53 protein-coding genes (1 of these 53 cut by a window edge) are annotated in these 55,918 nt (G+C 67.8%); 27 read left to right on the plus strand and 26 right to left on the minus strand.

Annotated features, from left to right (window positions below; genetic code table 11):
* Positions 1-15 precede the first annotated feature (15 nt).
* The 4 genes from H7H34_RS22185 to hmgA form a co-directional block, all read right to left on the minus strand.
* Positions 16-975, minus strand: coding sequence for an MBL fold metallo-hydrolase (locus tag H7H34_RS22185; RefSeq protein ID WP_067224581.1), 960 nt, complete (start codon positions 973-975; stop codon positions 16-18).
* A 72-nt stretch (positions 976-1,047) separates the two neighbouring features.
* Positions 1,048-1,584, minus strand: a complete 537-nt coding sequence (locus H7H34_RS22190; protein WP_245165619.1) for a hypothetical protein — start codon at positions 1,582-1,584, stop codon at positions 1,048-1,050.
* A gap of 38 nt (positions 1,585-1,622) precedes the next feature.
* Positions 1,623-2,639 (minus strand): fumarylacetoacetate hydrolase family protein, encoded by a 1,017-nt coding sequence (locus H7H34_RS22195; RefSeq protein ID WP_120269863.1) that lies wholly within the window; start codon positions 2,637-2,639, stop codon positions 1,623-1,625.
* 3 nt (positions 2,640-2,642) lie between these two features.
* Complete coding sequence (gene hmgA, locus H7H34_RS22200; protein ID WP_120269862.1) at positions 2,643-3,968, minus strand: homogentisate 1,2-dioxygenase; 1,326 nt, start codon at positions 3,966-3,968, stop codon at positions 2,643-2,645.
* 112 nt (positions 3,969-4,080) lie between these two features.
* Between hmgA and H7H34_RS22205 the strand changes: the two genes are divergently transcribed.
* Positions 4,081-4,524 (plus strand): MarR family winged helix-turn-helix transcriptional regulator, encoded by a 444-nt coding sequence (locus H7H34_RS22205; protein WP_120269861.1) that lies wholly within the window; start codon positions 4,081-4,083, stop codon positions 4,522-4,524.
* A 33-nt stretch (positions 4,525-4,557) separates the two neighbouring features.
* Here H7H34_RS22205 and polA read toward each other — a convergent pair whose 3' ends face one another.
* The 3 genes from polA to H7H34_RS22220 form a co-directional block, all read right to left on the minus strand.
* On the minus strand, positions 4,558-7,572 hold the full coding sequence (gene polA, locus H7H34_RS22210; protein ID WP_185926780.1) for a DNA polymerase I: 3,015 nt from the start codon (positions 7,570-7,572) through the stop codon (positions 4,558-4,560).
* A 63-nt stretch (positions 7,573-7,635) separates the two neighbouring features.
* Positions 7,636-8,697 (minus strand): acyltransferase family protein, encoded by a 1,062-nt coding sequence (locus H7H34_RS22215; RefSeq protein ID WP_185926781.1) that lies wholly within the window; start codon positions 8,695-8,697, stop codon positions 7,636-7,638.
* A gap of 105 nt (positions 8,698-8,802) precedes the next feature.
* Positions 8,803-9,324 carry an FxsA family protein gene (locus tag H7H34_RS22220; protein WP_185926782.1) on the minus strand — a complete coding sequence of 174 codons (522 nt, stop codon included), beginning with the start codon at positions 9,322-9,324 and terminating at the stop codon, positions 8,803-8,805.
* 331 nt (positions 9,325-9,655) lie between these two features.
* On the opposite strand from H7H34_RS22220, the gene H7H34_RS22225 reads away from it, so the two are divergent.
* From H7H34_RS22225 to H7H34_RS22270, 10 genes are all read left to right on the plus strand, one after another.
* On the plus strand, positions 9,656-10,369 hold the full coding sequence (locus H7H34_RS22225) for a Tim44/TimA family putative adaptor protein (protein WP_120269857.1): 714 nt from the start codon (positions 9,656-9,658) through the stop codon (positions 10,367-10,369).
* Between the two features lie 103 nt (positions 10,370-10,472).
* Positions 10,473-11,534: a murein transglycosylase A gene (gene mltA, locus H7H34_RS22230; protein WP_120270197.1), complete on the plus strand. Its 1,062-nt coding sequence runs from the start codon at positions 10,473-10,475 to the stop codon at positions 11,532-11,534.
* Positions 11,531-12,118: a Smr/MutS family protein gene (locus H7H34_RS22235; protein WP_120269856.1), complete on the plus strand. Its 588-nt coding sequence runs from the start codon at positions 11,531-11,533 to the stop codon at positions 12,116-12,118. The genes mltA and H7H34_RS22235 overlap by 4 nt, the downstream gene beginning before the upstream one ends.
* On the plus strand, positions 12,115-12,486 hold the full coding sequence (locus H7H34_RS22240) for a helix-turn-helix domain-containing protein (RefSeq protein WP_067224598.1): 372 nt from the start codon (positions 12,115-12,117) through the stop codon (positions 12,484-12,486). Before H7H34_RS22235 ends, H7H34_RS22240 begins: the two co-directional genes overlap by 4 nt.
* A gap of 149 nt (positions 12,487-12,635) precedes the next feature.
* Entirely contained in the window at positions 12,636-15,464 is a 2,829-nt protein-coding gene (locus H7H34_RS22245) for a [protein-PII] uridylyltransferase (protein ID WP_185926783.1), read from the plus strand.
* A 79-nt stretch (positions 15,465-15,543) separates the two neighbouring features.
* Positions 15,544-17,154 (plus strand): murein biosynthesis integral membrane protein MurJ, encoded by a 1,611-nt coding sequence (gene murJ / locus H7H34_RS22250; protein WP_185926851.1) that lies wholly within the window; start codon positions 15,544-15,546, stop codon positions 17,152-17,154.
* A gap of 269 nt (positions 17,155-17,423) precedes the next feature.
* Positions 17,424-18,428 (plus strand): BMP family protein, encoded by a 1,005-nt coding sequence (locus H7H34_RS22255; RefSeq protein WP_120269854.1) that lies wholly within the window; start codon positions 17,424-17,426, stop codon positions 18,426-18,428.
* Between the two features lie 84 nt (positions 18,429-18,512).
* Entirely contained in the window at positions 18,513-20,069 is a 1,557-nt protein-coding gene (locus H7H34_RS22260) for an ABC transporter ATP-binding protein (RefSeq protein ID WP_185926784.1), read from the plus strand.
* A complete protein-coding gene (locus tag H7H34_RS22265) occupies positions 20,066-21,160 on the plus strand; it encodes an ABC transporter permease (protein ID WP_120269852.1) in 1,095 nt (364 codons plus the stop codon). Before H7H34_RS22260 ends, H7H34_RS22265 begins: the two co-directional genes overlap by 4 nt.
* Positions 21,157-22,101: an ABC transporter permease gene (locus H7H34_RS22270; RefSeq protein ID WP_208979912.1), complete on the plus strand. Its 945-nt coding sequence runs from the start codon at positions 21,157-21,159 to the stop codon at positions 22,099-22,101. The genes H7H34_RS22265 and H7H34_RS22270 overlap by 4 nt, the downstream gene beginning before the upstream one ends.
* Before the next feature lie 9 nt (positions 22,102-22,110).
* Here H7H34_RS22270 and H7H34_RS22275 read toward each other — a convergent pair whose 3' ends face one another.
* The 5 genes from H7H34_RS22275 to pcaD are packed head-to-tail and all read right to left on the minus strand — an operon-like array spanning position 22,111 to position 25,971.
* Positions 22,111-23,454, minus strand: a complete 1,344-nt coding sequence (locus tag H7H34_RS22275; RefSeq protein WP_185926785.1) for a lyase family protein — start codon at positions 23,452-23,454, stop codon at positions 22,111-22,113.
* A 36-nt stretch (positions 23,455-23,490) separates the two neighbouring features.
* Positions 23,491-24,057: a protocatechuate 3,4-dioxygenase subunit alpha gene (gene pcaG / locus H7H34_RS22280; protein WP_185926786.1), complete on the minus strand. Its 567-nt coding sequence runs from the start codon at positions 24,055-24,057 to the stop codon at positions 23,491-23,493.
* Positions 24,057-24,776: a protocatechuate 3,4-dioxygenase subunit beta gene (gene pcaH / locus H7H34_RS22285; RefSeq protein ID WP_185926787.1), complete on the minus strand. Its 720-nt coding sequence runs from the start codon at positions 24,774-24,776 to the stop codon at positions 24,057-24,059. Before pcaH ends, pcaG begins: the two co-directional genes overlap by 1 nt.
* Complete coding sequence (gene pcaC / locus H7H34_RS22290) at positions 24,773-25,183, minus strand: 4-carboxymuconolactone decarboxylase (RefSeq protein ID WP_185926788.1); 411 nt, start codon at positions 25,181-25,183, stop codon at positions 24,773-24,775. Before pcaC ends, pcaH begins: the two co-directional genes overlap by 4 nt.
* Complete coding sequence (gene pcaD, locus H7H34_RS22295; protein ID WP_209006430.1) at positions 25,180-25,971, minus strand: 3-oxoadipate enol-lactonase; 792 nt, start codon at positions 25,969-25,971, stop codon at positions 25,180-25,182. The genes pcaC and pcaD overlap by 4 nt, the downstream gene beginning before the upstream one ends.
* A 97-nt stretch (positions 25,972-26,068) precedes the next feature.
* On the opposite strand from pcaD, the gene pcaQ reads away from it, so the two are divergent.
* On the plus strand, positions 26,069-26,995 hold the full coding sequence (gene pcaQ / locus H7H34_RS22300) for a pca operon transcription factor PcaQ (RefSeq protein WP_185926789.1): 927 nt from the start codon (positions 26,069-26,071) through the stop codon (positions 26,993-26,995).
* 11 nt (positions 26,996-27,006) lie between these two features.
* Here the strand turns inward: pcaQ and H7H34_RS22305 are convergent, their stop codons facing one another.
* Entirely contained in the window at positions 27,007-27,900 is an 894-nt protein-coding gene (locus H7H34_RS22305) for a MurR/RpiR family transcriptional regulator (protein ID WP_185926790.1), read from the minus strand.
* A gap of 225 nt (positions 27,901-28,125) precedes the next feature.
* On the opposite strand from H7H34_RS22305, the gene H7H34_RS22310 reads away from it, so the two are divergent.
* The 10 genes from H7H34_RS22310 (at position 28,126) to H7H34_RS22355 (ending at position 39,636) form a co-directional block, all read left to right on the plus strand.
* Positions 28,126-28,893 carry an N-formylglutamate amidohydrolase gene (locus tag H7H34_RS22310; RefSeq protein WP_185926853.1) on the plus strand — a complete coding sequence of 256 codons (768 nt, stop codon included), beginning with the start codon at positions 28,126-28,128 and terminating at the stop codon, positions 28,891-28,893.
* Positions 28,893-29,489 carry a TRAP transporter small permease subunit gene (locus H7H34_RS22315; protein WP_120270194.1) on the plus strand — a complete coding sequence of 199 codons (597 nt, stop codon included), beginning with the start codon at positions 28,893-28,895 and terminating at the stop codon, positions 29,487-29,489. The genes H7H34_RS22310 and H7H34_RS22315 overlap by 1 nt, the downstream gene beginning before the upstream one ends.
* Entirely contained in the window at positions 29,489-30,811 is a 1,323-nt protein-coding gene (locus tag H7H34_RS22320; protein WP_120269843.1) for a TRAP transporter large permease, read from the plus strand. Before H7H34_RS22315 ends, H7H34_RS22320 begins: the two co-directional genes overlap by 1 nt.
* A gap of 136 nt (positions 30,812-30,947) precedes the next feature.
* The gene (locus H7H34_RS22325) at positions 30,948-31,997 is read left to right on the plus strand and encodes a TRAP transporter substrate-binding protein (RefSeq protein WP_120269842.1); all 1,050 of its coding nucleotides are present in this window, start codon (positions 30,948-30,950) and stop codon (positions 31,995-31,997) included.
* Between the two features lie 93 nt (positions 31,998-32,090).
* A complete protein-coding gene (locus H7H34_RS22330; protein ID WP_185926791.1) occupies positions 32,091-33,458 on the plus strand; it encodes a glutamine synthetase family protein in 1,368 nt (455 codons plus the stop codon).
* A gap of 96 nt (positions 33,459-33,554) precedes the next feature.
* Positions 33,555-34,943 (plus strand): aldehyde dehydrogenase family protein, encoded by a 1,389-nt coding sequence (locus tag H7H34_RS22335; RefSeq protein ID WP_120270193.1) that lies wholly within the window; start codon positions 33,555-33,557, stop codon positions 34,941-34,943.
* A 51-nt stretch (positions 34,944-34,994) separates the two neighbouring features.
* Positions 34,995-36,158 (plus strand): iron-containing alcohol dehydrogenase, encoded by a 1,164-nt coding sequence (locus H7H34_RS22340; RefSeq protein WP_067224850.1) that lies wholly within the window; start codon positions 34,995-34,997, stop codon positions 36,156-36,158.
* A 168-nt stretch (positions 36,159-36,326) separates the two neighbouring features.
* Positions 36,327-37,157 (plus strand): tryptophan synthase subunit alpha, encoded by an 831-nt coding sequence (trpA, locus tag H7H34_RS22345; protein ID WP_185926792.1) that lies wholly within the window; start codon positions 36,327-36,329, stop codon positions 37,155-37,157.
* Between the two features lie 55 nt (positions 37,158-37,212).
* Positions 37,213-38,205 carry an acetyl-CoA carboxylase, carboxyltransferase subunit beta gene (gene accD / locus H7H34_RS22350; protein ID WP_185926793.1) on the plus strand — a complete coding sequence of 331 codons (993 nt, stop codon included), beginning with the start codon at positions 37,213-37,215 and terminating at the stop codon, positions 38,203-38,205.
* 120 nt (positions 38,206-38,325) lie between these two features.
* Positions 38,326-39,636, plus strand: coding sequence for a bifunctional folylpolyglutamate synthase/dihydrofolate synthase (locus H7H34_RS22355; RefSeq protein WP_185926794.1), 1,311 nt, complete (start codon positions 38,326-38,328; stop codon positions 39,634-39,636).
* A 9-nt stretch (positions 39,637-39,645) separates the two neighbouring features.
* Here H7H34_RS22355 and H7H34_RS22360 read toward each other — a convergent pair whose 3' ends face one another.
* Positions 39,646-40,260 (minus strand): TetR/AcrR family transcriptional regulator, encoded by a 615-nt coding sequence (locus H7H34_RS22360; RefSeq protein WP_208986700.1) that lies wholly within the window; start codon positions 40,258-40,260, stop codon positions 39,646-39,648.
* Between the two features lie 122 nt (positions 40,261-40,382).
* Here H7H34_RS22360 and H7H34_RS22365 point away from each other — a divergent pair, with 122 nt between their 5' ends.
* Together H7H34_RS22365 and grxC are read left to right on the plus strand one after the other, a co-directional pair.
* Positions 40,383-40,910 carry a YkgB family protein gene (locus H7H34_RS22365; RefSeq protein WP_185926795.1) on the plus strand — a complete coding sequence of 176 codons (528 nt, stop codon included), beginning with the start codon at positions 40,383-40,385 and terminating at the stop codon, positions 40,908-40,910.
* Between the two features lie 3 nt (positions 40,911-40,913).
* Positions 40,914-41,183, plus strand: coding sequence for a glutaredoxin 3 (gene grxC, locus H7H34_RS22370; RefSeq protein ID WP_120269837.1), 270 nt, complete (start codon positions 40,914-40,916; stop codon positions 41,181-41,183).
* Positions 41,184-41,224: 41 nt separating this feature from the next.
* Here grxC and coaA read toward each other — a convergent pair whose 3' ends face one another.
* The 7 genes from coaA to hisB form a co-directional block, all read right to left on the minus strand.
* Complete coding sequence (coaA, locus tag H7H34_RS22375) at positions 41,225-42,190, minus strand: type I pantothenate kinase (RefSeq protein WP_185926796.1); 966 nt, start codon at positions 42,188-42,190, stop codon at positions 41,225-41,227.
* A gap of 107 nt (positions 42,191-42,297) precedes the next feature.
* Positions 42,298-42,621, minus strand: coding sequence for a phosphoribosyl-ATP diphosphatase (locus H7H34_RS22380; RefSeq protein ID WP_120269836.1), 324 nt, complete (start codon positions 42,619-42,621; stop codon positions 42,298-42,300).
* A 75-nt stretch (positions 42,622-42,696) separates the two neighbouring features.
* On the minus strand, positions 42,697-43,476 hold the full coding sequence (gene hisF, locus H7H34_RS22385; protein ID WP_120269835.1) for an imidazole glycerol phosphate synthase subunit HisF: 780 nt from the start codon (positions 43,474-43,476) through the stop codon (positions 42,697-42,699).
* A 99-nt stretch (positions 43,477-43,575) separates the two neighbouring features.
* Positions 43,576-44,307, minus strand: coding sequence for a 1-(5-phosphoribosyl)-5-[(5-phosphoribosylamino)methylideneamino]imidazole-4-carboxamide isomerase (gene hisA / locus H7H34_RS22390; protein WP_185926797.1), 732 nt, complete (start codon positions 44,305-44,307; stop codon positions 43,576-43,578).
* 31 nt (positions 44,308-44,338) lie between these two features.
* The gene (hisH, locus tag H7H34_RS22395) at positions 44,339-44,989 is read right to left on the minus strand and encodes an imidazole glycerol phosphate synthase subunit HisH (RefSeq protein WP_185926798.1); all 651 of its coding nucleotides are present in this window, start codon (positions 44,987-44,989) and stop codon (positions 44,339-44,341) included.
* Between the two features lie 64 nt (positions 44,990-45,053).
* Entirely contained in the window at positions 45,054-45,578 is a 525-nt protein-coding gene (locus H7H34_RS22400) for a DUF2628 domain-containing protein (protein WP_185926799.1), read from the minus strand.
* A gap of 21 nt (positions 45,579-45,599) precedes the next feature.
* Positions 45,600-46,193 carry an imidazoleglycerol-phosphate dehydratase HisB gene (gene hisB, locus H7H34_RS22405; RefSeq protein WP_067224638.1) on the minus strand — a complete coding sequence of 198 codons (594 nt, stop codon included), beginning with the start codon at positions 46,191-46,193 and terminating at the stop codon, positions 45,600-45,602.
* 166 nt (positions 46,194-46,359) lie between these two features.
* Between hisB and pyrF the strand changes: the two genes are divergently transcribed.
* Positions 46,360-47,109, plus strand: a complete 750-nt coding sequence (gene pyrF / locus H7H34_RS22410) for an orotidine-5'-phosphate decarboxylase (protein ID WP_185926800.1) — start codon at positions 46,360-46,362, stop codon at positions 47,107-47,109.
* Positions 47,110-47,119: 10 nt separating this feature from the next.
* On the opposite strand, the gene H7H34_RS22415 is transcribed toward pyrF, so the two are convergent.
* The 3 genes from H7H34_RS22415 to H7H34_RS22425 form a co-directional block, all read right to left on the minus strand.
* Positions 47,120-48,310, minus strand: a complete 1,191-nt coding sequence (locus tag H7H34_RS22415) for a pyridoxal-phosphate-dependent aminotransferase family protein (RefSeq protein ID WP_185926801.1) — start codon at positions 48,308-48,310, stop codon at positions 47,120-47,122.
* A 118-nt stretch (positions 48,311-48,428) separates the two neighbouring features.
* Positions 48,429-49,610 (minus strand): NAD(P)/FAD-dependent oxidoreductase, encoded by a 1,182-nt coding sequence (locus tag H7H34_RS22420; RefSeq protein ID WP_185926802.1) that lies wholly within the window; start codon positions 49,608-49,610, stop codon positions 48,429-48,431.
* Positions 49,611-49,688: 78 nt separating this feature from the next.
* Positions 49,689-50,909: an acyl-CoA dehydrogenase gene (locus H7H34_RS22425; protein ID WP_120269829.1), complete on the minus strand. Its 1,221-nt coding sequence runs from the start codon at positions 50,907-50,909 to the stop codon at positions 49,689-49,691.
* Between the two features lie 191 nt (positions 50,910-51,100).
* Between H7H34_RS22425 and H7H34_RS22430 the strand changes: the two genes are divergently transcribed.
* The gene (locus tag H7H34_RS22430; RefSeq protein WP_185926803.1) at positions 51,101-52,024 is read left to right on the plus strand and encodes a LysR substrate-binding domain-containing protein; all 924 of its coding nucleotides are present in this window, start codon (positions 51,101-51,103) and stop codon (positions 52,022-52,024) included.
* Positions 52,025-52,292: 268 nt separating this feature from the next.
* Here H7H34_RS22430 and H7H34_RS22435 read toward each other — a convergent pair whose 3' ends face one another.
* Positions 52,293-52,664, minus strand: coding sequence for a septal ring lytic transglycosylase RlpA family protein (locus H7H34_RS22435; RefSeq protein WP_120269827.1), 372 nt, complete (start codon positions 52,662-52,664; stop codon positions 52,293-52,295).
* Positions 52,665-52,877: 213 nt separating this feature from the next.
* On the opposite strand from H7H34_RS22435, the gene H7H34_RS22440 reads away from it, so the two are divergent.
* Positions 52,878-54,905 (plus strand): putative bifunctional diguanylate cyclase/phosphodiesterase, encoded by a 2,028-nt coding sequence (locus tag H7H34_RS22440; RefSeq protein WP_185926804.1) that lies wholly within the window; start codon positions 52,878-52,880, stop codon positions 54,903-54,905.
* 7 nt (positions 54,906-54,912) lie between these two features.
* Here H7H34_RS22440 and H7H34_RS22445 read toward each other — a convergent pair whose 3' ends face one another.
* Positions 54,913-55,918, minus strand: partial view of a hypothetical protein gene (locus H7H34_RS22445; RefSeq protein WP_185926805.1) — the 3' portion only. Its footprint extends 80 nt past the window's final position; only the last 1,006 of its 1,086 coding nucleotides appear in the window; the start codon falls outside the window, past its right edge — the gene reads right to left on this strand; it ends in the stop codon at positions 54,913-54,915.

Raw genomic sequence — 55,918 nt, forward strand, 5'->3', positions numbered from 1 at the left:
CGGCGGCGGGTGTCGTCAGCCCTGCAGGGCTTCCCACATGTCCTTGTCGCGCTGGGCCGTCCAGATACGCGGGGTATCGATGCCGAGCGCCTCATCATAGGCGCGCGCCACGTTGAACGGCAGGCAGTGCTCGTAGATGGCGTAGGACGAGAACTTCGGGTCGCAGGAAGCGCGGGCAGCGTCCCAGGCTTCCTTCAGCGAGCCGCCGCGCGTTGCCACCTGCGCCACCGGACGGAAGGTCGAGGTGACAAAATCGGCGGTCGCGTCGAGCGCCGCATTGACCATCTCCTTGCCGACCAGCGCATCGCCCCGGCCCGGCGCGATGGCATCGACGTCGAAGGCGCGGATGCGCTCGAGCGTGCCCGGCCAGTCGCGGAAATGCCCGTCGCCGCAATAGCAGGCGGAGTGGTACTCGACGATATCGCCGGTGAACATGACGTTCTGGTCCGGCACGTGGATGACGATATCCCCGGCCGTATGGGCGCGGCCCAGGAAGCTGAGGTCGACGCGGCGCTTGCCGAGGAAGACGCTCATCTTGTCGGTGAAGGTGGTCGTCGGCCAGGTCAGCGGCGGAATGTCGGCGACATTCTCGTAGCCCTGGAACAGGCGCGGGAAGCGCATGAACTCGGACTCACGGTCCTCCGCGCCGCGCTCGGCGACCATCGAGCGGGCCTTGTCGCTCATGATGATCGTCGGCGCCTGATAGGCGGCCGCACCCAGCACGCGCACGGCGTGGTAGTGGGTCAGCACCAGATGGCTGATCGGCTTGTCGGTGACCTCGCGCACCTTCTCGATCACCTTGCCGGCAAGGCGCGGGGTGGCCTGCGCCTCGACGATCATGACGCTGTCATCGCCGATGATGACGCCGGTGTTCGGATCGCCTTCGGCGGTGAAGGCCCACAGGCCCTCGCCGATCTCGGTGAAGGAGATCTTCTTCTCGGCCATGTCGCCCTGGGAGGCGAATTTCTTGCTCACGGGAGATAATCCTCTTGGTTTGAACGGGTTGGGTCGGCGGAAGCACGGCCGCTCCCGCCGAGGGAGCGGCTCTCAGCCGGCCTCCGCGGCGATGATGTCGAGCTGGTCCTTCAGCGACTGCGCCTCGCCGTCCATCGGCGTGACGATGTCGTCGATGACGGCACGCCCGCCTTCCTCGATGACGAGGAAATGCGCCTCCTGGAAGCCCTGGTACTCCGCCTCGGAGCCGAAGCAGGTCAGGGCACGGAAGCGGGCGACGACGCGCGTCGCCCCGTTTTCCTGACCGGCCGGCGCGATGGAGACGTCCTGCAGCGGGCAGCCGTCCTGCGCGTTGACGACGACATCCCAGTCGAGCGGGGTGCCCATCTCCTTTGCCGATGGCGTGTCCGCCGCCTTGCGGTAGCGGGCAGCCAGATCGGCGCTGTAGAGGCTCGCAAGGCGCTCCTCGGAGAAGTAGTCCTGGAAGTCCTGCGGCGGATCGGCCCAGTTGGCCTCCGCTGCCGCCATGACCGCGCGCACCGGCTCGGTCGCATCGGCGGCCAGCACCGGCGTTGCCGCCGTGCCAAGGGCTAGAGCGGCGATTGCCGCAAGCATCCGCACAGTCTTCATCACGAACTCCCTCCCTCGATTGGCGCCCGTGCGGGGCCTCAGGCCTTCTCGTATTTCTCGACCGTCTGCTCGATGGCGCCGAAGACCGAATGGCCGTCCGCGTCCTGCATCTCGATCCGCACCGTGTCGCCGAAGCGCATGAACGGCGTCTTGGGCGCGCCGTCCTCGATGGTCTCGATCATGCGGATCTCGGCGATGCAGGAATATCCGACGCCGCCTTCGGCAACCGGCTTGCCCGGACCGCCGTCCATCTTGTTCGACACTGTGCCCGAGCCGACGATGGCGCCGGCCGACAGCGGACGGGTCTTGGCTGCATGGGCGATCAGGGTCGGGAAGTCGAAGGTCATGTCGACACCGGCATTGGCCCGGCCGAAGGGCTGACCGTTCAGGTCGACGCGCAGCGGCAGGTGCACCTTGCCGCCGTCCCAGGCCTCGCCCAGCTCGTCCGGCGTCACCGCGACCGGCGAGAAGGCGGAAGAGGGCTTGGACTGGAAGAAGCCGAAACCCTTGCCGAGTTCGGCCGGGATCAGGCCGCGCAGCGACACGTCGTTGACCAGCATGACCAGGCGGATGGCCGCGCGGGCCTCCTCGGGCGTGGCGCCCATCGGCACGTCGCCGGTGATGACGGCGACCTCGCCCTCCATGTCGATGCCGAAGGCCTCGTCGGCCATGCGGATCGGCTCGCGCGGGGCGAGGAAGGCGTCCGAGCCGCCCTGATACATCAGCGGATCGGTCCAGAAGCTCGCCGGCATCTCGGCATTGCGCGCCTTGCGGACCAGCTCCACGTGATTGACGTAGGCCGAACCGTCCGCCCACTGGTAGGCGCGCGGCAACGGCGACAGCGCGTCGTGCTCGTGGAAGCGCAGGCTCGGCACCGCGTCATGCTCGAGGCTCTCGGCGAGCGTCGCCAGCTTCGGTGCGACTTCGTCCCAGTTGTCGAGGGCGGCCTGCAGCGTCGGCGCGATGTGGCTGGCCTCGGTGCAGCGGGTCAGCGACGAGTTGACGACGACGAGCTTGCCGTCGCGGCTGCCGTCGCGAAGTGTAGCGAGTTTCATGGCTTAGTCCCAGTTGCCCTCGAGGGTGCCGTCGAAGCGCTTTTTCAGCTGCGACCAGCAGTCGAGGTAGTTGTCCTGCAGGGTGTCGAGTTCCGCCGCGAAGCGCGTGAGGTGCTGCGGGAAGCGGGTCTCGAACATGAACGCCATGGTGCCCGTCAGCTTCTGCGGCTTCAACTCGGCGCGGCTCGCCTTCTCGAAGCCGTCGGCATCGGGTCCGTGCGGCAGCATCATGTTGTGAAGGCTCATGCCGCCGGGCACGAAGCCTTCCTCCTTGGCGTCGTAGCGGCCGTAGATCAGCCCCATGAACTCCGACATGATGTTGCGATGGTACCACGGCGGGCGGAAGGAATGCTCCGCGACCATCCAGCGCTCGGGGAAGATGACGAAGTCGATATTCGCCGTGCCTTCCTCGCCGGACGGGGCGGTCAGCACCGTGAAGATCGACGGATCGGGGTGATCGAACAGGATCGCGCCGACCGGCGAGTAGGTGGTGAGGTCGTACTTGTAGGGCGCGTAGTTGCCGTGCCAGGCGACCACGTCGAGCGGCGAGGCGTCGAGCTTCGTCTCGTGGAAGCGGCCGCACCACTTCACCACCAGCCGGCACGGACCTTCCTTGTCCTCGAACCAGGCGACCGGCGTCTTGAAGTCGCGCGGGTTGGCAAGGCAGTTGGCGCCGATCGGGCCGCGGTCCGGCAGGGTGAACTTGGCGCCGTAGTTCTCGCAGGCATAGCCGCGCGCCTTGCCGTCCAGCAATTCGACGCGGAACACCATGCCGCGCGGGATCACGCAGATCTCCTTGGGCACCACATCCATCACGCCGAGCTCGGTGGCGATGCGCAGCCCGCCTTCCTGCGGCACGATCAGCAGCTCGCCGTCGGCGTTGAAGAAATACTCGTCCACCATGTCGGTATTGGCGACATAGACATGGCTCGCCATGCCGGCCTGGCCGTTGACGTCGCCGGCCGTGGTCATGGTGCGCATGCCGGTGAGGAACGTCACCGGCGTCTCGGGGATCGGCACCGGGTCCCAGCGCAGCTGGCCGAGCGCCAGCGAATGGTCGTCGACCGCCGGCGCGCTCTTCCACTCGGGCAGGGAGACGGGCGAGAAACGGCCGGAATGCTTGACCGACGGGCGGATGCGATAGAGCCAGGACCGCTCGTTGGTACCGCGCGGGGCGGTGAACGGCGAGCCGGACAGCTGCTCGGCATAAAGACCGTAGGGTGCGCGCTGGGGCGAGTTCTGCCCCTGTGGCAGGGCACCGGGCAGGGCCTCGGTCTCGAAATCATTGCCGAAGCCCGGCATATAGGCCGGGGTGTTCGAAAGCGTCATGCCTGATCCCTCCTGATCCAGACAGTTGATAGTTGCATGTGTAACTGTTTTGTCTGAAACTATCAATGTGCGAACAGCCTGTCGGCTGATTTTGTCCGAAAAGGGGGTCGCGATGACCGGACGCCTGCTGCTCGACGAGTTTCTGCCCTACCGCCTGGTCAGGGCGTCCGAACTGGTCAGCCGGCGTTTCGCCGCCCGCTACCGGGCCACCTACGGCATCAGCCGGCCCGAATGGCGTACTTTTGCCATCCTCGGTCAGCTCGGCAACACCACGGCGACCGAGATCGGCCGCCGCTCGACCATGCACAAGACCAAGGTGAGCCGCGCGGTGGCGGCGCTGGAAAAGCGCGGCTGGCTGTCGCGCGCCACCGACGAGGCCGACCGCCGCGCCGAGCAGCTGGAGCTGACGGAGGAAGGCGCCAAGGTCTATGGCGAGCTGGTGGCGCTTGCGCGCTCGTTCCAGGCCGAACTGCTGCGCGACCTCGGGTTCGAGGCCGCCGACCGGCTCGACGCCGGCCTTTCGGCGGTGGAGAAGCGGTTCATCCGCGAGGGGTGAGCCGCGCCCGCCGGGCGGGCGCGGGCCTGGGCGTCAGTGCGCCTCGTCCCAGTTGTCCGCCGCGCGGGCGTCCACATGCAGCGGCACGGACAGGGTGACCGCCGGCTCGGCCGCCGTCTCCATGACCTCGCGCACCAGGGCGATGGTGGGGTCCACCTCCGCTTCCGGCACCTCGAAGATCAGCTCGTCATGCACCTGCAGCAGCATGCGGGCGGCAAGCCTTGAGGCCGACAACCGGTCCTCCATCCGCACCATCGCCCGGCGCAGGATGTCGGCGGCAGACCCCTGGATCGGCGCGTTGATCGCCGCGCGCTCATAGAAGGCGCGGTGGTTCGGGTTGGAGGTGTTCACCTCCGGATAATGCGCCCGGCGGCCGAAGATCGTCGTCACGTAGCCATTGGCATGAACGAACTTCTTCGTCTCCTCCATGTAGTCGCGAATGCCCGGGAAGCGCTTGAAATAGGTCGAGATGTACTCCGCCGCCTCGCCGCGCGGGATGCCGAGCTGGGCGGCGAGACCGAAGGCGGAGATGCCGTAGATGATGCCGAAATTGATCGCCTTAGCACGGCGGCGAACCATCGGGTCCATGCCCTCGATCGGCACGCCGAACATTTCCGAGGCGGTCATCGCGTGGATGTCCAACCCTTCGGAAAAGGCCTGCTTGAGCTGGGAGATGTCCGCCATGTGGGCAAGCACGCGCAGCTCGATCTGGCTGTAGTCGGCCGAGACCAGCTTCATGCCCTTTTCGGCAATGAAGGCCTTGCGGATCTTGCGGCCCGCTTCGGTGCGGACCGGGATGTTCTGCAGGTTCGGCTCGGACGAGGACAGGCGGCCGGTCGTCGTCGCCGCCAGCGCGTAGGACGTGTGCACGCGCCCGGTCTGCGGATTGACGAAACCGGGCAGCGCGTCCGAATAGGTGGACTTGAGCTTGGAAAGCTGCCGCCATTCGACGATGCGCGAGGGCAGCTCGTGCCCTTCGGCTGCCAGGTCGTCGAGCACGGAGACCGAGGTCGACCAGGCGCCGGTCTTGGTCTTCTTGCCGCCGGGCAGGCCCATCTTGCCGAACAGGATGTCGCCGAGCTGCTTCGGGCTGCCGATGTTGAAGCTTTCGCCGGCAAGCTCGTGGATCTCGGATTCCAGCGCCGCCATGCCTTGCGCGAAATCACCGGACAGGCGCGACAGCATCTGCCGGTCGATGGAGATGCCGCGCTCCTCCATGCGGGCAAGCACCGGCACCATCGGCCGCTCCAGCCGCTCGTAGACGCCGGCCATGTGCTCCGCCGCAAGCCGCGGCTTGAGCACCTGCCACAGGCGCAGGGTGACGTCCGCATCCTCCGCCGCATAGGCGGAGGCCTTGTCGAGCGGCACCTTGTCGAAGGTGGTCATCGACTTGCCCGAGCCGGCGACCTCCTTGAACGGGATCGGCGTATGGCCGAGCCAGCGCTCGGACAGCGCGTCCATGCCGTTGCCGCCCTTGCCCGCATCCAGCGCATAGGACAGCAGCATCGTGTCGTCGAAGGGAGCGACCTCGATGCCATGGCGCTTCAGCACCAGCCAGTCGTATTTGAGGTTCTGCGCGATCTTGAGGACGCCGGGGTCCTCCAGCAGCGGCTTGAGCACGGCGAGCGCCTCGCTCATCGGGATCTGGCCGGGGATCAGCCCGCCGCCGCCCAGGAGGTCGCCCTCGCCGTCCACATGGCCGAGCGGGATGTAGCAGGCGCGCCCGGGCTGCGTCGCCAGCGACACGCCGACGAGATCGGCCTGCATGGCATCGAGCGATGTGGTTTCCGTGTCGACCGCCACATGGCCGAGCTCGGTTGCTTCCGCCACCCAGGCCTTGAGCCGGTCGAGATCCATCACCGTCTCGTAGCCGGACGGGTCGACCTTCTGGGTTACGGCCCGTTCGGCAGCGGTCTCGGCAACCGCCTGCGGGCGCCACAGCCCGCCCTCGCTTGCCGCGGCAGCAGCGGGTGCCGGCGCCGTGCCGACGGTCGGCGCTGCGCTGCCGGGAGCGGCGCTCTCCGGCTGGGCCCCGGGGCCGCCCTCCATCATCCGGCCCTTGCCGTCGGGCTCGTGCCAGCCGCGCACGACGAGGCTCGCCGGCTCGACGCCGGCAATGTCGAGGCCGGTGACCTCGCCGACCCGGCGGGTCAGGGTGGTGAACTCCATCGCCTTGAGGAAGGCGATGGCGCGGGCGCCGTCGAGTCCGTTGACGGTCAGCGCCTCGACCGGCTGCTCGACCGGCACGTCTTCCTTCAGCGTTACCAGCTGCTTGGAGATGCGCGCCTGGTCGGCGAAGGCGATAAGGTTCTCGCGGCGCTTGGCCTGCTTGATCGTGTCGGCCTTAGCCAGCAGGGCTTCCAGGTCGCCGAACTCGTTGACCAGCAGCGCGGCGGTCTTCAGGCCGATGCCAGGCACGCCGGGCACGTTGTCGACGCTGTCGCCCGCCAGCGCCTGCACCTCGATCACCTTGTCCGGACCGACGCCGAATTTCTCGAACACCTCGGCCTCGCCGAAGATCTTGTTCTTCATCGTGTCGATCATGCCGATGCGCGGACCGATCAGCTGCATCAGGTCCTTGTCGCCGGAGGCGATGGTGACGCGCGCGCCCGCCGCCGCCGCCGCACGGGCATAGGTGGCGATCAGGTCGTCGGCCTCGAAGCCTTCCTGCTCGATGCAGTGGACCGAAAAGGCACGGGTGGCCTCGCGGATCAGCCCGAACTGCGGGATCAGGTCCTCCGGCGGCTCCGGGCGCTGGGCCTTGTACTGGGGATAGATCTCGTTGCGGAACGTCTTCGCCGAATGGTCGAAGATCACCGCCATATGGGTCGGCTCATCGCCCTTCTCCGGCGTCAGCCCTTCCTGCAGCAGCTTCCACAGCATGTTGCAGAAGCCGGAGACCGCGCCGACCGGTAGGCCGTCGGACTTGCGCGTCAGCGGCGGCAGCGCGTGATAGGCGCGGAAGATGAAGGTGGAGCCGTCGACCAGGATCAGGTGGTCGTCGGCGGTGAGGGCGGAGGCGGCTTCATTCGACATGGCGCGGATCATGCCCGCGTTGGCCGCGCGAGAAAAGCCTGCTTCTCGCGCCCTGCCCCGCTTATTTCACCTGTCTCATTCCGCCGCCTGGGCGACCGGGCGACGCGGCGGGTCGCGCTCCAGCCGTGCCCAGCCGGGCCGGCGGAACAGGAACCAGCCATAACCGGTGCGTTCGATCATCCACAGCAGCACCAGCGGGGCGATGACGCCGGCGGCGGTGACGATCACGGAGATCGTGCCGATATCGGGAATGATGCCTGTCTTCAGCAGCACGACGCGGGTAACCGCCATGGGGAAGAAGAAGGCGAGATAGATGACGATGGAGTTGCGCCCGCAATAGGCGAGCGGCGTGGACGCACCCGCCTGGGTCAGCAGCGCCGAGGTGACGATCACCGCCAGCGCGCCGGCGGTGCCGAGCGCCAGGCTGACCAGGGGCAGGTCGGCAAGGCCGTTGAACACCAGGAGGCCGTTTACGACGCCCCAGGCCAGCAGGCCGGCGATGCCCACGGTCATGTTGCGGCGGGCCCAGTCGGCCAGCGTGAAGGCCCGGGTGGCGAAGATGTAACCGGCGTAGAAATAGACGTAGCGCGAGCTGAACTCGTCGATCAGCACCGAGCCGGTCGAGATCGGGGCGACCTGCAGCAGGGCGGCTGCGGCCAGCACCAGCTGCCACGGTACGCCGCGGTCGTGCAGCACCTTGGTGACCACGAACATCACCGGCAGCATGTAGATGAACCACAGCGTGCCGAAGGGCTGCACATAGGCGAGAAGATATTCGCTGAAAACGCTGCCCCAGCCGGTTTCGGCGGCCATCGGCGGCGCCTTGACCACGAACTGGATGGTCAGCCAGAGCACGTAGAAATAGGCGAAGTGGACGACCTTGCGGTCGAGATAGCGGCGCCAGGGCCGGTCGATAACCAGCGCCAGGAACAGGCCCGAGATCATGAAGAAGTCCGGCATGCGGAACGGGCGGGCGAATTCCACCACAAGTCCCATCCAGCCTTCCAGGCCGGCGGATTTCTCGACGCCCAGCGTCGAATGCATCATCACGACGAAGATGATGCAAAGCCCCTTGGCCGTGTCGACCCAGTCGACGCGCCCGCTGGCGGCGGCAATGTCCCTCTCCCGACCGGTCATGTCGTCCAGCCTCCTGCTTGTCTTCCCCGAGCGGGCACCTTGCAGAAAGCGGGTATATCGCGGGTTAACCCGATCTCACGATTTGGTGAGGCGGCTCGCCGCGCGTCAGGAACGGTCGTTCCGGCCGTCGCCGATCTCTCCCCGCCACGGCGAGGAGCCGTTCGGTCCGCCCTTGCCGTTGTCGTCGAGGTCCGCCCAGTCGTCGCGGTCGAGATCGACCACGCCCTCGCCCTGGCTTTTCCGCCGGGCACCGGCCCGCACCACGGTCACCCGCGCGTTGCGCACCATGATCCGGGCGATGGCCGCCCGCAGCGGCGGCACGAAAAGGAGCAGGCCGAGCGCATCGGTAAGGAAGCCGGGGATCAGCAACAGCACGCTGGCGACGACGATCAGCGCGCCCTGCATGATATCCTCGCCGGGCACCTGGCCGCGATCCATCTCGGCGCGCACGCGCCGCAGCAGCGACAGGCCCTGCAGTCGAAGCATCAAGCTGCCGGCGACCGCCGTCGCGATGGTCAGGAGCACCGTCGGCACCGCGCCGATTTCCGAGCCGACCTCGATGAAGACGAGGATCTCGAGAAGGGGGAGGCCGATGATGGCGAGAAGGATGAACAGTCCGATGGGCATGGCGTGCGTGACAGTGTCCCGTGGGGTTGCGCGTTCAGGTTCCGTATCCCGCGCACTCGCGATGCCGTCGCGGGAACATTGCCCTCAGTTAGGGACCAAATGACGCGAATGCGAGCTTTATGTGCTATCGGACGACGAAAACTGCGTCCGACACTTGTGTTGGAGGCTGGATGTTGGTTCAAGGGGGCTTACATAAGCTACGATGGGCGATGCTGCGGCTTGCCCTGCGGGGCCGCCGGTATCGGCCCGCCGCGGATGCCGCAACAAGCCAGACGGGCGGAATGCCGTGACCGCGTCTGCGACGCACCCGGCCGGATGTGAAACGGATCATATGTTCAACGACATCACCACTATCATCTTTCTGGTCCTGGCGGTCGTGATCTTCTTCAGGCTGCGCAGCGTGCTTGGTCGGCGCACCGGCAACGAGCGCCCGCCCTTCGATCCCTATTCGGCGCCCGAGCGCGACAACCGCGCCGGTGCCCCGGCCCAGGACGACAACGTCATCCCCTTGCCCGGACAGACGGCCCCCCAGGGCGGCCCCTCCCAGGCGCCGGCGGCCGCGACCCTCGACAAGGTTGCGCCGGAGGGAAGTGCTCTCAACCAGGCGCTGCGGCAGATCCTGTCCGCCGACCGCTCGTTCGAGCCCCAGGGCTTCCTGCAGGGCGCCCGCGCGGCCTACGAGATGATTGTCACCGCCTTTGCCAATGGCGACCGCAAGATGCTCAAGAACCTTCTCTCCAAGGAGGTCTACGAGGGCTTTGTCGCGGCGATTTCCGACCGGGAGTCGCGGGGCGAGACGATCGAGTCCACCTTCGTCGGCATCGAGAAGGCGGACATCGTCGAGGCGGCGCTGAAGGGCACGACCGCCCAGGTCACCGTCAAGTTCCGTTCGGAGCTGATCTCCGCCACCCGCGACCGCAACGGCGCCATCGTCGACGGTGATCCCAACGCGGTCAGCGAAGTCACCGACATCTGGACCTTCGCCCGCGATACCACGTCGCGCGATCCCAACTGGCGTCTGGTGGCGACCGAATCGGTCGAGTAACTTGCGTGCCGCCGGCCGGATGGCCCGCGCTGCCGGCCTGGCGGCGGCACTGCTTGCCGGCATCGCTGCGGCGGGCCCGGCTCTGGCGCGCGGAAAACCCCTCATGCTGTCTGCGCCCCTGACTTTCGCGGAGCTTCCCGGCTGGGCCGGCGACGACCACCGCGCCGCCCTGGCTGCGTTCCTGCGCCATTGCCGGGACCGGGCGGCAGATCTCCCCGCGGATCTGGCGCGGCTGTGCGCGCCGGCACAGGCCGCCTTCGACAGCGGCGGGACGCAGGCGGCTCGCACCTTCCTGGAACAGCACTTCGAGCCGCGCCGCATCCTCGCCGACGGCTTCGTCACCGGCTATTTCGAGCCCGAGTACAAGGGTTCGCGTCACCGGGGCGGCGGCTACGACACGCCGCTTCTGGTTCGGCCGCCGGAGCTTGTGCCCCTGGCCGGCCGGCCGGCGCCGGAGGGATTGCCCAAGGATGCGCCCTTTGCCTTTTCCAGCGGCAACGGCCACCTGGTCGCACCGCCCGACCGGGGGGCGATCATGGACGGGGCGCTGGCCGGCCGGGGCCTCGAACTTGTCTGGCTGGCCGACCCGGTCGATGCGTTCTACGTCCATGTGCAGGGCTCGGCCCGCATTCGCCTGCGCGAAGGCGGCAGCCTGCGTGTCGGCTATGCCGGCAAGACCGGGCACCCCTACAGCGCTATCGGCCGGGTTATGATCGAGCGCGGCCTTGCCGAGCCCGGCACCGTCACCATGCAGGTGCTGCGCAAGTGGCTGTCCGAAAACCCCGACGAGATCGACGGGGTCCTGCGCCGCAACCGCTCCTACATCTTCTTTCGCGAGGTAACGGAGGCGGGCGAGCACGAGGGACCGGTCGGGGCCGCCGGACTGCCGCTGCTGCCCGGCCGCAGCCTTGCCGTCGACGCCGCGCATCACGCCTATGGGGCGCTGGTCTTCGTTTCCGCCGATCTTCCCTCCGGCCCGGAGGGCGCGCGCGAAGCTTTCCGCCGGCTGATGATCGCCGAAGACACCGGATCGGCCATTGTCGGCCCGGCGCGGGGCGACATCTTCTTCGGCTCGGGCGAGGAAGCTGGAGAACAGGCCGGCCGCATCCAGCACCGGGCGGACATGGTGCTGCTCGTGCCGCGCGGGCGGGAGGCAAGGCCGTGAGCCGGCGCCGTGGCCGCCAGCCGTCGCCCGAGGAACGGCGCCTGTGGGAGCAGGTGACGGCCGATGTCGATCCGATTGCCCCGCGAGGGCGTGCGCGCGCCGAGGCCCCCAGCGCCGAGCCGGACGAAACGCCTGCCCCGGTGCCGACAGCGGCCCTGCCGGCCGGCCCTGCCTCATCCGGCGCATCCGCGCTGCGCCCGCCCGCCCCGCCGTCTCCTCCGCCCCTGTCGCCGCTCGAGCCGCGCCAGCGCCGCCGCATCGCCCGAGGCACCCGCGCCATCGACATGCGCATCGACCTGCACGGCCTCACCCAGGCGGAGGCGCATGTGCGCTTGCGCGGTTTCCTGTCCTATGCCCAGTCGAGCGGCGCGGCCCTGGTTCTGGTGATCACCGGCAAGGGCGCGCCTGGCGGCAGCCCGGTGGCCGGCGAGCGCGGCATCCTGCGCCGCGTCGTGCCGCAATGGCTGTCCTTCCCCGAATTCCGCCCCTTGGTGGTGGGTTTCGAGGAGGCGCATGCCGCCCATGGCGGCGGCGGCGCGCTCTATGTCAGGATCCGCAAGAGCGGAAAGTGGGGGGGACGATGACGCCGTTCGGCGCGAAGCTGCGCGAGCTGCGCAAGAAGCGCGGCATCACCCTGTCGGAAATGGCCGAGGCGCTGGGCGTTTCGGCGGCCTATCTGTCGGCGCTCGAGCACGGTAAGCGTGGCCGCCCCACCTGGTACACGGTGCAGCGGATCATCGCTTTCTTCAACGTCATCTGGGACGAGGCGGAGGAGCTGCAGCGCCTCGCCGAGATCTCCGATCCGAAGGTGTCGATCGACACGGCCGGCCTCCAGCCCGAAGCGACGGAGCTGGCCAATTTGCTGGCGGCGAAGATTTCCGGCCTGTCGCGCGACAGTCTGGCCCATCTGTTGCATCAACTGCGCGTCGCGGCGGCGCGGGACCGGATCTAGGGTCCCGGGCACGGACTTTCGTTCTCTTGCTGCGCCCCTTGAGCGGCGCGGGCGGCAGGCGTAGGGTCCGCAATCGCTGCCGCAGGCAAGGCGTCACGCCGGCATGGTGCCCGCGCGACGCTGCGGCAAGAAGGACTGCGCTGGAAGTGATGACGCCGAAGACCCCCGTCCGTAACGCCGACCCGTTCGCCGATCTGATCGACGCCGATGCCCTGCGTCACCGGCTGACGGCGCTGACCGCGGCGAGCGACGGCGACGGCTCCGATCTCACCGTTCGCGGCCATGTCCTCAACGAGCTGAAGACGGCAATGCGCGATGCGCGCACCCGCGTGGAGGAACTGCTCTTCGCCGATGGCGGCGGCACGCTCTGCGCCCAGCGGCTGAGCCATGTGCAGGACGAGATCCTGCGGGTGATCTTCGATTTCGCCATCCACCACGTCTACCGGGTCAAGAACCCGTCCGCGGCCGAACGCATGTCCATCGTCGCCGTCGGCGGCTATGGCCGGGGCACCCTGGCGCCGGGCTCGGACGTCGACCTATTGTTCCTGCTGCCCTACAAGCAGACGCCCTGGGGCGAGCAGATCGTCGAATACATTCTTTACATGTTGTGGGATCTCGGCCTGAAGGTCGGCCACGCCACGCGCAACATCGACGAGTGCCTGCGCCTCGCCCGCACCGACATGACGATCCGCACCGCGCTGCTGGAGGCGCGCCATGTGTGGGGCGAGGAGCCGCTGACCGACGAGCTGATCGAGCGGTTCGACAAGAGCGTCGTTGCCGGCAGCGGCCCGGAGTTCATTGCCGCCAAGCTCGCCGAGCGCGATGCCCGCCACACCCGGCAGGGCACCTCGCGCTATCTGGTCGAGCCCAACGTGAAGGAGGGCAAGGGCGGCCTGCGCGACCTCAACACCCTGTTCTGGATCTCCAAGTACTTCTACCGCGTGCGCTCCGGCTCGGGTCTGGTGAAGGCCGGGGTCTTCACCCGCTCCGACTTCCAGCGCTTCAAGAAGGGCGAGGACTTCCTCTGGGCGGTGCGCTGCCACCTGCATTTCCTCACCGGCAGGGCGGAGGAACGCCTGTCCTTCGACGTCCAGCGCGAGATCGCCGTGCGCCTCGGCTACACCCAGCATCCGGGGATGAAGGACGTCGAGCGCTTCATGAAGCACTATTTCCTGGTCGCCAAGGACGTGGGCGACCTGACCCGGATCTTCTGCGCAGCGCTGGAGGAGCAGCACGCCAAGGCGCCGCAGCCGCTATCCAAGCTGATCGACCGCATCGCCTCGCGCGCACGCCGCCAGATCCAGACCGGCACGCCCGACTTCGTCATCGACAAGGGGCGCCTGAACACCGTCTCGGACGCGGTGTTCGAGAAGGATCCGGTGAACCTGATCCGCCTCTTCGCCATTGCCGACCGTCATGCGGTGATGCTGCATCCGGAAATGCTGAAACTGGTGCGCCGGTCGCTGAAGCTCATCACGACCCAGGTGCGCGAGGACCCGGAGGCGAACCGGCTGTTCCTGCAGGTGCTGACCTCGCGCAACGATCCCGAGACCGTGCTGCGCAAGATGAACGAGACCGGCGTGCTCGGCCGCTTCGTGCCCGACTTCGGCAAGGTCGTGGCGATGATGCAGTTCTCCATGTACCACCACTACACGGTGGACGAGCATCTCATCCGCTCCATCGGTGTGCTGGGCGAGATCGAGCGCGGCGAGGCCGGCGAGGACCATCCGCTCTCCACCGATCTGATCAAGACGATCCAGAACCGCAAGGTCCTGTTCGTCGCCATGTTCCTGCACGACATCGCCAAGGGCCGACCGGAGGATCACTCCATCGCCGGTGCGCGCATCGCCCGCCGCCTGTGTCCGCGCCTCGGTCTGACGCCATCGGAGACGGAAACCGTCGCCTGGCTGGTCGAGCATCACCTCGACATGAGCACGATCGCGCAGTCGCGCGACCTTGCGGACCGCAAGACGATCGAGGATTTCGCCCGCGAGGTGCAGAGCGTCGAGCGGCTGAAGCTTCTGCTGATACTCACCGTTGCCGACATCCGCGCCGTCGGGCCGAATGTCTTCAACGGCTGGAAGGGTCAGTTGCTGCGCACGCTCTACTACGAATGCGAGCCCGTGCTGACCGGCGGCCACAGCCTGCTGCCGCACGACATGCGGGTCGAGGCGGCCAAGCGCGAACTGGCCGAGGCGCTGGGCGCCTGGCGCAAGGAAGAACTCGGCGCCTATCTGGAGCGGCATTACCCGGCCTATTGGCTGCGGGTGCCGCTGGAGCGCAAGATCGCCGACGCCGAGATGATCCTCGCCGCCGACCGGGCCGGAACCGGCTTTTCCTCGCGCGTCGTCACCCACGCCTTCGAGGGGGTGACCGAGATCACCGTGCTGGCGGCCGACCACCCGCGGCTGCTGTCGACCATTGCCGGGGCCTGTTTCGTCGCTGGCGCCAACATCGTCGATGCGCAGATCGACACCACGACCGACGGTTTCGCCCTCGACACGATCTACATTTCCCGCGAGCTGCCGGGAGATGACGACGAGATCCGCCGTGGCGAGCGCGTCTGCCGGCTGATCGAGAAGGCGCTGCGCGGTGAGGAGCGGCTGCCCGACAGCGTTGCCCGCAAGGCGGCATCGCGCGGCCGGGTGAAGGCGTTCCGCGTCGAGACCGAGGTGCTGGTCAACAATTCCTGGTCCAACCGCTACACGGTGCTGGAAATCTCGTGTCTCGACCGGCCCGGCTTGCTCTATGACCTGACGCGGGCGATCTCCGGCCTCAATCTCAACATCAATTCAGCTCATATCGCGACCTTCGGCGAGCGGGCGGTCGACGTGTTCTACGTCACCGACCTGACCGGCCAGAAGATCGGCAATATCGGCAGGCAGGACGCGATCCGCGAACGTCTGCGCGAGGCGGTCGAGGGGGAGGCGGTGGAAGAGCCGATCCGCCGCCGGCCGCGCCGCGCCGGCATTGCCTGATGAGACTTCCGAACGACTGCCTGCGTTCGACATGCCTTCCCGTCCCCTTTGAACGGAACTTCCGCCCATGGCCGGCTCGATGAGTCTCCTGCGCAACTTCGTCACCGTCGGCGGCGCCACGATGGCGAGCCGTGTCCTCGGCTTCGTCCGCGATGTGATGATCGCCGCCTTCGCCGGCGCCGGTCCGGTGGCGGATGCCTTCTTCGTCGCCTTTCGCCTGCCCAACCTGTTTCGCCGGCTGTTCGCGGAAGGGGCGTTCAACTCCGCCTTCGTGCCGCTGTTTGCAAGGGCGGTGGAGGAAGGGGGCGATGAGGGCGCGCGCCGCTTTGCCGGCGAGATCATGGCCGCGCTGCTTTGGACGCTGCTGGCGCTGACCGCCATCGCCTTCATTGCCATGCAGGGGCTCGTCTTCCTGCTCGCTCCCGGCTTTACCGAAGACCCGTCGAAGTTCGACCTTGCGGTGCTGCTCTCGCGCATCACCTTCCCGTATCTTTTGTGCATGTCGCTGGTCGCGTTCCTGTCCGGCATCCTCAACACCTATCGGCGTTTCGCCGCCGCCGCGTTTGCCCCCGTGGTCCTCAACCTGGTGATGATCGCCGTCCTCACGGGCATCTGGTATGCGGGGCTGGAGCCGGGCACGACGCTCGGCGTGGTACTGGCCGGCGGTGTTGCGGTTGCAGGTTTCGCCCAGCTGGCGCTGCTTGTCGTTGCCGTGCGCCGCATGGGCTTTTCCGTGCCGTTCCGACGTCCGCGCCTGACCGCCGGCGTGCGCCGGCTGTGCAAGCTCGGCGTGCCGGGCGTGCTGGCCGGGGGCATTACCCAGATCAACATCGTTGTCGGCACCGTGATCGCCTCGGCCCAGGCCGGCGCCGTCTCCTATCTCTATTACGCCGACCGCATCTACCAGCTGCCGCTCGGTGTCGTCGGTATCGCCATCGGCGTGGTGCTCCTGCCTGACCTGTCGCGCTCGCTGCGCGCTGGGGAGGACGGCGAGGCCAACGGCACGCTCAACCGGGCGATGGAATTCGCTCTCGCTCTGACCCTGCCGGCGACCGTTGCGCTGATCGCGGTGCCCGAGCCGATCGTCTCGGTGCTCTTCCAGCGCGGCGAGTTCGGCGCGGAGGCGGCGAGCGCGACAACGGCCGCCCTGATCGCCTTTGCCTTCGGCCTGCCGGCCTTCGTGCTCAACAAGGTGTTCTCGCCGGGCTTCTTCGCTCGCGAGGACACGGTGACGCCGATGTGGTTCGCCGGCATTGGCATGGCGGTCAACGTGATCGGCGCACTGGCTCTGGCGCCGATCCTCGGCCATGTCGGCATTGCGCTGGCCACGTCGCTGGCCGGCTGGGTCAATGCCGGCCTGCTGGGTGCGGCCCTGTGGCGGCGCGGCCATTTCCGCATGGATCGGGGCGCGCGCCGAAGGCTGCCGCTGTTGGCGCTTGCCAGCCTTGCGATGGGCGTCGGCCTGCTGCTGGGCGACTGGCTGATGGCGCCGCTGATCGGCGCACCTTCTGTGCTGGTGCGCTTTGTCGCCCTCGGCCTGCTGGTGCTGGCCGGCATGGTGCTGTTTGCCGGCTTCGTGCAACTGACCGGCGCGGTCGATCTGAAGGGCTATGTTGCCCGCGCCAGGGCCGCCAGGGCCCGCCGCCGCGCGGCTCCCCCGCCGCAGGCGCCGGAAGACCCGCTCGGATAGGCTGCAGGGCGACCTGCAGTGCAAGGTCAGGGGGAGGCCGGTTGCCGCGCGAAAAAGCGAAGCCGGCTCAATTTTTGACCAAACGATCAAAATTTGTCCATTTGTTCAAGAAAGCGCTGCGGCCGGCATCTGCCTCCATTGTGGGCGTGCCTGGAATGTGGTCCAATTTGCCCCGCCGCGCGAAGAGCCGCCCACGCGCCTTCGCCGGTCGATGCACACCGGCCCGTGCCTGTCGCGCATGAGCGCCGCATCCTGCGAGGGGGAGTCAGATGACAATCAACGATCATTTCGCCTGGACGCGACGGGCCGTCCTCGGACTTGTCGCATCGCTTGCCGTCATGGCGGGCGGCCTGCCGGCAATGGCCAAGGACAAGCCGTTGAAGGTCGCGGCGATCTACACCGTGCCGGTCGAGCAGCAATGGGTCGGACGCATTCATCAGGCGCTGCAGGCGGCCCAGGCGCGCGGCGACGTGACCTATACCTACTCCGAGAACGTCGCCAACACGGACTATGAGCGCGTCATGCGCGAATACGCCGAAGGCGGTATGGACCTGATCATCGGCGAGGCCTTCGCCGTGGAGCGCGCGGCCCGCAGCGTGGCGGCCGAGTATCCCGACATCGCCTTCCTGATGGGCTCGTCCTTCGGTCCGGCACAGCCGAACTTCGCCGTCTTCGACAACTGGATCCATGAGCCGAGCTACCTGACGGGCATGATCGCCGGCAAGGCGACCAAGTCGAACGTCATCGGCATGGTCGGCGGCTACGCGATCCCGGAGGTTAACCGCTTGATGAACGCCTTCATGGAAGGCGCGCTGGCGGTCAATCCGGACGTCAAGTTCCTCGTCACCTTCATCAACTCCTGGTACGACCCGCCGAAGGCCAAGGAGTCGGCGTTCGCGATGATCGACAAGGGCGCGGACATTCTCTACGCCGAGCGCTTCGGCGTTTCTGACGCGGCCAAGGAGAAGGGCATCCTGGCCATCGGCAACGTCATCGACACGGCCGGCGACTATCCCGGCACGATCCTCGCCAGCGCCCTTTGGCACATGGAGCCGACCATCGACCGAGTGATCGAGGCCGTGGCCACCGACAGCTTCGAGCCTTCTGATTACGGCCAGTTCTCCTTCATGTCCTATGGGGGCGGCAGCTTCGTCGTCGACGAGAGCCTTGCCGATGCGGAGGCCGTCAAGGCTGCCCGCGAGAAGGAGAAGGAAATTCTCGACGGGCTGTTCCGCGTCAACGTCAACGACGCCGAGCCCAAGTCGACGATGTGATCATCTGATCGCGGCCCGCCCCCTGTTCTCGGCACGAGATCGGGGGTGGGCCGTCCTTTTGTCCTGCCCTGCCCCGGAGTGGAGATGAGTGACCCGCTGCACGCACGGCCGCACGAGCGCAAGGTCGTGCTGTCGCTTGCCGGCATCACCAAGCGCTTCGGCGCGATGACCGCCAACGAGGCGGTCGATCTTGACCTGCATGCCGGCGAGATCGTCGCGCTGCTCGGCGAGAACGGCGCCGGCAAGACCACGCTAATGAACATCCTGTTCGGCCACTATGTCGCCGACGAGGGGGAGGTGTGCATCGCCGGGCCGGATGGCGGGCTCGTGCCGCTGGAGCCCGGCTCGCCCCATGCGGCGCTCAATGCCGGCATCGGCATGGTGCACCAGCATTTCGCGCTGGCCGAGAATCTCACCGCCTTCGAAAACATCGTGCTCGGCACGAGACCGCTGCTGTCGCCCTCCACCTCCTCGCGCGCCGACCGGCAGCGGCTGGAGGCGTTGATGCGCGACAGCGGGCTGACGGTGGATCTCGACCTTCGCGTCTCGCGCCTGTCGGTCGGCGAGCAGCAGCGGGTGGAAATCCTCAAGGCACTCTATCGCGATGCCCGCGTGCTGGTTCTGGACGAGCCGACTGCCGTGTTGACGCCGCAGGAATCCGAAGGCCTGTTCGCCACCCTGCGACAGCTGGCCGGCAACGGCCTTGCCATCGTCTTCATCTCGCACAAGCTGGCCGAGGTGCTCAGTGCCTCCGACCGGGTGGCGGTGCTGCGCATGGGCCGCAAGGTCGCAGACCTGCCGACTGCCGAGTGCGACCGCCAGAAGCTCGCCGAGCTGATGGTCGGCCATTCGCTCTCCCAGAGCCGGCGAGAGCCGCGCGCCCCCGGCGATGTGCTTCTGGCGCTTGAGGGCGTCTCCGCCGGTACCGGCCGCGAGGCGGTCAGGGACCTGTCGCTGGCCCTGCGGTCGGGAGAAATCCTCGGTGTTGCCGGCGTCTCCGGCAATGGACAGGCGATGTTCGCGCGCCTCGTCTCGGGGCTGGAGCGGGCAACCTCCGGGCGCATCCTGCTCGCCGGAAACGACGTCACGGCACAGGACGCGCGCGCGATGATCGCCGCCGGCATCGCCCGGATTCCGGAGGACCGCCACCGCGATGGCATCGTCGGGGCGATGAGCGTCGCTGAGAACCTGGTGATCGAGGAGATCCGGTCCGCCCGCTACCAACGCTTTGGCTTCCTCGATTTCTCCGCCATCGCCGCCCGCGCCCGCGAGGCGATCACCGCCCACGACATCCGCTGCCGGGGCGGTTCCGCGATCTCGCGGCTGCTGTCCGGCGGCAACATCCAGAAGATCGTGCTGGCCCGCACGCTGGACGCCGAGCCGGCGGTTGTGCTGGCGGCGCAGCCCTCGCGCGGGCTCGACATCGGTGCCACCGGCGAAGTGCATCGCCGCCTGCTCGCCGCCCGCGCCCGCGGGGCCGGCGTCATCCTGATTTCCGAGGATCTCGACGAGCTCTTCGCCCTGTCCGACCGCATCGCGGTGATCCATCGCGGCCAGCTGAGCGCGGCACGCGATGCCGACGAGCTCGATCGCGCCACCGTCGGCCTGATGATGGCCGGCCACGCGGAGGAGGCCGCATGATCCGCTTCGAACCGCGCGAGACCGTCTCGCCTGTCCTGCGCGCCGGCGTACCGGTTGCCGCGGCGCTGGCCGCCCTGGCGCTGGCGGCCCTGCCGATCATGGCGGCCGGCGCGCCTGTGCTGCAGGCCTATGTGCTGATGGCAAAAGGCGCCTTCGGGTCGTTCTTCGCCGTTTCCGAGTTGCTGTCGCGGGCGACCCCGCTGATTCTGACCGGCCTGGCCGCTGCCCTCGCCTTCCGGGCGCGGCTGTGGAACATCGGTGGCGAAGGGCAGCTCTATGCCGGCGCGCTGGCGGCCGTTGCCGTCGGCTCCGGCGCGATCTCCGCTCCGCCGGCGGTGATGATCCCGCTTGTGCTGCTGGCCGGTGCGATGGCCGGGGCGATGATGATGCTGGTCCCGGCTCTGTTGAAGTTAAGGCTCGGCGCCGACGAGGTGGTCACCACCCTGCTGCTCAACTTCGTTGTGGTGCTCTTCGTCCAGATGATGCTGGAAGGGCCAATGAAGGATCCGATGGGCATGGGCTGGCCGCAATCCGAGCCGATGGCGGACGCGGCGATGCTGCCCAAGCTGTTCGACCGCATGCGCGTCCATGCCGGACTGATCGTCGCGCTCGTTGCCGCACTGCTGGCCCATATCCTGCTGGCGCGCACGGTCTGGGGCTTCGAGATCCGTGCCGTCGGCGAAAACCAGGAAGCAGCCCGCCATGCCGGCATCCCGGTCACCGCGACCTTCGTCCGCGTCGCTCTCCTCAGCGGCGCGCTTGCCGGGCTTGCCGGCGTCGGCGAGGTGGCCGGCCTCAAGGGCTATCTCACCGCCGACCTGTCGCCCGGCTTCGGCTATGCCGGCATTGTCGTTGCCATGCTGGCCGGCCTGTCGCCGCTCGGCGTCGTGGTCGCGGCGCTGTTCATCGCCGGCGTCTTCGTCGGTGCCGACAGCATGAGCCGGGCCATCGGCGTTTCCAACTATCTGGCCGACCTGGTGGTCGCCACATCGCTGATCGCGGTGCTCGTCTCCGGCCTCTTCGTGCGCTTCCGCGTGCGGCTGGTCGGACCGGGGCGCAAGGCATCCGCCGGCAAGGACACCGGGGCATGATGGAAATCCTCGACATCCTCGTTTCGGCGAATTTCTGGGCGGCGGCGCTGCGGATCGCCACGCCGCTGATCTTCGGTGTGCTCGGCGCGCTCCTGTGCGAGCGTGCCGGCGTCCTCAATCTCGGCATCGAGGGCATCTTCACTGCCGGGGCCATGGCCGGCTGGATGGCCGCCTGGCTCGGTGCCGGCCTGTGGGGCGGCGTGCTGGTTGCCGCGCTCGCCGGTGCCAGCTTCGGCCTGCTGCATGCAGTGCTCACCGTGCCGCTGGGCCTGTCCCAGCACGTCTCGGGCATCGGAGTGACGCTGTTCGCCACCAGTCTCAGCTATTACGCCTATCGCACGGCGCTGCCGGACGTCACCTCGCCGCCGCGCATCACCGCCTTCCAGCCGCTCGATATCCCGGTCCTGTCCGACCTGCCCTTCCTCGGTACGGTGCTGTTCCAGCAGACGGCGCTGACCATGCTGGCGCTGGCGATGGTCGTGGTGGTCGGCTTCGTGCTCTACCGCACGCCGCTCGGCCTTGCGATCCGCGCTGTCGGCGACAATCCGGCGGCGGTGGAGGCGCAGGGCCTGTCGGTGATGGTGCTGCGCATGGGCACGGTGGTCGCCGGCTCCGCGCTGATGGCGCTGGGCGGGGCGTTCCTGACCATGTCCGCCTTCGACGCGTTCTTCTTCGGCATGGTCAACGGGCGCGGCTGGATCTGCATCGCGCTCACCGTCTTCGCCTCCTGGCGCCCCGGCAAGGCGCTGATCGGCGCGCTGCTGTTCGGTGCGTTCGACGCCTTCCAGGTGCGGCTGCAGACCGAGGTCGGTGCCTTCGTGCCCGGTCAGGTGTTCCTGATGCTGCCCTACCTGCTGTCGATCCTGGCGCTGGTCATGGTCGCCCGCAAGGCGGACTACCCGCGCGCGATGCTGAAGCCCTATTTCAAGGGCCAGCGCTAGGCGAGACCGTCAGTCGCCGTGCGCGAGCGCGGCGATCTCGGCCAGCATCTCGTCGGTCATCGCCGCGGCCGCGCCCGAAATGGACGACGGGTCGGCCAGCGCCTGCCAGTCGAGCGGCGCATCGCTCAGCTTCGACAGCGCCTCTGCCAGCGTGCCGCCCTCGGCGCGCACCAGGCCGGCAGCCTTCTTCACCAGATCCTGCGCAGCCGCGCGGCCGACATGGGCCAGCAGGGCGAAGGAAAAGCGCTCGGCGAGCGACAGCCCGCCGCCGCCGGTGGCGGTCGCCGCCATCCGCGTGGCATCGGCCTCCATGCCGGGGGCAAGCGCGCATGCATGGCGCAGAGCCGCCCCGGTTGCCAGCATCACCTGGGGCAGAACCAGCCACTCGCCCATCCAGGCGGCGCCGTCCCGCTCCTCGCGGTGCAGGGCATCGGCGGAAAGCGCGGCCGCCTGTGCTGCGGCAAAGCGTGCGAGCGCCACCAGCGCCTCGGCCCGGACCGGGTTCTGCTTCTGCGGCATGGTCGAGGAACCGCCGGCCTCGGCAAGCCGGATCTCGCCGACTTCCGAACGGGCGAGCAGGATCACGTCCTCGCCGATCTTGCCGAGCGCCAGCGCGATCTCGCTCGCCTCCCGGGCGATCCGGCGCAGCGGCTCGCGATCGGTCATCCAGGGAAGGGAGGGCACAAGGCCGAGCTCGCGGGCAAGGGCACCGGCCAGCTCCGCGGCGCGTCCCGGCACGTCCATCGCGCCGAGATCGCCGGAGGCTCCGCCGAGCTGCACGACCAGCGCCTCGCGCCGCAGCCGGGCAAGGCGCCGCCGCGCCTTTGCCAGCGGCAGGGTCCAGATCGCGACCCGCAGGCCGAAGCTGACGGGCGTCGCGATCTGGCCGCGCGTGCGGCCGGCCATCGGCGTTGCCCGGTGCCGGGTAGCCAGCGCGGAAAGCTGCGCCACGATGTCTGCAAGCCGCGCCTCGAACAGCGCAAGCGTGCGGGCGAGACGCAGCATCAGGCCGGTATCGACGATGTCCTGCGAGGTCGCGCCGAAATGCAGGTAGTCGGCCGCCGGCCGCGACAGCTTCTGCCGCAGGGCCGCCACCAGCGCGGGTACCGGGACGCCGGCCGCGGCCGTTCCGGCGGCAAGCTCCGCAGATGTCGGCAGGAGGCCGGAGAGCTCCCGGTCGATGGCGTCGGCTGCGGCTTGGGGGATCAGGCCGGCGCTTCCCTGAAGGCGGGCGAGCGCCCGCTCCACCTCCACCATCGCGGCGATCTCCGCCTCGGCCGAGAACAGGGCTGCGGTTTCGTCGTCGCCGAACAAGCCGGCAAGGAGCGGCGAAACGAGGGGGATGTCGGCCATGATACGCCTGTCCTGTCGCCCGGTGGCTGCCGGGGCTCAGATGTCGAAGAACACCGTTTCGTTTTCGCCCTGCAGGCGGATGTCGAAGCGGTAGAGCGGCAGTCCGTCCTGGGTCTTGCCGTCCTCGGTGGCGATCAGCGTTGCCACCGCCTCCGGCTCGAGACGGCGCATGTCGGGATCCTTGGCCAGCGCCTCGCGATCTTCCGGAAAATACATGCGCGTGTGCAGGTGGATGTTGATGCCGCGGGCGAAGATCAGCACGGCCACATGCGGGGCGTGGCCCTCGGCATGCCGGCCCGGCCGCACGGTCCTGAATCGGAAGGTGCCGGTATCGAAATCCGTCGTCGCGCGGGCGAAGAGGCCATATTCGCCGATCCGGCCCATGCCGTCCGCCTGCCAGATCTCCAGCATCGCATCGCGCACCGGAGCGCCCGAGCCGTCGCGCACCAGCCCCTCGATGACGATGGCCTCGCCGGTGTTGCTCTCGATCACCGGCCCGGGCTGGTTCGGCAGCGCCGGTCGGCCGATCGCCTGGGGCGCGGTGCCGATATGGACGTAAGGTCCTGCCGTCTGGGAGGGGGTTTCCTTCAGCCGGTCGTTCATCACAGGCCCTCCGTCCGGTTCTCGAAATGGGTTTGCCGCCGTCCGCGCAGCACGATGTCGAACCGGTAGGCGAGGCAGTCGAACGGCTCCTGGTTGCGCAGGTCGAGCCGCGCCACCAGTCGGTCGACCGCGTCTTTGTCCGGGATCGTGTTGACGATCGGGCACAGCGGGATCAGCGGGTCGCCTTCGAAATAGAGCTGGGTGATCAGCCGCTGGCTGAAGGCCTCGCCGAACACCGAAAGGTGGATATGCGCGGGCCGCCAGTCGGAGCCGTTGTTCGGCCACGGATAGGGGCCCGGCTTGATGGTGCGGAACAGGTAGCGCCCGTCGGCATCGCTGACGCAGCGCCCGCAGCCGGAGAAATTCGGGTCGAGCGGCGCCAGGTAGCCGTCGCGCACATGGGCGTAGCGGCCGGCCGCATTGGCCTGCCAGACTTCGATCAGCGCGTTCGGCACCGGTCGGGCGTTCTCGTCGAGCACCCGTCCGAAGACGTAGATGCGCTCTCCGAGCGCGTCGCCGGTGGTTGCCGCATTGCGGATCAGGTCATGGTCGTGCGGCCCCAGCGGCGTATGGCCGAGCGCCGGCCCGGTCTGCTCCAGGCTGGTCTGCTCGAGTGCATGCAGTGGGCGGACCGGCGCGCGCAGGACGGTGCTCTTGTAGCCCGGCGACAGCGGCAGCGGTTGCTGCGAGCGGTCGCGCCGGTAGAAGGCGGTGGTCACGGCTTGTCTCCTCCCGGCCCGTCTTGGGGCGTCTCGATTTCGGCGAAGGCGGCACGGGCGATGCGGATCGCCCGGTTTGCGGCCGGTACGCCGGCATAGATTGCCACATGCAGCAAGGCTTCGCAGATATCTTCGCGGCTTGCGCCGGTGCGTGCGGTGGCCCGGCAATGCATCGCCAGTTCCTCGTCATGGCCGAGCGCGGCGAGCAGCGCGATGGTGATCATCGAGCGCTCCCGCCGGCTGATCGTGTCGCGCGCCCAGACCCCGCCCCAGGCGCCCCGGGTGATCAGGTCCTGGAACGGTCCGTCGAACGCATCGCGGGCGGCCTCGGCGCGCGCCACATGCGCCTCGCCCAGAACGGCCTTGCGAGTCGCCATGCCCGCCTCGAAGGGATCCTGTCCGCTCATGCTGTCACGCGCTCCACCAGAGTGCTGATCAGGTCCGCCACTCTGTCCGGCACCTCGATGCAGGGCAGGTGGCCGACGCCGGCGATTTCCTCGCATGTTGCGCCGGGAATCGTGGCGGCAAGCGCACGCAGAGTCTCGGGCGGCGTCGCGCTGTCCTCGCTGCCGGCGATGCACAGGGTCGGGACCGCGATGCTGCCCGCGCGGTCGCGGTAGTCGGCATCGCGAATGGCGCTGCCGAGCGCGATGTAGCTGTCGGCCGGCGTGTGCACGAGCATCGTCCGCCAGCGCAGCAGCTCGGCCGGGCGCCCCTCGCGGAAGGCGCGGGAGAACCAGCGCTCCATCGTCGCATCGCCGATGGCATCCATGCCGCCTGCGCGGATCGCCTCGGCGCGGCCGTTCCAGATCTCGGGCGTACCGATCTTCATGCCGGTATTGGACAGGACCAGTCCGGCGACGCGGTCGCCGTGGCGGATCGCCACCGACTGCGCGATCAGCCCGCCGACCGACAGGCCGACGATCACCGCCTTTTCGATGCCGTAGCTGTCGAGCAGCGCGACCAGATCGTCGCCATGGTCGTCGATGCTCATGCCGATGCCGCCCGGCGACAGTCCGTGCCCGGCCGTGTCGTAGCGCAGCAGGCCCCAATCGTCCGGCAGACGCGCGAGGAGATCGTCCCAGATGCGGAAGTCGGTTCCGAGCGAATTGGAAAAGGCAAGGACGGGAGCTGTCCCGCGTCCCGGCCGGAAGGCCGCGTTGAGAATGCGCCCGTGTCGTGAGACCGCCTGCACGATCCGTCCTCCCTGGCTCTGTGGAGCTTCAGGATGGACGCGGCAATTGGTAATGTAAAATGAGAATTTTGCCGTTTTGTATAACCGGAGATGCGAAATGCCAGTCGGAGCAGGGATCAAGCTGCGCCATCTGCAGGCCTTTCTGGAGGTGGCACGGCTGCGCAGCCTGACGGAGGCGGCGAGCGCCCTGAACGTGACCCAGCCGGCCGTTTCCAAGACGCTGAAGGAGCTGGAGGCGCTCGTCGGCGTCAGCCTGATGGAGCGGGGGCGTTCGGGGGTGACGCTGACGGCGGAAGGCGAGATCTTCCGCCACTATGCCGGCCTGTCGGTCGCCGCGCTGGGCGAAGGGCTCGACGGCATCGACCAAGTGCGCATGGGCTCGGAGCGGCAGCTGCGCATCGGCGCCCTGCCGAGCGTTGCGGCCAGCATCGTGCCGCTGGCTGCCGGGCGCTACCTGGAGCGTGGGCGCGGGGCCACGCTCGATATCGTCACCGGGCCGAACGGCCATCTCCTCGACCAGCTGCGGACCGGGGCGCTGGACGTGGTGATCGGGCGGCTCGGCCAGCCGGACGCCATGCAGGGGCTTGCCTTCCAGCAGCTCTACAGCGAGCAGGTGGTGCTGGCCGTGCGTCCCGGCCATCCGTTGATCAGCGACCCGGACCTTGCCCGCCTGCCCGAGTTTCCGGTGCTCTATCCGAACCGCAGCGCGGCGATCCGGCCGTTGGTGGAACGGTTGATGGTGGCCAACGGCATTGGCCGCCTGCCCCGCCGGATCGAGACGGTGTCGAACGCCTTCGGCCGGGCCTTCACCCGTTCCAGCGAGGCGGTATGGATCATCTCCAACGGCGTCGTCGCCAACGACCTTGCCGAGGGGCAGTTGGTGGCCCTTGCCGTCGATACCCGGATCACGCTGGGGCCGGTCGGCATCTCGACCCGCGCCGCGGAGGCGCATACGCCCGACCTGCTCCTGTTCATGGCCGCCATGCGCGAGGCGGTCGACCAGCGCGGCCTTGCGCGGGGCTGATCCGCAGCCTGTCAGCCGGCCGTCGGCGGCTCGTTCTTGGGCGGGCCGGCCCGCTTGCCGTCTTCCTCGTCGCGATAGGCCTCCAGCGCCGACATGCGCCGTTCGCTGCGCTCGGGATCGCGCGCGGTGACGCCGGCAACCAGCGTTTCGGCGATCACCATCAGGGCGGCGGAGGAATCCCAGGGCGAGGGCACGGAGATGCGGGCGGGCAGCACATGGGTCGCGACGCTGGCGATCGGCGACAGCCAGCTGTCCGTGATCAGCACCACCGTTGCCCCGCGCTTGGCCGCCGCCGTGGCCATGCGGACCAGGTCGGCCTGATAGCGGCGGATGTCGAAGACCACCAGCACGTCGCGCCGTCCGATATCCAGCAGGGCATCACGCCAGTTACCCTCCTGACCGGCCATGTGCATGACGCCGGAGCGCAGGATCCGCAGATGCGCGGCCATGTAGCGGGCCAGCGCGTCGGTGAAGCGGCCGCCCAGCAGGTAGATTGTGCGGCGCTCGTCGGACAGGAGCGAGACGACGGCCTCCAGCTCGGCCGCCGGCAGATGGCGGAAGGTCTCGCCGATATTGGCGCGAACCGCCTCCGCCACGGCGCCGATGCCGGCTGCGGTGGCCGCGCCGCCCGCCTGGGTGCCGTCCTTGGCCTTGGCCAGCGGCGATTTCAGCTGGTCCTCCAGCTCCGTGCGCAGCCTGGTCTGGAGCGCCGCATAGGTGCCGCAGCCCATCCGCGCGGCAAAGCGCAGGATCGTCGGCGAGCTGACGCCGGCCGCGCTGGCGAACTGCGCGACGGTGCCCAGTCCCAGCACCGGGTAGTTGGCGAGCAGGGCGAGAGCTGCGCGGCGCTCCGTCGCAGTGCACTCGCCGAGTCTTTCGCGGATTTCTTCGGCAAGGGATGTCATGGTCTTGAGGCCGCCTCCCCGGCCGGGTTCCGCGTCGCCGGGCGGACGCTTTCGCAAACCCGATTGACATCGGTCTCGCGCATGTATCAAATCATACAGAAGGCGGGATTAAACGCAATTTTGTAACAAATAAAACAGCGTTTGCGACTTTCCGCCAAGGCAACCGGCTGGGGGACAGGGATGGAGCCGACAGCGGCACGCGACGGCGAGCTATTACCCGGCGACATGTCGCAGGCGGAAACGGTCGTGGTCGCGGAAAATGCCGGCGGCCGCGGCAAGATCGTCCTTCTATGCGACCACGCCTCGCGGCGGCTGCCGCCCGAATACGGCGATCTCGGCCTGGACGAGGCGGCGCGGCGCGCCCACATCGCCTGGGATCCCGGTGCGCTCGGTGTCTCGCGACATCTGTCGCGGCGGTTCGATGCGCCTCTCGTCTATCCCGACCTGTCGCGGCTTGTTCTCGACTGCAACCGCGATATCGCAGCCCACGACCTGATTCCGGCGATCAGCGAGACGACCGAGATCCCCGGCAATCGCGACCTGGGCGCGGCCGAGCGGGCCCGTCGCATCGCCCTTGCCCACACGCCTTTCCATTCCCGTATCGAAACGCTGCTCGACGCGCGCGCGGCCGCCGGCCTCGACAGCATCGTCGTCTCGGTTCACAGCTTCACGCCGCTCTACAAGGGCTTCGACCGCCCCTGGCCCGTCGGCATCCTGTCCAATCGCGACCGCAGGGTCGCCGAGGCGATGCTGGCCGATCTTGCGGCACAGGGCATCGTCGATCTCGGCGACAACGAGCCCTATGCGCCGGGCGACGGGGTCTACTACACGGTCGGCCGCCACGGCGAGGCGCGGGGCCTGCCCTGCGTGATGATCGAGGTGCGCAACGACGAGATCGCGGACGACGCCGGCGAAAGCCTGTGGGCCGACCGGCTCGGCCGTGCGCTCGATGCCGCGCTGGCGCAGCTCGCGGCGGAAGGGAGGTCCGGATGATGACCTCCCTGATGCGCGGCTATGTGAGGGTCGTCGACGCGATCAACTACCGCCTTGGGCGGGTGGTGATGTACGGCCTCTTCGTCATGGTCGCCGTGCTGTTGTGGTCGTCGATCTCCAAGACCTTCTTCCTGCCGTCCCTGTGGACGCTGGAGGTCGCCCAGTTCGCGATGGTCGCCTACTACATTCTCGGCGGGCCCTATTCGATCCAGCTCGGCTCGAACGTGCGCATGGACCTCTTCTATGCCGGCTGGTCCGTGAAGAAGAAGGCCTGGTTCGACGCGTTCACGGTGCTGGTTCTGATCTTCTATCTCGGCGTCCTGCTTTATGGCGGCGTCGGATCGACCGCCTATTCTCTGGGCCATTTCGGTACCGAGCCCTTCGTCTTCCTGAAGGATCTGGCCGTCGCCTTCATCACCGGCGGCCCTGACGCTGCGGCCGAGGTGATCGGCCATGTCGAGCGCAGCCCGACCGCCTGGCGGCCGGTGATCTGGCCGATCAAGGCGATCATGTGCCTGGGCTTCCTCTTGATGCTGCTGCAGGCCGTCTCCGAGCTCATCAAGGACATCGCGCGCATCCGCGGAGAGGAAATCTGATGTCCTATGAGATGATCGCGCTGCTGATGTTCTCGTCGATGATGCTGATGCTGCTGACCGGTCAGCGCGTTTTCGGTGCCATCGGCGGCGTGGCGGCCGTCGCGGCGCTGGCGCTGTGGGGCACCGGCGGGTCCGACATTCCCTTCGCCTCGGCCATGAAGCTGATGAAGTGGTACCCGCTTCTCACCCTGCCGATGTTCATCTTCATGGGCTATGTCCTGTCGGAATCGAAGATCGCCGACGACCTCTACAAGATGTTCCATGTGTGGATGGGGCCGGTCTCCGGCGGTCTCGCCATCGGCACGATCGGACTGATGGTGCTGGTCTCGGCGATGAACGGCCTGTCCGTCGCCGGCATGGCCATCGGCGCCACCATCGCCCTGCCCGAGCTGCTGCGCCGCGGCTACGACAAGCGCATGGTCACCGGCGTCATCCAGGCCGGATCCTCGCTCGGCATTTTGGTGCCGCCGTCGGTGGTGCTGGTGCTGTACGCAATGATTGCGCGCCAGCCGGTCGGCCAGCTCTGGCTCGCCGGTGTGGTGCCGGGTCTGATGATGGCGACGATGTTCGTCGTCTACATCTATGTCCGCTGCCGTATCACGCCCTCGCTCGGCCCGGTCCTGCCGGTGGACGAGCGCAACGTGTCGGGTGCTGAAAAGATGCGCCTGCTCGGCGCCGGCATCCTGCCGCTGGTGATCTTCGCGGCGATGATGGTGCCCTTCGTCAACGGCTGGACCTCGCTGGTCGAGAGCTCCGCGATCGGCGCCATGACCGCGTTCGTCGCCGCCGTGCTCAAGCGCCGGATGACCTGGAAGGTGTTCGAGACCTGCCTGCGCCAGACGCTCGCGATCTCCTGCATGTTCATGTGGATCATTCTTGCCGCGCTCGGCTTCGGCGCCGTGTTCGACGGTCTCGGCGCGGTCAAGGCGATCGAGACCCTCTTCACCGAAAGGCTCGGCCTGTCGCCCTGGATGATCCTGATCCTGATGCAGGTGTCCTTCCTGGTGATGGGCACCTTCCTCGACGACACGGCGATGCTGGTGATCGTCGCGCCGCTCTACGTGCCGCTGGTCGCCGCGCTCGGCTTCGACCTCGTGTGGTACGGCGTGCTCTACACGGTCACCACCCAGATCGCCTACATGACCCCGCCCTTCGGCTACAATCTGTTCCTGATGCGGGCGATGGCGCCTCCGGAAATCACCATGCGGGACATCTACGGCTCGATCGCGCCCTTCGTGCTGGTCATGATCCTCGCATTGGCATTGATAATGGTCTTCCCGCAGATCGCCCTGTGGCTGCCCGACTACATCTACGGCCGCTGATCCGGAAGATCAGACGAAATCCCTCACCACCGCAACACAAGGAGCTTCACCACCGGACACCGAACGCCGCGCCACCACAACAATCAGAAAGGGCGCGCTCTTGCATCTCTTCAACGAATCCAAAGGGGAATGAGACATGACCAACAGACGCGACTTTCTGAAGAAGGCAGGCCTTGGCACCGTCGCCGCTGCCGGCGCCTCGACGCTGGCCGCTCCTGCCGTGCTCGGCCAGGCGCCGATCAAGTGGCGGTTGCAGACCTATGCGGGCGCCGCGCTCGCCGAGCACGTGATCAAGCCGCATATCGACGCCTTCAACAAGGCGGCCAACGGCCAGATGGAGATCGAGCTGTTCTTCGCCGATCAGCTGGTGCCGACGGGCGAGCTGTTCCGCGCCATGCAGCGCGGCACCATCGACGCGGTGCAGTCGGATGACGATTCCATGGCCTCGCCGACGGAAGTGACCGTGTTCGGCGGCTACTTCCCCTTCGCCAGCCGCTACTCGCTGGATGTGCCGGTGCTGTTCAACCAGTACGGCCTGAAGGAGATCTGGGAAGAGGAATACGCCAAGGTCGGCGTCAAGCACATCTCCGCTGGCGCCTGGGATCCGTGCCACTTCGCCACCAAGGACCCGATCCGCAGCCTTGCCGACCTGAAGGGCAAGCGCGTCTTCACCTTCCCGACCGCGGGCCGCTTCCTGGCCCAGTTCGGCGTGGTGCCGGTGACGCTGCCCTGGGAGGATATCGAGGTCGCGGTGCAGACCGGCGAACTCGACGGCGTCGCCTGGTCGGGCATCACCGAGGACTACACGGTCGGCTGGGCCGACGTGACCAACTACTTCCTGACCAACAACATCTCCGGCGCCTGGGCCGGCTCGTTCTTTGCCAACATGGACAAGTGGAATGAGCTGCCGGACCATCTCAAGACCATGCTGCAGCTGGCCATGGATGCGTCCCACTATTACCGCCAGTGGTGGTACTGGGGCGGCGAGGCGAGCCTTCGCGTCAACGGCACCAAGATGGAGCTGACCTCGATTCCGGACGCCGAGTGGGCTACCGTCGAGGAGGCTGCCGTCAAGTTCTGGGACGAGATTGCGGCAGAGTCCGAGATCAAGGCGAAGGTCGTGGAGATCTTCAAGAAGTACAATTCCGACATGCAGAAGGCCGGGCGGCCCTACCGCTACACCTGATGCCGGCGGGCCGGGGCGGCGTTGGTCGCCCCGGCCTTCCTTTCCCGACCGCGCCCGCGCTTTCGCCCCGCTTAACCGACAATGATGGTTCCAATGGCTGGCAATCTTTCTTTCGACGCTCTCAAGGCCGCCGTCGCCGACGGCGCCATCGACACGGTGCTGGTCTGCGCCGTCGACATGCAGGGCCGCCTGATGGGCAAGCGCTTTCATGCGCGCAACTTCATCGAGCATTCCTTCGAGGAGACCCATTGCTGCAACTACCTGCTGGCGACGGACCTCGAGATGTACACTGTCGAAGGCTATGCATCGACCAGCTGGGCCGGCGGCTACGGCGACTATGTGATGAAGCCGGACCTGTCGACCCTGCGTCCCGTGCCCTGGCTGGACGGCACGGCGATGGTACTGTGCGATGTTCTCGACCATCACCATCACGAGGCGGTGCCGCATTCGCCGCGCGCGCTGCTGAAGGGCCAGATCGCCCGTCTCGATGCCATGGGCCTCGAGGCCAAGATGGCGACGGAGCTGGAGTTCTTCCTGTTCGAGAAGAGCTTCGACGATATCCGCCGCTCGGGCTTCCGCGATCTGGAACCGATCTCGGCCTATAACGAGGACTACCACATCCTCCAGACCACCAAGGAAGAGGAGGTGATGCGCCCGATCCGCAATCACCTTTATGCCGCGGGCATTCCGGTGGAGAATTCCAAGGGCGAGGCCGAGGCCGGCCAGGAGGAGCTGAACATCCGCTATGCGGATCCGCTCGGCTGCGCCGATCACCACACCATAGCCAAGCATGCCACCAAGGAGATCGCCTGGCAGCACGGCCGCGCGGTGACCTTCATGCCGAAATGGCATCATGCCCGCGTCGGTTCCTCGTCCCATGTGCATCAGTCGCTGTGGAACAAGGACGGCTCCAGCGCCTTTTTCGATCCGGATGCGCAGCACGGCATGTCCCAGCTGATGCATCACTACATGGCCGGCCTGATCCGGTACGCTTCGGATTACACCTGGTTCCTGGCGCCCTATGTGAACAGCTACAAGCGCTTCCAGAAGGGCACCTTCGCGCCGACCAAGACCGCATGGTCGGTCGACAACCGCACCGCCGGCTTCCGGTTGTGCGGCGAGGGCACGAAGGGTGTGCGCGTCGAATGCCGCATCGGCGGCTCGGACCTCAACCCTTATCTGGCCCTGGCCGCGCAGCTTGCGGCCGGCATTCGGGGCATCGAGGAGAAACTGGAGCTTGAGGCGCCGGTGACCGGCGATCTCTACCAGTCGCGGAGGCTGAAGGAGATCCCGCGCACCCTGCGCGCGGCGACCGAGACCCTGCGCAAGTCGAAGATGCTGCGCGAGGCCTTCGGCGATGCGGTGATCGACCACTACGTCCGCGCGGCGGAATGGGAGCAGGAAGAATTCGACCGCGTGGTCACCGACTACGAACTGGCCCGCGGCTTCGAGCGCAGTTGAGGATTTCGGCCCGCCGCAGCGGGCCGGATCCACTTGGAATATCTTGCAAACATGCAGAGGCAGGCCGCCAGCGCGGACCTGCCCGAAAGGTGTGACATGTCCGACGTGATCAAGCTGATTTCCCCGGTCGACGGCTCCGTCTATGCCGAGCGTCCCGTGGCGAGTGCTGCCGAGATCGACCAGGCTGTGGCCGAGGCCCGCGCCGCGCAGGCCGCCTGGGCGGCCACCCCGCTGTCCGAGCGCTGCTCGGCTGTGCTGGCCGCCGTTGCCGCGCTCGAGGCGATGAACGACGAGATCGTGCCCGAGCTGGCCTGGCAGATGGGCCGGCCGGTGCGCTATGGCGGCGAGAAGGGCGGCACGCGCGAGCGCACCGACTACATGGTCAAGATCGCCGAGGAGTCGCTCCGGGCCCGCCACCACACGGACCGTCCGGGCTTCACCCGCTACGTGCGGCCGGAGCCGCTCGGCATCGTCATGGTCATCGCACCGTGGAACTACCCGTTCATGACCGCGATCAACACCATCGTCCCGGCGCTGATCGCCGGCAATGTGGTGATCCTCAAGCACGCGGCGCAGACGCTGCTGGTCGGCGAGCGGCTCGACAAGGCGTTCAAGGCGGCGGGCCTGCCCAAGGGCGTCTTCCGCAACATCGTGCTGAACCACGGCCAGACCGAGGCGCTGCTCGGTTCGGGCCGCATCGACCATATCAACTTCACCGGCTCGGTCGCCGGCGGCCGCGCCATCGAGAAGGCGGCGGCCGGAACCTTCGCCACGCTCGGCCTGGAGCTCGGCGGCAAGGACCCGGCCTATGTCCGCGAGGACGCCGACGTCGCCTTCGCGGTCGAGAACCTGGCCGATGGCGCCTTCTACAATTCCGGTCAGTGCTGCTGCGGTATCGAGCGCGTCTATGTGCACGAGAAGCACTATGACGCGGTGGTCGAGGGTCTGGCGGCAGCAGCCTCCGCCTACACGCTCGGCAATCCGCTCGACGAGGCGACGACGCTCGGCCCGATGGCGCAGGCGCGCTTTGCCGCCCATGTGCGCGAGCAGACCGCCGAGGCCCTGCGCAAGGGCGCCAAGGCCCTGGTCGACCGCGCCCGCTTCCCTCAGGACAAGGAAGGCACGCCCTACCTGATGCCGCAGGTGCTGGTCGACGTCGATCACCAGATGTCGGTGATGCGCGAGGAGAGCTTCGGCCCGGTTGTCGGCGTGATGAAGGTGCGCTCCGACGAGGAGGCCATCGCGCTGATGAACGACAGCCCCTACGGCTTGACCGCCTCGATCTGGACCGCCGACGAGGAGGCCGCCATCGCCATCGGCGACCGCGTGGAGACCGGTACGATCTTCATGAACCGCTGCGACTATCTCGACCCGGCGCTGGTGTGGACCGGCGTCAAGGACACCGGCAAGGGCGCGGCCCTGTCGGAAATCGGATACCTGTCGCTGACGCGGCCGAAGTCCTTCCACCTGCGCGCCCGCTCGTAACGGCGCGCAGCCATCTCCGCTTCGCATTCCTTCCTGTCAGGATCTGAGGACATGACCACCACCCCGTCCGCCAACTGGAACTATCCGACCTCCGTGCGCTTCGGCGCCGGGCGCATCAAGGAGCTCGGCAAATGTGCCGCCCTGCTCGGCATGAAGCGGCCGCTCCTCGTCACGGACCCGGGCCTTGCCCGCCTGCCGATGACCGCCAACGCACTGGAACTGCTGCGCCAGGCCGGCCTGGAGCCGGACATCTTCAGCGACATCAAGCCGAACCCGACCGCGTCCAATGTCGAAGCGGGCGTTGCCGCCTACCGCGCCGGCGGTCATGACGGCGTCATCGCCTTCGGCGGCGGCTCCGGTCTCGATGCGGGCAAGGTCATCGCCTTCATGGCCGGCCAGACCCGGCCGATGTGGGATTTCGAGGATATCGGCGACTGGTGGACCCGCGCCGATCCGGACGGCATCGCGCCGATCCTCGCCGTCCCGACCACGGCCGGCACCGGTTCCGAGGTTGGGCGCGCCGGCGTCATCACCAACGAGGAAACCCACACCAAGAAGGTCATCTTCCATCCGAAGATGCTGCCGGGCATCGTCATCTGCGATCCCGAGCTGACCGTGGGCATGCCGCGCTACTTCACCGTCGGCACCGGCATGGACGCCCTCGCCCACTGCCTGGAGGCCTATTCCTCCACCTTCTACCACCCGATGGGCGATGGCATTGCGGTCGAGGGCATGCGCCTCGTCTTCGAGAACCTGAAGCGCGTCGCCGAAACGCCGGATGATCTCGTTGCGCGCGGCCACATGATGTCGGCCGCCGCAATGGGCGCGGTCGCCTTCCAGAAGGGCCTCGGCGCCATCCATGCGCTTTCCCATCCGGTCGGCGCCCTCTACGACACCCATCATGGCATGACCAACGCGGTCTTCATGCCCTATGTGCTCGACTTCAACCGCTCGGCCATCGCCACCAAGATCGACCGGCTCGCCGGTTATCTCGGTATCTCCGGCGGCTTCGACGGCTTCCTGCAGGCGGTGCTCGACCTGCGCACTGCGCTCGATGTGCCGCATACGCTGGACGGTCTGAAGGTCGACGGCGCCAAGGCCGCGAAGATCGCCGAAATGGCCATCGTCGATCCGACCGCCGGCGGCAATCCGATCGAGCTGACCCTCGAGGGTGCAGCCGAGATCTTCGACGCGGCACTCACCGGCCGCCTCTGAGGCAGGCGTCGGCGGTTGCCGACGCTTCGCCAATTGACAGGGGGGTACTCCGCCCCCTACATCCCCACTGGCTTTCGCGGGCAGGAATGGCCTGCGAAAGCCGCGAGCGGCCGGCCTCGACGGCAGGCCGACGCCGGCAGGACAGATGACAGGGTGGGACCGGGCAAGATGAGTGACACGCGGATCGACCGCCGCTTCGCGGCATTGCAGGCGGCGAACCGTCCGGCGCTGGTGACCTTCGTTACCGCTGGCGACCCGGACCTTGCCACCTCCCAGGCGATCCTCGATGCGCTGCCGGCCGCGGGCGCCGACGTCATCGAGCTCGGCATGCCCTTCTCCGATCCCATGGCCGAAGGCATTCCCGTGCAGCTCGCCAACCAGCGCGCGCTGGCTGCCGGGCAGACCATGGACAAGACGCTGGACATGGTGCGTGCCTTCCGCCGCCACGACCAGGACACGCCCATCGTGCTGATGGGCTACTACAATCCGATCTACGTGCGTGATCCCGCCGTTTTCGTCAAAACGGCGGTCGAGGCGGGCGTCGACGGGCTGATCATCGTCGATATCCCGCCGGAGGCCGACGACGAGCTCTGCCTGCCGGCCATGGCCGCCGGCCTCAATTTCATCCGCCTGACCACGCCGACGACTGACGACAAGCGGCTGCCGGCCGTTCTCGCCAACACGTCGGGTTTCGTTTATTACGTATCGGTGACCGGCATCACCGGTGCCACCATCGCCAACCGCGATCGGGTGACCGAGGCGGTCCGCCGCATCAAGCGCCATACCGCGCTGCCCGTGGCGGTCGGCTTCGGCGTCAAGACGGTGGAGGATGCCGAGGTGATCGGTCGCGACGCCGATGGCGTCGTCGTCGGATCGGTGCTGGTGGAAGCGGTGCGCACGAGCCTCGACGGCGAGGGCCGGGCGACGGATGCGACGGTCGAGGCTGTGGCCTCGGTGGTGCGTTCGCTCGCCGAGGGTGTTGCCCGGGCCCGCGGCTGAGCCGCATCGGCCGCATGACGGCCGGGAACATGCAAGACAACGGACGGTATCTGCCTTGAACTGGATCAACAACGTCGTTCGCCCGAAGATTCGTGGCCTGCTGCAGAAGCGGGACGTGCCGGAGAACCTCTGGATCAAGTGCCCCGAGACCGGCGAGATGGTCTTCCATCGCGATCTCGAGGCGAACCAGTGGGTGGTGCCGAATTCCGGCCACCACATGCGGATTTCCGGCACCCGGCGGCTCGAGCTGTTTTTCGACGGCGGCACCTTCGAGAAAGTGAAGACGCCCGAGGTCGTGGCCGACCCGCTGAAGTTCCGCGACGAGAAGCGTTATACCGACCGCCTGCGCGATGCGCGGGCCAAGACCGGGCTCGACGACGCCGTGACGGTTGCGACCGGCAAGCTGCGCGGCATGGACATGACCGCCGCCGTGCAGGACTTCGCCTTCATGGGCGGCTCGCTGGGCATGGCCGCCGGCGAGGCGGTGCTGACCGGCATGCAGACGGCCGTTGCGCGCAAAACGCCCTTCGTGCTCTTCGTCGCCTCGGGCGGTGCGCGCATGCAGGAAGGCATCCTGTCCTTGATGCAGATGCCGCGCACCACCGTCGGCGTGCAGATGCTGCGGGATGCGGGCCTGCCCTACATCGTCGTCTTCACCAATCCGACGACCGGCGGCGTGACCGCGTCCTACGCGATGCTGGGCGATGTGCACATGGCCGAGCCGGGTGCGCTGATCGGCTTTGCCGGTCCCCGCGTCATCGAGCAGACCATCCGCGAGAAGCTCCCCGAGGGCTTCCAGCGCTCCGAGTACCTGCTCGAGCACGGCATGGTCGACATGGTCGTGCATCGCCACAAGCTGCCGGAGACCATCGCCCGCGTCTGCTCGATTCTGATGAAGGCCGAGGTCAGCCTGCCGGACGAGGAAGAGCTGATGACGCCGCCGCGCGAAGCCGACGAGGCCAAGGTCTCGCCGGAGCTCGCCCAGGGCCGGGAAACCTCTGCGGTCGCCGACAGCGGCAGCCGCGAGGCCGACGGCGAGAGCCGCTGACGGGGCTGTCGCAGGCGCGACACGGGCGGACGCAGCAACGCTTGCCGCGTCCGCGCATGATCCCGTAACCATGATGGCTGCTGCAGCCGCGGACCTTCCCGCGGCAGGACGGGCAGGACAATGGACCAGGTAACAGCGATCCTCGACCGACTTCTGGCGCTGCACCCGCGCGAGATCGACCTGTCGCTCGGCCGCATGGAGCGTCTGCTCGATGCGCTGGGGCGGCCGCAGGACCGTCTGCCGCCGCTCGTCCACATTGCCGGCACCAACGGCAAGGGCTCTACCACCGCCTTCATGCGAGCGATCCTGGAGGCCGCGGGCCTCAAGGTCCATGTCTACACCTCCCCGCATCTGGTGTCCTTCAACGAGCGCATCCGCCTTGCCGGCCGCATCGTTTCCGACGCGCGGCTGATCGAGGCGCTGGACACCTGCGAGCAGGCCAATGCGGGTGCGGAGATAACCTTCTTCGAGGTCACCACTGCCGCAGCCCTGCTGCTCTTTGCCGAGGAGCCGGCGGATGTGCTGCTGCTCGAGGTCGGCCTTGGCGGCCGGCTCGACGCCACGAATGTCGTCGATGCCCCGCTGGCCGCCACGATCACGCCGCTGTCGATGGATCATGAGCGCTATCTCGGCGAGACGCTGGCGGACATCGCGGCGGAAAAGGCCGGTATCCTCAAGCGCGGCTGCCCGGCGGTGATCGCCCAGCAGCCGGACGACGCGCTGGACGTGATTTCGCGCATTGCCGCCCGCCTGGGGGCCCCGCTCCAGGTCTTCGGGCAGGATTTCACTGCCTTTGAGGAAAACGGCCGTCTCGTCTACCAGGACGAGGAGGGGTTGATGGACCTGCCGCTGCCGCGACTGTTCGGCCGGCACCAGATCGTCAACGCGGCCATGGCCATCGCCTCGCTGCGTGCCGCCGGCCGCTTGCCGGCGCCCGAGGCCATCGAGGCCGGGCTCCTGTCGGTCGACTGGCCGGGCCGCATGCAGCCGCTGACGGAAGGTCCGCTCCTCGAGCTGTGCCCGCCGGGCAGCGAGCTCTGGCTCGACGGCGGCCATAATCCGGGGGCCGGCATCACCATCGCGGAAGTGATGGCGGAGCAGGAAGAGCGCCGGCCGCGGCCGCTCTATCTCGTCTCGGGCATGCTCAAGACCAAGGATCCGGTTGGCTTCTTCCGCCCGTTTGCAGGGCTTGCGCGCGAGGTCGCCTGCGTGCCGCTGACCACCACCGATGCCGGGCGCGACCCGTCCTGCCTTGCGGGCTCCGCGCGCGAGGCCGGTCTTGCGGCCGAGGCCTATGCCTCGCTTGTCGACGCGCTTGCCCATGTGCGAAAGCAGGCTGCCGCCGACGACGTGCCGCCGCGCATCCTGATCTGCGGGTCGCTCTATCTCGCCGGAGAGGTCCTGGCCCGCAACGGCATGAAGCCGGTCTAGGGTTTTCAGCTAGTTCCCGGATCCTGCGGTCGCCAACCGGGCAAGGTTGGCCATCGCTGCGTCGCGCGCGCCTTCCATCCGCTCGCGCCCCGCTCCGCTGCGCGCCATGACCCGCAGTCCCACATAGACCGACAGCAGCATCGTCGCCGTCGACTGGATCTCCGGCGGCGCAAGCTGTGGTGCGAGTGCCGCGACCGCCTCCGCAAGTGCCCGTTCCAGCTTGTCGAAGCCGCGCGACACCATCGCCTGTGTTTCGGCGTCCTCGCTCGCCTTGTCTGCCGAGGCGTTGCAGAGAAAGCAGCCGCGCCGGTCTCCCTGGCTCCAGGCCGCATCGATCGGGACGGAGAGGAAGGCAGAGACTCCCTCCATCGGCGCGACCGCCCGCAGATCGTCTGCCGCGCCATCGACAACCAGGGCTTCGTAGCGGGCAATTGCCTTCAGATACATGGCGTGCTTGTCGCCGAAAGCGGCGTAGAGGCTGCCCTTTCGCAGGTCGGTTGCCTGCATGATGTCGCGCAGGGATGTCCCTTCGTAACCATGCTCCCAGAACAGCGACATGATCTTCAGCAGGATTTCGTCCTCGTCGAACTCCCGGGGTCTGCCCATCGCGGTGGTGTCGCGCATTCGTGATTTCCTGTTTGTTGACCGATTGGTCACAAAGTCACATGTTCACCGCAGCCGACCCGCGTCGCAGTTTCGCGGCCATAAAATGACCTATCGGTCAAAAAATAGAAAGGAACGACGAGATGTCCAACAGCACTTTATCCCATGAGACGGTTCCCGGCGCTGCCGGAGCGGGCGAAACGATCGGCCGCATCGGCCATGCCGGACTTCGGGTCTCCCTGGTGCTGGTCCTCGGCTGGATCGGCGCGATGAAGTTCACTGCCTACGAAGCGGGTGCCATCCAGGGGCTGGTGTCGTCGAGCCCCTTCATCAGCTGGCTGAACAGCATTCTCGGTGTCCAGGGCGTGTCGAACCTGATCGGAACGATCGAGATTCTGACCGCATTGGCGCTGGTTCTCGGCATCTGGTCCGCCCGCATCGGCGCGCTTGGGGCCCTGATGGCTGCCTCAACCTTCGCGCTGACGCTGACTTTCCTGTTCAGCGCGCCCGGCTGGGAGCCGAGCCTTGGCGGCTTTCCCGCCCTGTCGGTCGTGCCGGGCCAGTTTCTGCTGAAGGACGCGGTCTTGCTGGCCGGCGCCCTGGTTCTGCTGGGTGAAGCGCTGCAGCGTCTGGCCTGGACCGGTGCGGCCGGTCCGCTTGCGAGGACCTGATCCATGGCCGATATCACGATCTACACCAAGAGCTACTGCCCCTATTGCCGGGCCGCCAAGGCCCTGCTTCGGGAGCAAGGCGCCCGTTTCAAGGAAATCGAGATCTCCGACGAGGAGGCTTTGCGCCGTGAGATGATCGCCCGGTCCGGACGCCACACCGTGCCGCAGATCTTCATAGGCCGGCGACATGTCGGCGGTCATGACGACCTCGTCGCGCTGCATCGCCGCGGCGGCCTGAAGCCCCTGCTCCTGCAGGCGCAGGCGGCGGGCTGAACAAGGTTCCGGAGCGGCCCTTTGCCGGGCGGCTCCGGCCCCTAGAGCTTGCGCAGCCGCACCTCGTTGATCGCGTGGGTATCGGCCTTGCGCAGGATCAGGTCGGCGCGCGGTCGCGTCGGCAGGATGTTTTCCCGCAGGTTCACGAGGTTGATCTCGTTCCACAGGCCTTCGGCGATGGCCAGCGCCTCGTTGTCGCCCACCTTGGAATACTTGTTGAAGTAGGAGCCGGGATCGCGGAAGGCGGTCTCGCGCAGCCGCATGAAGCGCGACACGTACCACTCGTGCAGCACGTCCTCCTCCGCGTCGATATAGATCGAGAAGTCGAAGAAGTCGGAGACGAAGGGCACTTCCTTGCCGTCGCGCGGCAGGTTGGTCGTCTGCAGGACGTTCAGCCCCTCGAGGATCAGGATGTCCGGGCGGTCGACCGTGACGAACTGCCCCGGCATCACGTCGTAGTAGAAGTGGGAATAGACCGGTGCGCGCACATGCCGCCGCCCCGCCTTCAGATCCGACAGGAACTTCAGCAGCGTCGCGCGGTCGTAGCTTTCTGGAAAGCCCTTGCGCCGCATCAGGCCTTCCGCTTCCAGCACGGCGTTGGGATAGAGAAAGCCGTCGGTGGTGACGAGATCGACCTTCGGGCTTGCCGGCCAGCGGGCCAGCAGCGCCTGCAACAGGCGCGCCGTCGTCGACTTGCCGACCGCGACCGAGCCGGCGATGCCGATGACGAAGGGGTTCTTGACGTCGTTTCGACCGAGAAAGCGCGAGGTGGCGCGGTGCAGCTGCTGGGTCGCCTCCACGTAATAGGCAAGCAGCCGCGACAGCGGCAGCAGGATCGATTCCACCTGGCCGATGGAGACCGGGTCGTTGAGCGACTGCAGGCGCCGGACCTCCGTCGCCGTCAGCGTCATCGGGGTGTCGGCCCTGAGCTTTGCCCATTCTGCCTCGGTAAAGACCCGGTAGGGCGACAGATCGTCCTCAGTGAACCTGTTGAGGCTGTGTTCCATGGCGACCATGCAATCCTCGATCCCGCCGGATGTCCGGCCGTTCGCTCGGGAGGCCCGGGGATGATCCCGCGGGTCGCGCCGGGCAGTCCGTCGCAAGGCCCGTCCCGTCAGTCGGGCTTCCGCGACGCCTTCTCCTCCAGGCCCGTCTGCGCCGTGCGGCGCTCCAGCTCTGCCATCACGTCGGCCAGCGGCACGTCGCGCGCCTTGAGCAGCACCAGGAGGTGGTAGAGCAGGTCGGCGGCCTCGCCGGTCAGCTCGCGCGCATCGCCTGCCACGGCCGCGATCGCGGTTTCCACCGCCTCCTCGCCCACCTTCTGGGCGATCTTCGCCGTGCCCTTGCCCATCAGCTTGCGGGTGTAGGAGCTCTCGTCCTCGCTCCGGGCACGCGCCGCGATGATGCGGTCAAGGTCGGTCAGTGTGAAGCCGGTCATTGGTCGGACGTCTCCTGCGGCCCTGCGCCGCCCGGCTGGGGCTTTGCATGCGGGCCGGTGTGGCGGGCCAGGGTATCAGGCCGCGTCGAGCCGCATGGGGATGCCGGCCCGGGCCATGTGTTCCTTGGCCTCGCGGATCGTGTGGGTTCCGAAATGGAAGATCGAAGCGGCGAGCACCGCCGTCGCATGTCCGTCTCGCACGCCCTCGACCAGATGGTCGAGCGTGCCGACGCCGCCGGACGCGATCACCGGCACCGGCACCGCATCGGCGATGGCGCGGGTCAGCGCCAGGTTGAAGCCTGTCCGGGTGCCGTCGCGGTCCATCGAGGTGACCAGCAGCTCGCCGGCGCCCAGCTCCACCGCCTTGCGGGCGAACTCGACGGCGTCGATGCCGGTCGGCTCGCGCCCGCCATGGGTAAAGATCTCGAAGCGCTCAGCCTCTCCGGGCGCGTTGACCTGCTTGGCGTCGATGGACACGACAATGCACTGGGCGCCGAACTTTTCGGCCGCCTCGCGGATGAAATCGGGGTTCTTCACCGCCGCCGTGTTGATCGACACCTTGTCGGCGCCGGCCACCAGCAGCTTGCGGATGTCCTCGACCCGGCGCACGCCGCCGCCCACGGTCAGCGGCATGAAACAGGCCTCGGCCGTCCGCCGCACCACGTCGAAGATCGTGTCGCGGTTCTCGTGACTTGCGGTGATGTCGAGGAAACAGAGCTCGTCCGCGCCGGCCGCATCATAGGCCTTCGCAGCCTCCACCGGATCGCCGGCATCGACCAGATTGACGAAGTTCACGCCCTTGACGACGCGGCCGTCCTTGACGTCCAGACAGGGAATGACACGTGCTTTCAGCATGTTAGGCGATTACCCGACGTATTTCGCGGTCGCAGCATACAGCTCCCGTACCGCCCTGCAAAGCCGGGAAAGCTTGCAAGGGTGCCGGGATCCGGCGGCTTACCCAGCGGCAAGGACCTTGAGGGCTTCGGTGGGATCGAGACGGCCGTCATAGAGCGCCCGGCCCGAGATCGCGCCTTCCAGCACCGCGCAATCGGGTGCGGCGAGGCGCTTCACGTCCTCGATGGAGGCAAGACCGCCCGAGGCGATCACCGGGATCGAGGTCGCGCCGGCCAGCTCCAGCGTGCCGTCCCAGTTGATGCCGGCGAGCACGCCGTCGCGGTCGATGTCGGTATAGATGATCGCGGCAACGCCCGCGTCCTCGAAGCGGCGGGCGAGCTCGATGGCCGACAGTTCGGACGTCTCCGCCCAGCCCTCGACCGCCACCTTGCCGCCGCGTGCGTCGATGCCGACGGCAACCCGGCCCGGGAAGGCCTTGCAGGCGGCCTTGACGAGATCGGGATCGCGCACCGCCACCGTGCCGAGGATCACTCGGGCGATACCCTTGGCGAGCCAGGCTTCCACATGGGCAAGGGTGCGGATGCCGCCGCCCAGCTGCACCGGATTGGTCGTCGCCTTCAGGATCGCGTCGACCGCCGCGCCGTTGCGGCTCTCGCCGGCGAAGGCGCCGTCGAGGTCGACCACATGCAAGTAGCTGAAGCCCTGCGTCTGGAAGCTGAGGGCCTGTGCGGCCGGGTCGTCGTTGAAGACAGTGGCCTGCGCCATGTCGCCGAGCTTCAGGCGGACGCACTGGCCGCCCTTCAGGTCGATGGCGGGAAACAGGATGGGCATGGGTGGTGTTCCGTGTCGTGATGTCGGCCGCTTACGGCGCCCACTCGATGAAATTGGCGATCAGCGCAAGGCCGAGCCGCTGGCTCTTTTCCGGGTGGAACTGGGTGCCCACCATCGTGTCGCGCCCGACGATCGCGGTGATCGACCCGCCGTAGTCGGCCGTCGCGATGACATGCGCCGGGTCCGCCGCCTGCAAGTGGAAGGAGTGGACGAAATAGGCGTGGAGGCCCTTCTCGCCCGTCTCGATTCCGGCGAGCAGCGGATGATCGGCGAGCTTGCGCACCGTGTTCCAGCCCATATGCGGGATTTTCAGCTCCGGATCGTCCGGCGTGATCGCGGTGACGTCGCCGGGGATCCAGCCGAAACCCTCGGTCGTCTCGAACTCCAGGCCGCGGCTCGCCATCAGCTGCATGCCGACGCAAATGCCGAGGAACGGGCGCCCCTTTGCCTCCACCGCCTCGACGAGTGCGGCCTCCATGCCGTCGACCGCGCGGATGCCACGCCGGCAATCGGCAAAGGCGCCGACGCCCGGCAGCACGATCCGGTCGGCGCGTGCGACCACGTCCGGATCGGCGGTCACCCGGATGGTCGCACCGCGGCCATGGGCATGCGCTGCCCGCTCGAAGGCCTTTTCGGCCGAGCGCAGGTTGCCGGAGCCGTAGTCGATGATGGCGATCAGCATGGGGTCGTTCCGTCAGGCAGAAATGCGGGAAATTCGAAAGATGCGGCGCCGCCTCGGCGATGGGTCAGCTTCGATGCGGGGCAACGCTCAGGCCCACGACCCGCTCGGCGCCGATCCGCGGTATGGGGTAGCCGGGTCGATGCGGTGGCGGAGCGTCCGGTTGCGGAGCGCTGCCGCCGGCCTGCAGGTCCTGTGCCTGGCGCTGATGGGCGGCGAGCCGTGCGAAGAAGCGGCGCTCCGCCTCTTCGCGACCCTGCGCCTCGACGACGGCGACGAAGCGCCAGCCGCGCCGCTCCAGCGTCCAGCGCCACAACCCGCGCGCCTCGAAGGCGAAGAGGATCGACAGCCCCGCCATGGCGATGCCGGGCATCGGTCCGCCGATGAACCGCGAGGCGAGCTCCAGGGCGAGGCCGGCAACCAGATAGACGAGCAAAACCAGCCAGAGCCGCTTCACCAGCAGCCAGGGGAGGGTGAAGAGCAGCGCCAGCCAGCTGAAGCCGTCGCGGATGAAGACCGTGCGCTGCGCCTCGGCCTCGCCCATCGTCTCGGGCGAGGAACCGGGCGGGATCAGCACCATGTAGATCGCCATCTGTCCCTCCGTCCGGCGGCCTCAGCCGCCGAGCTGGCCCTTGGTCGAGGGCACGCGCCCGGCCTGCCGCGGGTCCGGCTCGATCGCCTTGCGCAGCGACCGTGCCACGGCCTTGAAGCAGGTCTCGGCGATGTGGTGGCAGTTGCTGCCCGTCAGGTTGGCGATATGCAGCGTGATGCCGGCATTCATCGCGAAGGCGCGGAAGAACTCCTCGAAGAGCTCCGTGTCGAAATCGCCGACCTTGTCGCGCGGGAAGGTTACGTCCCAGACGAGAAAGGGGCGGCCCGACACATCGAGGGCGCAGCGGGTCAGCGCCTCGTCCATGGCCAGGTGGCAGTCGGCGTAGCGGGTGATGCCGGTCATGTCGCCGAGCGACTGGCGCAGGGCCTGTCCGAGCGCGATGCCGACATCCTCGGCCGTGTGATGGAAGTCGATATGGGTGTCGCCGCTGGCACGGATCGTCATGTCGATCAGCGAATGCCGGGACAGCTGTTCCAGCATGTGGTCGAGAAAGCCGACTCCGGTCTGCACCGAATAGGCGCCGGTCCCGTCGAGGACGATCTCGACGTCGATGTCGGTTTCCTTCGTCTTGCGCGAGATCTTCGCGGTGCGCATGGGCGAGCCTGTCCTTCTGTGGCCGGCCTGCTGCCGGCTGCGAAGCCTTGTAACAGGACGCTTGCCGCAATGAAATACCTGCGCGCGCGGCGCCGCGATCTGGTCAAGATCGCCCTGCACGGGTAAGACGGAAATTCGACACTTGCAACGTTCCGGAGACCTGCCGATGCAAAGCGCTGCCCTTCCGCTGGACGAGGACCCGTCCCCTTTCGCGCCGGCGAGCGCCCGCGACCGCCTGATTGTCGGCCTTGACGTGCCGACGGTGGAGGAGGCACGCGCCATCGTGCGCGAGACCGCGGGTGCCGTCGGCACCTACAAGATCGGCATGCAGCTGCAGTTCGCCGGCGGCCTGGAACTGGCCGCGGAACTGGCTCGCGATGGCCACAGCATCTTTCTCGACGTCAAGCTTCTCGACATCGACAACACGGTGATGAAGGCGGTGGAGAACATCGCCCGCATGGGTGTGCGCTTCGTCACCATTCACGCCTATCCCAAGGCGATGCGCGCGGCCGTTGCCGGGCTTGCCGCGGCCGGCGGCGATGTCTGCCTGCTCGGTGTTACCGTGCTGACCTCGATGGACGAGGACGATCTGCATGATGCCGGCTATGCCGGTGGCGTCGACGAGTTGGTGATTGCCCGCGCGGCGGATGCGCGCGCCGCCAACATGGGCGGTATCGTCTGCTCGCCGCTGGAGGTCGCCTCGCTGCGGAACGTGGTCGGACCGCGCCTCGTCACCGTGACCCCGGGCATCCGTCCGGCAGGGTCCGAGGCGGGCGATCAGAAGCGCATCATGACACCGGCCGACGCGATCTCGGCCGGCGCCGACTATCTGGTGGTCGCACGCCCGGTGATCATGGCCCCCAACCGCCGCGCCGCGGCGGAGGCCATCGTCGAGGAAATCGGTCGGGCGCTCTAAAATCGGCCTGTCAGCGGGGCTCTGTGAGCCCTGCCGACAGGCACTCGACTGCGGCCTGAACGCCGCCCGCGCCATGCGGTACGGCGAGCGCCTTCAGCGCCAGCTCCAGCACCCCGAGCGTGCCCAGCACGGTCGGGGCGTTGACATGGCCCATATGGCCGATGCGGATGCCCTTGCCGGCGATCTCGCCGATGGTGCCGCCGATGGTGACGTTGCAGGTCTCCTGGCACCAGCGCCGCAGCGCGGCCGGGTCGAGCCCGGGTGTCAGCACCACGGTGACCGAGTTGGAGCGCTGGGCGTCCTCCAGGATGTTCAGTTCCATCGCGCCGCCTTCCGCCCATTTGGCGACGCAGGCGCGCACGGCGGCGGCCAGCATTGCGTGGCGGCGATGGGCGGCGTCCAGCCCTTCCCCCAGCAGCAGGTCGAGAGCCTGGCGGAAGGCGAAGAGCAGGTGCTCCGGCGGCGTGCCGCAATATTTCTGGTAGTGCTCGCTGCCCTGTCGGAACGTCCAGTCCCAGTAGAATGTCTTCAGGTCGGCCGTCTCGTGCGCGGCGAGCGCTCGGGCATTGGCAGCGACAAAGGCGAGGCCCGGCGGGGTCATCAGCCCTTTTTGCGCGCCGGTGACGGTCACGTCGACGCCCCACTCGTCCATCTTGTAGGGCACGCAGCCGAGCGAGGCGATGGTGTCGACCATGAACAGCGCCGGATGGCCTGCCGCATCGATGGCCTTGCGCAGGGCGGCGATGTCGTTGAGCACGCCCGAGGCCGTGTCCACCTGCACCACCAGCACCGCCTTGATCTCATGCGCGGTGTCCGCGGCAAGACGGGCGGTTACCGCCGTCGGATCGACGGCGCGGCGCCAGTCGCCCGGCAGCACCTCGACCTCGAGGCCGGTCATCGTCGCCATTTCGCCCCAGCCGCGGGCAAAGCGGCCGGAGTCCAGCACCAGCACCCGGTCGCCGCGCGACAGCGTGTTGGTGACCGCCGCTTCCCAGGCGCCATGTCCGTTGGCAGCGTAAAGGAACGCCTTTCCCGTGGTGCCGAAGACCTTCGGCAGGTCGGCGAGCAGGCTGTCCGTCAGCCCGACCAGCGAGCCGGTGTAGATGTCGATTGCCGGGCGGTGCATGGCCCTGAGCACTTCGTCCGGCACGGTGGTCGGTCCGGGGATCATCAGGAATTCGCGGCCGCTGGCGAGCGTCATGGCAGGCTCCGGAGAGGTTGCGCGGCTGGGCAGCCCGGAATGTGAGGGCGAGCCCGCCGCGCTGGCGGGTGGGATCGATCCTTCCCGGCCGCGCATGACAGGTGCGGCCCGGCGAGGATCAGACCACGTTCTTTTCCAACACCGGGCGCCCTTGTGCAATCCGCTCGTGCGACAGCGCACCAAGATCGAGGCTGCGCCAGGCGCCATGGAGGATCAGTTCGGCAATGCCGCGGCCGACCGCCGGCGACTGCTGCAGCCCGTGGCCGGAAAAGCCTGTGGCAAGATAAAGGCCCGGATGGCCGTCGACCGTGCCGAGAATGGCGTTGTGATCGAACAGGTTCATGTCGTAGTGGCCGGCCCAGGCCTGTCCTGGCCGGATCGCCTCGAAGGCCGGAACGCGCGTAGCGAGCACCGGCCACAGGTACTCGTCGAAGAAATCGTGCTCGACGTCGAAGTCGCGGGTGTCCGGATCGCGCTCCTGTGGCGGGGCGGAGCCGCACAGGAAACCGGTGCCTTCGGGCCGGACATAGGTGCCGGTCGGGTCGATCATCAACGGACAGCCGGCAACGGGTTCGCGGCAGTCGAAGGTGAAGATCATCCGCTTGCGGCTTTCCACCGGCAGGTCAATGCCGAGCTGGCGGGAAAGGCGGGCAGCTCCTTCTGCCCCGGCGGCATTGACCAGCTGTCCGGCCGAGATGGTGCTGCCGTCCGACAGCTGCAGGCGGAACCCCTGGCCTTCGCGCGCAGCGTCCAGCACCTCGGCCGCCAGATAGGGCACGCCGAGCGCGCGTGCCTTCTTGCGGAAGGCCTGCATCAGGCCGTAGCCGTCGAACCAGCCTTCGCCTGTTCTGCCCCAGCAGCCGGCGGCGATGTCCTCGACATTGAGCCAGGGAAAGCGGGCGAGAAGCTCGTTCGGCTCCAGGAAGGCGATATCCGCGCCCATGCGGGTCTGCAGGGCGTGGTTTTCCTCCAGGATATGCCGCTTGTCGGCGGTCGCCAGGAACAGGTAGCCGCCTTCGTGCAGATCGATTGCAGGCCGCTCGTCGCCGACGGCCAGCCGGGTGCCGATCTCGCGCAGGAACTCGATGCCGTAGAGCGAGATGGCGATATTGGTCGGCTCGGAAAACTGCTGGCGGATCGAGGCCGCCGACAGCGCCGAGGCGCAGGTCCGGTAGGACGGATCCTTCTCGATGACGACGACCCGGCCAGTGAAGTCCGGGTCCATGGCAAGGTGGCAGGCGATGGAGGAACCCATCACCGCACCGCCGACGATCGCGACGTCGAAAGTCTCAGCGCTCACGTCGATGCCCGTCCTGTGGCAAGCGGTTGGCTCTAAAAAGAGGGCGGGAGCCATCGGCCCCCGCCCTTTTTGGACTGATCAGAAGAACGCCTGCAGGCCGGTCTGGGCGCGGCCGAGGATCAGGGCATGGACGTCATGCGTGCCCTCGTAGGTGTTCACCGTCTCCAGGTTCTGGGCGTGCCGCATGACGTGGTACTCCTCCTGGATGCCGTTGCCGCCGTGCATGTCGCGGGCCTGGCGGGCGATGTCCAGCGCCTTGCCGCAATTGTTGCGCTTGACGATGGAGATCATCTCCGGCGCGACGCGGCCCTCGTCGAACAGGCGGCCGACGCGCAGGGAGGCCTGAAGGCCGAGCGCGATCTCGGTCTGCATGTCGGCGAGCTTCTTCTGGAAGAGCTGGGTCTGGGCCAGCGGCTTGTTGAACTGCTTGCGCTCCAGGCCGTAGTTGCGGGCCCGGTGCCAGCAGTCCTCGGCCGCACCCAGCGCGCCCCAGGAAATGCCGTAGCGCGCGCGGTTGAGGCAGCCGAACGGGCCCTTCAGGCCGGCGACGTTCGGCAGCAGCGCGTCCTCGCCGACCTCGACATTGTCCATGACGATCTCGCCGGTGATCGAGGCGCGCAAGGACAGCTTGCCGCCGATCTTCGGCGCGGACAGGCCCTTCATGCCCTTGTCGAGAACGAAGCCGCGGATTGCCCCGTCATGGGCGTCGGACTTGGCCCACACGACGAAGACGTCGGCGATCGGGGCGTTGGAGATCCACATCTTGGAGCCCTTCAGCCGGTAGCCGCCGTCGATCTTCTCGGCGCGAGTGCGCATGCCGGCCGGATCGGAACCGGCATCCGGCTCGGTCAGGCCGAAGCAGCCGACGAATTCGCCGCTGGCGAGCTTCGGCAGGTACTTCTTGCGCTGCTCCTCGCTGCCATAGGCGTAGATCGGGTACATCACCAGCGAGGACTGGACCGAGTTCATCGAGCGGTAGCCGCTATCGACCCGCTCGATCTCGCGTGCCACCAGGCCGTAGGCGACATAGGAAGCGTTGGCGCAGCCATATTCTTCCGGCAGGGTGATGCCGAGCAGGCCGAGCTCGCCCATCTCGTTGAAGATCTCGCGGTCGGTCTTCTCCTGCGAGTAGGCCTCCAGCACGCGCGGCATCAGCTTGTCCTGCGCATAGGCGCGGGCCGTCTCCATGATCAGGATCTCGTCCTCGTTCAGCTGGTCGCGCAGCAGGAACGGGTCTTCCCAGGCGAAGCGGCCGCCGCCGGTCGGGTCGGACTTGTGAACGGATGCGTGTGCGGTCATGGGTCTGGTCTCCTCCGGTCCGCCTGCGGTCCGTACCGCCGGCGGAGAGCGTCTTGTCGTCGGGGGCCGGCACCGGTTTGCGGCGACCGGACCCCAGGAAAGGGGTGAATGTCAGGGCGCGAGTGTCCGGTCTGTCGCTGCCGGCGAAAAGTGATATGTTGTCCCAAGTTCATGAGCGAATGGAATAGGGTTTGAAACGAGGCTTCGTTCCACATGCCGACAGCCTGATCGCATTCGAGTGCGCGGCGCGGCACGGCAGCTTCACCCGCGCGGCGGAGGAGCTGCATCTCACCCAGGGTGCGGTCTCCAAGCAGGTGCGCCATCTGGAGGCCCGGCTGGGCGTCGAGCTGTTCAAGCGCGTGCGCCAGCGTATCGTGCTGACCGATGCCGGCCGGCTCTATCTCCACGACGTGCGCGGCGCGCTGGAAAGCCTGACCGCCGCCACACGGCAGGTCATGTCCTTTGCCGGCAACGAGGACGTGCTGAACCTCGCCACCCTGCCCTCCTTCGGCACCCGCTGGCTGGCGCCGCGCCTTGCCGGTTTCATCGCGGCTCACCCTACCGCCAGCCTCAACGTGACGGTGCGGCTGCGGCCCTTCGACTTCGCCAAGGAGCCGTTCGACGTGGCGATCCATTACGGCGATCCGGTCTGGGCGGGGGCGGTCGCCGAACCGCTGTTCCGCGAGGATGTGATCGCGGTCGCCTCGCCGGCCTTCCGGGCGCGCCATCGCATCCGCCGGCCGCAGGACCTTGCCCCGCTCCTTCGCCTGCACCAGTCGACGCGTCCGCTCGCCTGGCGGCAGTGGTTCGAATGCGCCGGAGTTGAAACGGAGCTTGCCTTCCAGGGGCCGCGCTTCGAACAGTTCGTGATGATGGCGGAAGCCGCCGCCAACGATCTCGGCGCAGCGCTTGTTCCGCGCTTCTTCGTTGCCGAGGAGCTGGCGTCCGGGCGGTTGGTCCAGCTGTTCGACACGGTGTTGCGGCTGCCGTCCGCCTATCACCTCGTCTACCCGGAAGACCGCTCGTTGCGGCCCGTTGCCGCCCGCTTCCGCGACTGGCTGATGGGGGAGGTCGCGGCCGCCGGCGGCGGCGACAGGCCGGTGTTGCCGGGCTGAAGAGCCGGTGCGCGTCAGGCGGTGCGCCGGCCCATGTCGTTTGCCATGAGGCGCGCAAAGCCTGCGGATGTCGGGGCTACGAGGAAGCCACTACGCCAAATTTCGTATTTGCATAGTGCGCGAATCCTGTTGGTATCAGGCTGTCTTCGTCAAGGAGATGCGGCGGTCCTGGCCGTGGGGTTCCCCCCTCCCTCCTCACGGTCAGGACCATTTTTCCTGCCGCTTCGGACCAGCTCTTCCACGCTTTGCCGGACTGTACCGCGCGGCCTCAGCCGCAGGACGCCTCGGCTCGCCCGGCGACCGTCACCCGCACCCGCGTCACCCCCTTGTTGATGAACTTCAGCTCGCGCGCCGCGCGCCGCGAAACGTCGATCACCCGGCCGCGCACAAAGGGCCCGCGGTCGACGATGGTCAGGGTCACCTTGCGGCCGTTCGACAGGTTTTCCACCTGCACCCGGGTGCCGAAGGGCAGCTTGCGATGGGCCGCCGTCAGGGCTTCCGGGTTGGCGCGCGTGCCGCTGGCGGTTCGTCCTGTCAGCTCGTACCAGGAGGCCCGGCCGCATTCGGCGACCGCTGGCGAGGCACCCAGACCGGCGCAGGCGAGCGCGACTAGAAGATGGGTCCGAGGCTTGCGAATCATTTCCGGCGGTCCATATTTCAACCTTGAAGTTTTTACGGGGGCTCAAGGCCTCCAGACAGTTTTTCAACGAGTATGTTCGGCAATGGCCATTTTTCGTGACTTTGTTGTGGCAAGCACCGACAATTGGACGCATTGCCGTTACGGATTCTGCGATGGCGGAGCAACGGCGTGGGGGCGGACCGGATGACGGCAGGCGACGCGGCACGACCGGGGATGACATGGCCGATGGAGGGGCTGCATGCTGCGATCATCGCCGCGTCCAAGGATCCCATCTATTTCTGCACTCCCGACTACATCATCCGCGAGGCCAACGAGCCTTACGTCGCGATCGGCGGCCTGACCCGCGAACAGGCCATCGGCCGCACGGTGCAGGAGGTCGCAGGCCCGGGCGCCTTCCCCCGTCGCGCCCCCTATCTCGAGTCGGCTCTGTCCGGCCGCGTTGCCGTGCTGCAGGACTGGGTGATGGTGCCCGGCCAGGGCCGCCGCTTCTTCGATGTGCGCTATCAGCCGGTGCACGATGCGGCGGGACGGCTGCTTGGCGTTGCCGCCTATGGCCGCGACATCACCGACCTGAAGATGGCCGAGCAGGTCCTGCGCCTCTACGAAAGCGCGGTCACGCAGATGTCGGACCGCCTGTCGGTGGTCGACCGCAACTACCGCTACATCCTCACCAACGAGAGCAATGCGCGCTGGCATGGCTCCACCGCGGAGAGCTTCCGCGGCCGCTCGGTCGTCGAGGTCGTTGGCGAGGAGCGTTTCGCCGCGGAGATTCAGCCCTGGCTCGACCGCTGTCTTGCTGGCGAGACGGTGGAATACGACTTTCAGGACTTGGCTCCGGACGGCGCGCCGGTCGTCATGGATGCGCGTCTTCAGCCTTTCCGCAACGGCGACGGCGAGATCGAGGCGGCCGTCGTCACCCTGCGCGACGTCACCGAGACCCGCCGCCTGTCGGAGCGGCTCGAACGTCTGGCGCTGCAGGACGATCTCACCGGGATCGCCAATCGCCGGTCCTTCGAGACCGGACTGGAGCGACGGGTCGCGGCCTATCGCAAGGGCGGCGACGGGTTCAGCGTCGTGTTCATCGACCTCGACGGGTTCAAGCTGGTCAACGATACCGCCGGCCATGGTGCCGGCGACCGGTTCCTGCAGGATATCGCCCGGCTGCTGCGCCAGTCGGCCGGCGAAGGGGTCGAGGTTGCCCGCATCGGCGGCGACGAGTTCGGTCTGATCATCGACACGGGCGAGACGGTCGCCGCCCATGCGATCTGCAGCCGCCTCCTGTCCGCCTTCGAGGGCTATCGGCTTGCCTGGGAAGACATGCAGTTTCGCAGCAGCGCCAGCATCGGCATCGCCTCTGTCGAGTCGGAAGACGACGACGCCACGCGCCAGGCCGTAACCGTCGGCCGAGTGCTGCAATGGGCGGACTTTGCCTGCATGCAGGCCAAGGCGGCCGGCGGCCACCGCATTGTCGCGCATGACCGGGCGGAGAAGACCGGCGACGACCGCAAGGTGGAGATCCATCATCTCCTCGCGGTGGAGCGGGCGATTGCCGAGAACGGTTTCCTGCTGCACGCCATGACGATCGTCGATCTGGCCAGCGGCGCGCCGGCGATGCAGGAGGTGCTGCCGCGGGTCGCCACCGGCAATGGCGACCTGCACGGCCCCTCGATGATCCGCGCCACCGCCGAGCGCCACGGATTGATGCGGGCCGTGGACCGGCTGGTGCTCAATGCAGTGCTTGCCCGTCTGGAGGCGGGTGATACGGACGGGCTTCCCATCGCTGTCGATCTGTCGGCGGAAACGCTGCACAGTCCGGTCTTCGCCTGTCAGATCATCGGCCGGCTGGAGCGCGCGCCGGGGGTGTCGCAATCCCTGGTATTCGAGGTTTCGGAAGCGGCGCTTGCGCGCATGAAGCCGGAGGCGTGGAACCTGATGGCAGACCTGAGGGCCATCGGCTGCCGTATCGCGCTGGACCATTTCGGCCGCGGCGTTGCCGGGTTCACCCAGCTGCGTGCCAATGCGTTCGACCTGATCAAGATCGACCGGCTGCTGACCGCCGGGCTTGCCGGCGACCCGGTCAAGCGCGCTGCCGTCTCGGGGGTCGTCGGCCTGGCGGAGGCGCTGAGCCTGCCGACGGTCGCCGAATACGTCAACGAACCGCTGCACCTCGACATTCTGAAGGGGCTCGGCGTTACCTATGCGCAGGGCCGGGCAGTCTCGCGGCCCGCGGCCTGGTCCTGATCCCTCATCACACCGGCCCGCCCTCCTCGAAGGTCTCGCCGGGGAACCGCGCCTGCGCCCTGGCCAGCAGCACCGCGCGCGCCTCTCCCTCAAGGGCGGAAAGCCGCGCCCGCCACACCGTCTTCAGCCAGCGTTTCGGCAAGCTGCCGGCCCCCGGCATCGCGTCGATCCGCTCCTGTACCGAACCGAGCCAGCCGGCTGCCTCCCCGCGCCGCCGGAGGCGCAGAAGCGCCTGTGCGACCGCAAGTCCGTAGCCCGGGTTGAGGCGCGCGTAAGGGTCGGCAAGGGCGCTGGCGACCGCCTCTGCCACGGCCGTTTCCGTTCCTGCGCCCTGTTCCGCGGTCTCGGCCATCGATGCGGCAAAGTCCGCGAAACGGGCAAGATCGGTGGGGGCATCGTCTGCGATCAGCCCGCGTTCGGCGCAAAGCGCGGCGAGATCGCGGGTGAAGCCTGCAATCAGCTTGCGGGCGATGTTCAGCGTGTAGAGATGGTCGTGACTGGCGTGGGACGAGGCGAGCGTGAGCACGCGCACCCGCTCCGGCAGGTCGCGGCTGCTCAGCGCCACCGCACCGGCCGTATCCGTCGCATCGAAAATGCCGAAGACCAGCGTCAGCTCGGGGCCTGCCCCGGCGCATTGCAGGTGCTCGGCCATGTCGGGCGCGTTCGCCATGGCCGGATGCCGCACGGCGCCGCTTTGGCTGCCCGGCCGGCCGAGCACCAGTTCGGGCCCGAAGGCGAAGGCCCGCCCATCGCCGCGTCGCAGCGCCGCGGCAACCGCGCCATAGGCTCCTTTCGAGGCGCCGTAATGGATGATCCGTGCCGCGCCCGAGGCTTTTGCGGCCTGATCGATCGCACGGTCCATGGCCGCCTCGCAGCCGAGATACCAGACGGGATCGGGGCAGTTGAGAAACAGGCAGGCATGGCGGGTGTTGGCGAACAGCCGCTCGAGGCCGAAGCGGCCCGCCGGCACGCGCACCTGCGAATAGACCACCGCAAGGCAGTCGTTGCCGCCG

The sequence above is a fragment of the Stappia sp. 28M-7 genome (assembly GCF_014252955.1).
GTDB lineage: Bacteria > Pseudomonadota > Alphaproteobacteria > Rhizobiales > Stappiaceae > Stappia.

What these genes read in the sequence shown, in the direction of transcription:
- H7H34_RS22190 (WP_245165619.1), bottom strand. Translation starts at nt 1,584, where the DNA reads ATGAAGACTGTGCGGATGCTTGCGGCAATCGCCGCTCTAGCCCTTGGC.
- H7H34_RS22195 (WP_120269863.1), bottom strand. Translation starts at nt 2,639, where the DNA reads ATGAAACTCGCTACACTTCGCGACGGCAGCCGCGACGGCAAGCTCGTC.
- hmgA (WP_120269862.1), bottom strand. Translation starts at nt 3,968, where the DNA reads ATGACGCTTTCGAACACCCCGGCCTATATGCCGGGCTTCGGCAATGAT.
- H7H34_RS22205 (WP_120269861.1), top strand. Translation starts at nt 4,081, where the DNA reads ATGACCGGACGCCTGCTGCTCGACGAGTTTCTGCCCTACCGCCTGGTC.
- polA (WP_185926780.1), bottom strand. Translation starts at nt 7,572, where the DNA reads ATGATCCGCGCCATGTCGAATGAAGCCGCCTCCGCCCTCACCGCCGAC.
- H7H34_RS22215 (WP_185926781.1), bottom strand. Translation starts at nt 8,697, where the DNA reads ATGACCGGTCGGGAGAGGGACATTGCCGCCGCCAGCGGGCGCGTCGAC.
- H7H34_RS22220 (WP_185926782.1), bottom strand. Translation starts at nt 9,324, where the DNA reads ATGCCCATCGGACTGTTCATCCTTCTCGCCATCATCGGCCTCCCCCTT.
- H7H34_RS22225 (WP_120269857.1), top strand. Translation starts at nt 9,656, where the DNA reads ATGTTCAACGACATCACCACTATCATCTTTCTGGTCCTGGCGGTCGTG.
- mltA (WP_120270197.1), top strand. Translation starts at nt 10,473, where the DNA reads ATGCTGTCTGCGCCCCTGACTTTCGCGGAGCTTCCCGGCTGGGCCGGC.
- H7H34_RS22240 (WP_067224598.1), top strand. Translation starts at nt 12,115, where the DNA reads ATGACGCCGTTCGGCGCGAAGCTGCGCGAGCTGCGCAAGAAGCGCGGC.
- H7H34_RS22245 (WP_185926783.1), top strand. Translation starts at nt 12,636, where the DNA reads ATGACGCCGAAGACCCCCGTCCGTAACGCCGACCCGTTCGCCGATCTG.
- murJ (WP_185926851.1), top strand. Translation starts at nt 15,544, where the DNA reads ATGAGTCTCCTGCGCAACTTCGTCACCGTCGGCGGCGCCACGATGGCG.
- H7H34_RS22255 (WP_120269854.1), top strand. Translation starts at nt 17,424, where the DNA reads ATGACAATCAACGATCATTTCGCCTGGACGCGACGGGCCGTCCTCGGA.
- H7H34_RS22260 (WP_185926784.1), top strand. Translation starts at nt 18,513, where the DNA reads ATGAGTGACCCGCTGCACGCACGGCCGCACGAGCGCAAGGTCGTGCTG.
- H7H34_RS22265 (WP_120269852.1), top strand. Translation starts at nt 20,066, where the DNA reads ATGATCCGCTTCGAACCGCGCGAGACCGTCTCGCCTGTCCTGCGCGCC.
- H7H34_RS22270 (WP_208979912.1), top strand. Translation starts at nt 21,157, where the DNA reads ATGATGGAAATCCTCGACATCCTCGTTTCGGCGAATTTCTGGGCGGCG.
- H7H34_RS22275 (WP_185926785.1), bottom strand. Translation starts at nt 23,454, where the DNA reads ATGGCCGACATCCCCCTCGTTTCGCCGCTCCTTGCCGGCTTGTTCGGC.
- pcaG (WP_185926786.1), bottom strand. Translation starts at nt 24,057, where the DNA reads ATGAACGACCGGCTGAAGGAAACCCCCTCCCAGACGGCAGGACCTTAC.
- pcaC (WP_185926788.1), bottom strand. Translation starts at nt 25,183, where the DNA reads ATGAGCGGACAGGATCCCTTCGAGGCGGGCATGGCGACTCGCAAGGCC.
- pcaQ (WP_185926789.1), top strand. Translation starts at nt 26,069, where the DNA reads ATGCCAGTCGGAGCAGGGATCAAGCTGCGCCATCTGCAGGCCTTTCTG.
- H7H34_RS22305 (WP_185926790.1), bottom strand. Translation starts at nt 27,900, where the DNA reads ATGACATCCCTTGCCGAAGAAATCCGCGAAAGACTCGGCGAGTGCACT.
- H7H34_RS22310 (WP_185926853.1), top strand. Translation starts at nt 28,126, where the DNA reads ATGTCGCAGGCGGAAACGGTCGTGGTCGCGGAAAATGCCGGCGGCCGC.
- H7H34_RS22315 (WP_120270194.1), top strand. Translation starts at nt 28,893, where the DNA reads ATGACCTCCCTGATGCGCGGCTATGTGAGGGTCGTCGACGCGATCAAC.
- H7H34_RS22320 (WP_120269843.1), top strand. Translation starts at nt 29,489, where the DNA reads ATGTCCTATGAGATGATCGCGCTGCTGATGTTCTCGTCGATGATGCTG.
- H7H34_RS22325 (WP_120269842.1), top strand. Translation starts at nt 30,948, where the DNA reads ATGACCAACAGACGCGACTTTCTGAAGAAGGCAGGCCTTGGCACCGTC.
- H7H34_RS22330 (WP_185926791.1), top strand. Translation starts at nt 32,091, where the DNA reads ATGGCTGGCAATCTTTCTTTCGACGCTCTCAAGGCCGCCGTCGCCGAC.
- H7H34_RS22335 (WP_120270193.1), top strand. Translation starts at nt 33,555, where the DNA reads ATGTCCGACGTGATCAAGCTGATTTCCCCGGTCGACGGCTCCGTCTAT.
- H7H34_RS22340 (WP_067224850.1), top strand. Translation starts at nt 34,995, where the DNA reads ATGACCACCACCCCGTCCGCCAACTGGAACTATCCGACCTCCGTGCGC.
- trpA (WP_185926792.1), top strand. Translation starts at nt 36,327, where the DNA reads ATGAGTGACACGCGGATCGACCGCCGCTTCGCGGCATTGCAGGCGGCG.
- H7H34_RS22355 (WP_185926794.1), top strand. Translation starts at nt 38,326, where the DNA reads ATGGACCAGGTAACAGCGATCCTCGACCGACTTCTGGCGCTGCACCCG.
- H7H34_RS22360 (WP_208986700.1), bottom strand. Translation starts at nt 40,260, where the DNA reads ATGCGCGACACCACCGCGATGGGCAGACCCCGGGAGTTCGACGAGGAC.
- H7H34_RS22365 (WP_185926795.1), top strand. Translation starts at nt 40,383, where the DNA reads ATGTCCAACAGCACTTTATCCCATGAGACGGTTCCCGGCGCTGCCGGA.
- grxC (WP_120269837.1), top strand. Translation starts at nt 40,914, where the DNA reads ATGGCCGATATCACGATCTACACCAAGAGCTACTGCCCCTATTGCCGG.
- coaA (WP_185926796.1), bottom strand. Translation starts at nt 42,190, where the DNA reads ATGGAACACAGCCTCAACAGGTTCACTGAGGACGATCTGTCGCCCTAC.
- H7H34_RS22380 (WP_120269836.1), bottom strand. Translation starts at nt 42,621, where the DNA reads ATGACCGGCTTCACACTGACCGACCTTGACCGCATCATCGCGGCGCGT.
- hisF (WP_120269835.1), bottom strand. Translation starts at nt 43,476, where the DNA reads ATGCTGAAAGCACGTGTCATTCCCTGTCTGGACGTCAAGGACGGCCGC.
- hisA (WP_185926797.1), bottom strand. Translation starts at nt 44,307, where the DNA reads ATGCCCATCCTGTTTCCCGCCATCGACCTGAAGGGCGGCCAGTGCGTC.
- hisH (WP_185926798.1), bottom strand. Translation starts at nt 44,989, where the DNA reads ATGCTGATCGCCATCATCGACTACGGCTCCGGCAACCTGCGCTCGGCC.
- H7H34_RS22400 (WP_185926799.1), bottom strand. Translation starts at nt 45,578, where the DNA reads ATGGCGATCTACATGGTGCTGATCCCGCCCGGTTCCTCGCCCGAGACG.
- hisB (WP_067224638.1), bottom strand. Translation starts at nt 46,193, where the DNA reads ATGCGCACCGCGAAGATCTCGCGCAAGACGAAGGAAACCGACATCGAC.
- pyrF (WP_185926800.1), top strand. Translation starts at nt 46,360, where the DNA reads ATGCAAAGCGCTGCCCTTCCGCTGGACGAGGACCCGTCCCCTTTCGCG.
- H7H34_RS22415 (WP_185926801.1), bottom strand. Translation starts at nt 48,310, where the DNA reads ATGACGCTCGCCAGCGGCCGCGAATTCCTGATGATCCCCGGACCGACC.
- H7H34_RS22425 (WP_120269829.1), bottom strand. Translation starts at nt 50,909, where the DNA reads ATGACCGCACACGCATCCGTTCACAAGTCCGACCCGACCGGCGGCGGC.
- H7H34_RS22435 (WP_120269827.1), bottom strand. Translation starts at nt 52,664, where the DNA reads ATGATTCGCAAGCCTCGGACCCATCTTCTAGTCGCGCTCGCCTGCGCC.
- H7H34_RS22440 (WP_185926804.1), top strand. Translation starts at nt 52,878, where the DNA reads ATGACATGGCCGATGGAGGGGCTGCATGCTGCGATCATCGCCGCGTCC.